Origin of the sequence: uncultured Sphingomonas sp., from assembly GCF_913777625.1 — a bacterium.
In the GTDB taxonomy this organism is placed as follows: domain Bacteria; phylum Pseudomonadota; class Alphaproteobacteria; order Sphingomonadales; family Sphingomonadaceae; genus Sphingomonas.
The window spans coordinates 1-55,274 of record NZ_CAJYTI010000013.1 but is presented as its reverse complement, the minus strand read 5'-3'; the positions used below and the strand labels follow the sequence as shown (position 1 = coordinate 55,274).

General features: G+C 67.2%; 54 protein-coding genes, 1 tRNA gene and 1 pseudogene (1 of these 56 running past the window's edge). 31 read left to right on the top strand and 25 right to left on the bottom strand.

What is annotated here, in order from left to right:
* Positions 1-686, top strand: the 3' portion of a protein-coding gene (locus tag QZ814_RS08410) for an RsmB/NOP family class I SAM-dependent RNA methyltransferase (RefSeq protein ID WP_294330898.1). It extends 502 nt beyond the left edge of the window; only the last 686 of its 1,188 coding nucleotides appear in the window; its start codon lies beyond the left edge, outside the window; the stop codon is at positions 684-686.
* A gap of 29 nt (positions 687-715) precedes the next feature.
* On the top strand, positions 716-1,219 hold the full coding sequence (locus tag QZ814_RS08405) for a tetratricopeptide repeat protein (RefSeq protein WP_294330896.1): 504 nt from the start codon (positions 716-718) through the stop codon (positions 1,217-1,219).
* On the opposite strand, the gene QZ814_RS08400 is transcribed toward QZ814_RS08405, so the two are convergent.
* Positions 1,220-1,720, bottom strand: a complete 501-nt coding sequence (locus QZ814_RS08400; protein WP_294330895.1) for a hypothetical protein — start codon at positions 1,718-1,720, stop codon at positions 1,220-1,222.
* An 83-nt stretch (positions 1,721-1,803) separates the two neighbouring features.
* On the opposite strand from QZ814_RS08400, the gene QZ814_RS08395 reads away from it, so the two are divergent.
* A tRNA-Arg gene (locus QZ814_RS08395) sits at positions 1,804-1,880 on the top strand.
* A gap of 49 nt (positions 1,881-1,929) precedes the next feature.
* Here QZ814_RS08395 and QZ814_RS08390 read toward each other — a convergent pair.
* From QZ814_RS08390 to QZ814_RS08370, 5 genes are read right to left on the bottom strand one after another with little or no spacing between them, the layout of a single operon-like run.
* A complete protein-coding gene (locus QZ814_RS08390; RefSeq protein ID WP_294330893.1) occupies positions 1,930-2,142 on the bottom strand; it encodes a hypothetical protein in 213 nt (70 codons plus the stop codon).
* Between the two features lie 59 nt (positions 2,143-2,201).
* Entirely contained in the window at positions 2,202-3,461 is a 1,260-nt protein-coding gene (locus QZ814_RS08385; RefSeq protein WP_294330938.1) for an N-succinylarginine dihydrolase, read from the bottom strand.
* Entirely contained in the window at positions 3,461-4,477 is a 1,017-nt protein-coding gene (locus QZ814_RS08380) for an arginine N-succinyltransferase (RefSeq protein ID WP_294330890.1), read from the bottom strand. Before QZ814_RS08380 ends, QZ814_RS08385 begins: the two co-directional genes overlap by 1 nt.
* Entirely contained in the window at positions 4,474-5,682 is a 1,209-nt protein-coding gene (locus QZ814_RS08375) for a hydrolase (protein WP_294330887.1), read from the bottom strand. Before QZ814_RS08375 ends, QZ814_RS08380 begins: the two co-directional genes overlap by 4 nt.
* A gap of 52 nt (positions 5,683-5,734) precedes the next feature.
* On the bottom strand, positions 5,735-6,622 hold the full coding sequence (locus QZ814_RS08370) for a DUF481 domain-containing protein (protein ID WP_294330884.1): 888 nt from the start codon (positions 6,620-6,622) through the stop codon (positions 5,735-5,737).
* Between the two features lie 148 nt (positions 6,623-6,770).
* Here QZ814_RS08370 and QZ814_RS08365 point away from each other — a divergent pair, with 148 nt between their 5' ends.
* Complete coding sequence (locus tag QZ814_RS08365) at positions 6,771-7,487, top strand: SDR family NAD(P)-dependent oxidoreductase (protein ID WP_294330934.1); 717 nt, start codon at positions 6,771-6,773, stop codon at positions 7,485-7,487.
* Here QZ814_RS08365 and QZ814_RS08360 read toward each other — a convergent pair.
* From QZ814_RS08360 to QZ814_RS08350, 3 genes are read right to left on the bottom strand one after another with little or no spacing between them, the layout of a single operon-like run.
* Complete coding sequence (locus QZ814_RS08360) at positions 7,481-8,812, bottom strand: AarF/ABC1/UbiB kinase family protein (protein ID WP_294330881.1); 1,332 nt, start codon at positions 8,810-8,812, stop codon at positions 7,481-7,483. The genes QZ814_RS08365 and QZ814_RS08360 overlap by 7 nt on opposite strands.
* Positions 8,802-9,173 (bottom strand): DCC1-like thiol-disulfide oxidoreductase family protein, encoded by a 372-nt coding sequence (locus tag QZ814_RS08355; protein WP_294330877.1) that lies wholly within the window; start codon positions 9,171-9,173, stop codon positions 8,802-8,804. The genes QZ814_RS08360 and QZ814_RS08355 overlap by 11 nt, the downstream gene beginning before the upstream one ends.
* The gene (locus QZ814_RS08350) at positions 9,166-10,707 is read right to left on the bottom strand and encodes a cryptochrome/photolyase family protein (RefSeq protein WP_294330874.1); all 1,542 of its coding nucleotides are present in this window, start codon (positions 10,705-10,707) and stop codon (positions 9,166-9,168) included. Before QZ814_RS08350 ends, QZ814_RS08355 begins: the two co-directional genes overlap by 8 nt.
* A 79-nt stretch (positions 10,708-10,786) precedes the next feature.
* Between QZ814_RS08350 and QZ814_RS08345 the strand changes: the two genes are divergently transcribed.
* The gene (locus QZ814_RS08345) at positions 10,787-11,233 is read left to right on the top strand and encodes a DUF3429 domain-containing protein (RefSeq protein WP_294330871.1); all 447 of its coding nucleotides are present in this window, start codon (positions 10,787-10,789) and stop codon (positions 11,231-11,233) included.
* Here QZ814_RS08345 and QZ814_RS08340 read toward each other — a convergent pair.
* Positions 11,230-12,177, bottom strand: coding sequence for an FAD-dependent oxidoreductase (locus tag QZ814_RS08340; protein ID WP_294330868.1), 948 nt, complete (start codon positions 12,175-12,177; stop codon positions 11,230-11,232). The two genes, QZ814_RS08345 and QZ814_RS08340, sit on opposite strands and share 4 nt — an antisense overlap.
* A gap of 14 nt (positions 12,178-12,191) precedes the next feature.
* On the bottom strand, positions 12,192-12,806 hold the full coding sequence (gene folE, locus QZ814_RS08335; protein WP_294330866.1) for a GTP cyclohydrolase I FolE: 615 nt from the start codon (positions 12,804-12,806) through the stop codon (positions 12,192-12,194).
* A gap of 145 nt (positions 12,807-12,951) precedes the next feature.
* Here folE and QZ814_RS08330 point away from each other — a divergent pair, with 145 nt between their 5' ends.
* Positions 12,952-13,539: a PAS domain-containing protein gene (locus QZ814_RS08330; RefSeq protein WP_294330864.1), complete on the top strand. Its 588-nt coding sequence runs from the start codon at positions 12,952-12,954 to the stop codon at positions 13,537-13,539.
* Here the strand turns inward: QZ814_RS08330 and QZ814_RS08325 are convergent.
* The 3 genes from QZ814_RS08325 to QZ814_RS08315 all read right to left on the bottom strand — a co-directional run bounded on the left by QZ814_RS08325 (position 13,533) and on the right by QZ814_RS08315 (position 16,737).
* On the bottom strand, positions 13,533-14,858 hold the full coding sequence (locus QZ814_RS08325) for a dicarboxylate/amino acid:cation symporter (RefSeq protein ID WP_294330862.1): 1,326 nt from the start codon (positions 14,856-14,858) through the stop codon (positions 13,533-13,535). The two genes, QZ814_RS08330 and QZ814_RS08325, sit on opposite strands and share 7 nt — an antisense overlap.
* A 112-nt stretch (positions 14,859-14,970) precedes the next feature.
* On the bottom strand, positions 14,971-15,195 hold the full coding sequence (locus QZ814_RS08320) for a hypothetical protein (RefSeq protein WP_294330859.1): 225 nt from the start codon (positions 15,193-15,195) through the stop codon (positions 14,971-14,973).
* A 162-nt stretch (positions 15,196-15,357) separates the two neighbouring features.
* Positions 15,358-16,737, bottom strand: coding sequence for a M28 family peptidase (locus QZ814_RS08315; protein WP_294330858.1), 1,380 nt, complete (start codon positions 16,735-16,737; stop codon positions 15,358-15,360).
* A 253-nt stretch (positions 16,738-16,990) separates the two neighbouring features.
* Here QZ814_RS08315 and ettA point away from each other — a divergent pair, with 253 nt between their 5' ends.
* Positions 16,991-18,670 carry an energy-dependent translational throttle protein EttA gene (gene ettA / locus QZ814_RS08310; RefSeq protein WP_294330856.1) on the top strand — a complete coding sequence of 560 codons (1,680 nt, stop codon included), beginning with the start codon at positions 16,991-16,993 and terminating at the stop codon, positions 18,668-18,670.
* 103 nt (positions 18,671-18,773) lie between these two features.
* Positions 18,774-19,436 (top strand): hypothetical protein, encoded by a 663-nt coding sequence (locus QZ814_RS08305; RefSeq protein WP_294330854.1) that lies wholly within the window; start codon positions 18,774-18,776, stop codon positions 19,434-19,436.
* A gap of 14 nt (positions 19,437-19,450) precedes the next feature.
* Here the strand turns inward: QZ814_RS08305 and QZ814_RS08300 are convergent, their stop codons facing one another.
* The 3 genes from QZ814_RS08300 to QZ814_RS08290 form a co-directional block, all read right to left on the bottom strand.
* Positions 19,451-19,729 carry an acylphosphatase gene (locus QZ814_RS08300; protein ID WP_294330852.1) on the bottom strand — a complete coding sequence of 93 codons (279 nt, stop codon included), beginning with the start codon at positions 19,727-19,729 and terminating at the stop codon, positions 19,451-19,453.
* Between the two features lie 115 nt (positions 19,730-19,844).
* Entirely contained in the window at positions 19,845-20,324 is a 480-nt protein-coding gene (gene greB, locus QZ814_RS08295) for a transcription elongation factor GreB (protein WP_294330850.1), read from the bottom strand.
* A 15-nt stretch (positions 20,325-20,339) separates the two neighbouring features.
* Entirely contained in the window at positions 20,340-22,331 is a 1,992-nt protein-coding gene (locus tag QZ814_RS08290) for a lytic transglycosylase domain-containing protein (RefSeq protein ID WP_294330931.1), read from the bottom strand.
* A gap of 71 nt (positions 22,332-22,402) precedes the next feature.
* Here QZ814_RS08290 and dapA point away from each other — a divergent pair, with 71 nt between their 5' ends.
* The 6 genes from dapA to QZ814_RS08260 all read left to right on the top strand — a co-directional run bounded on the left by dapA (position 22,403) and on the right by QZ814_RS08260 (position 30,119).
* Positions 22,403-23,284: a 4-hydroxy-tetrahydrodipicolinate synthase gene (gene dapA / locus QZ814_RS08285; protein ID WP_294330848.1), complete on the top strand. Its 882-nt coding sequence runs from the start codon at positions 22,403-22,405 to the stop codon at positions 23,282-23,284.
* A 67-nt stretch (positions 23,285-23,351) separates the two neighbouring features.
* The gene (gene smpB, locus QZ814_RS08280) at positions 23,352-23,834 is read left to right on the top strand and encodes an SsrA-binding protein SmpB (RefSeq protein ID WP_294330845.1); all 483 of its coding nucleotides are present in this window, start codon (positions 23,352-23,354) and stop codon (positions 23,832-23,834) included.
* Between the two features lies 1 nt (position 23,835).
* On the top strand, positions 23,836-24,372 hold the full coding sequence (locus tag QZ814_RS08275; RefSeq protein WP_294330843.1) for a DUF2062 domain-containing protein: 537 nt from the start codon (positions 23,836-23,838) through the stop codon (positions 24,370-24,372).
* 54 nt (positions 24,373-24,426) lie between these two features.
* Entirely contained in the window at positions 24,427-26,817 is a 2,391-nt protein-coding gene (locus tag QZ814_RS08270) for a response regulator (protein ID WP_294330840.1), read from the top strand.
* Between the two features lie 39 nt (positions 26,818-26,856).
* Positions 26,857-27,210, top strand: coding sequence for a response regulator (locus QZ814_RS08265; protein WP_294330838.1), 354 nt, complete (start codon positions 26,857-26,859; stop codon positions 27,208-27,210).
* 80 nt (positions 27,211-27,290) lie between these two features.
* Complete coding sequence (locus tag QZ814_RS08260) at positions 27,291-30,119, top strand: valine--tRNA ligase (RefSeq protein ID WP_294330835.1); 2,829 nt, start codon at positions 27,291-27,293, stop codon at positions 30,117-30,119.
* 154 nt (positions 30,120-30,273) lie between these two features.
* Here the strand turns inward: QZ814_RS08260 and QZ814_RS08255 are convergent, their stop codons facing one another.
* A complete protein-coding gene (locus tag QZ814_RS08255) occupies positions 30,274-31,158 on the bottom strand; it encodes a diacylglycerol kinase family protein (protein ID WP_294330832.1) in 885 nt (294 codons plus the stop codon).
* Positions 31,159-31,265: 107 nt separating this feature from the next.
* On the opposite strand from QZ814_RS08255, the gene QZ814_RS08250 reads away from it, so the two are divergent.
* Genes QZ814_RS08250 through QZ814_RS08240 form a run of 3 tightly spaced genes read left to right on the top strand, consistent with a single transcriptional unit; the run spans position 31,266 to position 35,090 of the window.
* Entirely contained in the window at positions 31,266-32,639 is a 1,374-nt protein-coding gene (locus QZ814_RS08250) for a deoxyribodipyrimidine photo-lyase (protein ID WP_294330830.1), read from the top strand.
* Positions 32,640-32,679: 40 nt separating this feature from the next.
* Positions 32,680-33,915: a cyclopropane-fatty-acyl-phospholipid synthase family protein gene (locus tag QZ814_RS08245; protein WP_294330824.1), complete on the top strand. Its 1,236-nt coding sequence runs from the start codon at positions 32,680-32,682 to the stop codon at positions 33,913-33,915.
* A 2-nt stretch (positions 33,916-33,917) separates the two neighbouring features.
* Positions 33,918-35,090, top strand: a complete 1,173-nt coding sequence (locus QZ814_RS08240; RefSeq protein ID WP_294330822.1) for a serine hydrolase — start codon at positions 33,918-33,920, stop codon at positions 35,088-35,090.
* Between the two features lie 4 nt (positions 35,091-35,094).
* On the opposite strand, the gene QZ814_RS08235 is transcribed toward QZ814_RS08240, so the two are convergent.
* The gene (locus QZ814_RS08235) at positions 35,095-35,385 is read right to left on the bottom strand and encodes an I78 family peptidase inhibitor (RefSeq protein WP_294330820.1); all 291 of its coding nucleotides are present in this window, start codon (positions 35,383-35,385) and stop codon (positions 35,095-35,097) included.
* Positions 35,382-36,557 carry a ribonuclease D gene (gene rnd, locus QZ814_RS08230; protein WP_294330817.1) on the bottom strand — a complete coding sequence of 392 codons (1,176 nt, stop codon included), beginning with the start codon at positions 36,555-36,557 and terminating at the stop codon, positions 35,382-35,384. The genes QZ814_RS08235 and rnd overlap by 4 nt, the downstream gene beginning before the upstream one ends.
* A 146-nt stretch (positions 36,558-36,703) precedes the next feature.
* On the opposite strand from rnd, the pseudogene aspS reads away from it, so the two are divergent.
* From aspS to QZ814_RS08215, 3 genes and pseudogenes are all read left to right on the top strand, one after another.
* Positions 36,704-38,538 (top strand): annotated as a pseudogene (aspS, locus tag QZ814_RS08225) (aspartate--tRNA ligase).
* 16 nt (positions 38,539-38,554) lie between these two features.
* Positions 38,555-39,571, top strand: coding sequence for a 2-hydroxyacid dehydrogenase (locus QZ814_RS08220; RefSeq protein WP_294330814.1), 1,017 nt, complete (start codon positions 38,555-38,557; stop codon positions 39,569-39,571).
* Between the two features lie 8 nt (positions 39,572-39,579).
* Entirely contained in the window at positions 39,580-40,356 is a 777-nt protein-coding gene (locus QZ814_RS08215; protein WP_294330812.1) for a polyphosphate kinase, read from the top strand.
* A 62-nt stretch (positions 40,357-40,418) separates the two neighbouring features.
* On the opposite strand, the gene QZ814_RS08210 is transcribed toward QZ814_RS08215, so the two are convergent.
* Complete coding sequence (locus QZ814_RS08210) at positions 40,419-41,048, bottom strand: carbonic anhydrase (RefSeq protein ID WP_294330809.1); 630 nt, start codon at positions 41,046-41,048, stop codon at positions 40,419-40,421.
* Positions 41,049-41,069: 21 nt separating this feature from the next.
* Here QZ814_RS08210 and QZ814_RS08205 point away from each other — a divergent pair, with 21 nt between their 5' ends.
* The 4 genes from QZ814_RS08205 (at position 41,070) to QZ814_RS08190 (ending at position 43,542) form a co-directional block, all read left to right on the top strand.
* Complete coding sequence (locus tag QZ814_RS08205) at positions 41,070-41,213, top strand: hypothetical protein (RefSeq protein ID WP_294330806.1); 144 nt, start codon at positions 41,070-41,072, stop codon at positions 41,211-41,213.
* 81 nt (positions 41,214-41,294) lie between these two features.
* Positions 41,295-41,984: a PEPxxWA-CTERM sorting domain-containing protein gene (locus QZ814_RS08200; protein WP_294330804.1), complete on the top strand. Its 690-nt coding sequence runs from the start codon at positions 41,295-41,297 to the stop codon at positions 41,982-41,984.
* Positions 41,985-42,121: 137 nt separating this feature from the next.
* A complete protein-coding gene (lipA, locus tag QZ814_RS08195; RefSeq protein WP_294330801.1) occupies positions 42,122-43,054 on the top strand; it encodes a lipoyl synthase in 933 nt (310 codons plus the stop codon).
* Positions 43,054-43,542: a type II toxin-antitoxin system RatA family toxin gene (locus QZ814_RS08190; protein WP_294330799.1), complete on the top strand. Its 489-nt coding sequence runs from the start codon at positions 43,054-43,056 to the stop codon at positions 43,540-43,542. The genes lipA and QZ814_RS08190 overlap by 1 nt, the downstream gene beginning before the upstream one ends.
* Here the strand turns inward: QZ814_RS08190 and QZ814_RS08185 are convergent.
* A complete protein-coding gene (locus QZ814_RS08185) occupies positions 43,476-44,003 on the bottom strand; it encodes a CinA family protein (RefSeq protein WP_294330795.1) in 528 nt (175 codons plus the stop codon). The genes QZ814_RS08190 and QZ814_RS08185 overlap by 67 nt on opposite strands.
* A gap of 39 nt (positions 44,004-44,042) precedes the next feature.
* The gene (locus tag QZ814_RS08180) at positions 44,043-45,200 is read right to left on the bottom strand and encodes a bifunctional 2-C-methyl-D-erythritol 4-phosphate cytidylyltransferase/2-C-methyl-D-erythritol 2,4-cyclodiphosphate synthase (RefSeq protein WP_294330792.1); all 1,158 of its coding nucleotides are present in this window, start codon (positions 45,198-45,200) and stop codon (positions 44,043-44,045) included.
* Positions 45,201-45,338: 138 nt separating this feature from the next.
* Between QZ814_RS08180 and dusB the strand changes: the two genes are divergently transcribed.
* The 5 genes from dusB to QZ814_RS08155 all read left to right on the top strand — a co-directional run bounded on the left by dusB (position 45,339) and on the right by QZ814_RS08155 (position 52,595).
* Positions 45,339-46,337, top strand: a complete 999-nt coding sequence (dusB, locus tag QZ814_RS08175) for a tRNA dihydrouridine synthase DusB (RefSeq protein ID WP_294330790.1) — start codon at positions 45,339-45,341, stop codon at positions 46,335-46,337.
* Positions 46,313-47,422 (top strand): ATP-binding protein, encoded by a 1,110-nt coding sequence (locus tag QZ814_RS08170; protein WP_294330787.1) that lies wholly within the window; start codon positions 46,313-46,315, stop codon positions 47,420-47,422. Before dusB ends, QZ814_RS08170 begins: the two co-directional genes overlap by 25 nt.
* Positions 47,419-48,858 (top strand): nitrogen regulation protein NR(I), encoded by a 1,440-nt coding sequence (gene ntrC / locus QZ814_RS08165; RefSeq protein ID WP_294330786.1) that lies wholly within the window; start codon positions 47,419-47,421, stop codon positions 48,856-48,858. The genes QZ814_RS08170 and ntrC overlap by 4 nt, the downstream gene beginning before the upstream one ends.
* A 108-nt stretch (positions 48,859-48,966) precedes the next feature.
* Entirely contained in the window at positions 48,967-51,219 is a 2,253-nt protein-coding gene (locus tag QZ814_RS08160; RefSeq protein WP_294330784.1) for an ATP-binding protein, read from the top strand.
* Entirely contained in the window at positions 51,216-52,595 is a 1,380-nt protein-coding gene (locus QZ814_RS08155) for a sigma-54 dependent transcriptional regulator (RefSeq protein WP_294330782.1), read from the top strand. The genes QZ814_RS08160 and QZ814_RS08155 overlap by 4 nt, the downstream gene beginning before the upstream one ends.
* A gap of 2 nt (positions 52,596-52,597) precedes the next feature.
* On the opposite strand, the gene QZ814_RS08150 is transcribed toward QZ814_RS08155, so the two are convergent.
* Together QZ814_RS08150 and QZ814_RS08145 are read right to left on the bottom strand one after the other, a co-directional pair.
* Positions 52,598-52,765, bottom strand: coding sequence for a hypothetical protein (locus tag QZ814_RS08150; protein ID WP_294330780.1), 168 nt, complete (start codon positions 52,763-52,765; stop codon positions 52,598-52,600).
* Positions 52,766-52,943: 178 nt separating this feature from the next.
* The gene (locus tag QZ814_RS08145) at positions 52,944-53,195 is read right to left on the bottom strand and encodes a hypothetical protein (protein ID WP_294330779.1); all 252 of its coding nucleotides are present in this window, start codon (positions 53,193-53,195) and stop codon (positions 52,944-52,946) included.
* 187 nt (positions 53,196-53,382) lie between these two features.
* On the opposite strand from QZ814_RS08145, the gene hfq reads away from it, so the two are divergent.
* A complete protein-coding gene (gene hfq / locus QZ814_RS08140) occupies positions 53,383-53,892 on the top strand; it encodes an RNA chaperone Hfq (RefSeq protein WP_294330929.1) in 510 nt (169 codons plus the stop codon).
* Positions 53,893-53,899: 7 nt separating this feature from the next.
* Entirely contained in the window at positions 53,900-55,240 is a 1,341-nt protein-coding gene (gene hflX / locus QZ814_RS08135) for a GTPase HflX (protein ID WP_294330777.1), read from the top strand.
* Positions 55,241-55,274 lie beyond the last annotated feature (34 nt).

The window sequence follows — 55,274 nt, the reverse complement described above, 5'->3', positions numbered from 1 at the left end:
TGCCCGAGGAGACGGCGGTCGACCGTACGGAAGCCTATGCAGCGGGGCTGTTCGAGGTCCAGGATGGCGGCAGCCAGCTGGTGAGCGCCCTCGCCGGGGCCGCGCCCGGCATGACCGTGATCGATCTCTGCGCGGGCGGCGGCGGCAAGACGCTCGCGCTGGCCGCAGCGATGGACAACCGCGGGACCATTCTCGCCTGCGACGTTGATCGGCCGCGCCTCTCGCGCCTGATGCCGCGCGCCGCGCGGGCCGGAGTCACCATCGCCGAGACATTGCTGCTCGATCCCGGACGCGAGGCCGAACTGCTCGCCGATTGGCGGGAGCGGGCGGATCTGGTGCTGGTCGACGCGCCCTGTTCGGGCACCGGCACCTGGCGCCGCAACCCCGAGGCGCGGTGGCGGCTGACCCAGGCGCAGCTCGATCGCTATGTCGACACCCAGGCGCATCTGCTCGACGTGGCGGCGCGGCTGGTGCGGCCGGGCGGCACGCTCATCCATATCGTCTGCTCGCTGCTCGACGCGGAAGGGGCAGGGCAGGTGGAGCGGTTCCTGGCGGCGCAGCCTGGCTGGTCGGCGGAGCCGCTGGCGGCGCCCGCGGGGCGGCCGCAGGGGCAGGGGCTGCGGCTCACGCCCCGCCACGATACAACCGACGGCTTTTTTGTCGCGAAGCTGGTGCGGCAATGCTAGCCCATCGCGATGAAGTTCTGGAGATGTTGATGCGGTTCACGACCCTGTCGGCAGCGGGTGCGCTGCTGGTGTTGACGGTTTCGAGCAGCCTGAGCGCCCAGCGGCCGGACAGCCAGCTCGATCCGCGCTCGGTGGAACTGGTGCGCCAGGCGCGCAGCGTACAGGCGGCCGGCAATCTCGGCGGCGCGAACGATCTGCTGGAGACTGCGCTGGCGGTCGATCCGCGCAATCGCGAGGCGTTCGTGCTGATCGCCGATATCGCCCGCGCGCAGAACCTGCCGGGCAAGGCGATCCGCTTTTATGGCGAGGCACTGAAGCTCGATCCCAACGATCTCGCTGCGCTGCGCGGGCAGGGTGAAGCGATGGTCGCCAAGGGCGCGGTGACGCGGGCAAAGGACAATCTCTCCAAGATCAAGACGATCTGCAAGGCGGCCTGTGCGGACGCGACGACGCTTGCCGCGACCATCGCCAAGGGCCCGCCGCCGACGCCGAACCCGGTTGCGGCACCCGCCGCGGCGCCCACCAAACCCTGATCAGGTGGCCGGGGCGATCGCCGCTTCGAGCGATCGTGCCCGGCTCTCCTCCGCCGTCACCATCGCCGTGGCGCGCTCCATCGCGGCTTGCAGGGCCGGATAGTCGGGCTGGCCGCTCTGGGCGCGCTCGATCCGCACCTGGTCGAGATCGCCGAGCGTCACTGCAGCACGCGAGCGCAGGCCGTCGAGCACGCTGAGTGCGGTCTGCGCATCGAGCCAAGGGCTGCTGCCCGCCGCCAGGCCGCGCGCACGGGCAACCTTGGCGTCAGCGTCCCTCGCCGCCTTCTGAAACTCCATGTCGGTCGACTCGATCGTCGACATCAGCGCTGCGATTCGCGCATCGAGCCCCGCATCGGGCGTGGCCTGCGCCGCGGGGCGCTCGGGCTCGGTGAAGTCGAGGCTTTCGTTCGCCCGCGGAAGCAGCGAGGGATAGCGCGTGCTGGTCTGGGCGCAGCCGGCAAGCAGCGCGGCGCCTGCGACGAGAAGGGGGAGCGATCGCATGGCCCCGCCATATGCGTGTGGAAAACTTGGCGCAACGGGCTTGCGCTCGTTCGAAACCGCCGGTAGAGGCTGCCCTCCACTAGGCGCCCGTAGCTCAGCTGGATAGAGCATCAGACTACGAATCTGAGGGTCGGACGTTCGAATCGTTCCGGGCGCGCCACTCCCCCGCCAGAGCCCAGCTCGGCGGGGGGTTGTGTTTCAGGGCCCCTTCAGATCCCCGCGTCGATACTGTCGAGGATGCGGCCCCCCGCCATGAACACCGCGACCGGGCAGACGGCGAACAGCAGCTTGCCGCCAAGCCCCGGATACAGGCTCATATAATGGAAGCCGCGCTCGACTGCGCCATTGGCAAGGCCGAAGATCACGAGATAGGCCTCGAACTTCGACTTGATCACGAAGAGGCGGCCGATCCTGTGCAGCATGGCCGGCACGTAGCAAGTCACGTGCCAGCCCCGGATTCCCGCCGTTTTTGCGCCGCCGCTTATGGTAAACTGTCAATTAACTCGACAATGCCGAGCGTCTCCAGCAGCGCGTGGCGCGCCGCTTCGATCTGGGCGACGAGCACGGGGTCGGCAATGGCAGCCGGGTCGATCGCCTCGGGCCAGTGGGCCTCGACGACCGCGGCGATACGATCGAGCCTGGCCGCATCGGCGAGGAAGCGCGGGTCGATCGTCCCGGGATCGGCCACGACGCGCAAGCGCAGGCAGGCCGGGCCGCCGCCATTGGCCATCGATTCGCGGACATCGACCACCTCCAGCCGGCGGATCGGGCCATTGCCGGCGACATGCGCCTGCAGCCAGTTCCACACCGCGGGGGTGTCGCGCGCTTCGCCGGGGAGGACGAGCCCGGTCTCGCCGCCCGGCAGCGTGACCAGCTGCGCATTGAACAGATAGGACGTGATCGCGTCGGCAAGGCTGACCTGCGCGGCCGGCACTTCGACGATCTCCACCTCGGGCATCACGGCGCGCAGGCGATCGTAAAAGCGGTCCTTGTCGGCAAAGGCGTGCTCATGGGCGAGCAGCACGCGGCCATTGGCCACCGCAACCACGTCATTGTGGAAGGCGCCGGCGGCGATGGCCTCCTCCGATTGCTGGACGAACAGCGTGCGTTCCGGGTCGAGCAGGTGTCGCCGGGCGATGGCCGCGCTGGCGTCCGGGTGCTGCCGCGCGGGGAAGGGGCCGCCCGCGATGCCATAGACGAACACTTCGACACCGGGCGCATCGTGCGACGCCGCCAGCCGCATATGGTTGGCGGCCCCCTCGTCCCCGAAGGGCGCGGGGACCGGGCCGTGCACCGCGAAGGCCGGATCGGCGAAGGCGAGGCGCAGCTGCGCCAGCGTCTCGGGCCACTCATGGCTGCGATGCGGCATAGTGACGAGATTGGCGACGCTCAGGTGACAGCGCGCGTCCGCCGTGTCGGGGGCGGGAGAAACCGTCGCCGCATTGGCAGCCCACATCGGCGAGGCGGAGAGTGCCTGGGCCTGGCTGTGCGGCGGAGCGTGCGGATAGGTCAGGCCGAGCTGGTCCAGCCAGCGATGGTCGGGCCGGGCATGCGGGAGCAGAATGCCCTGCGGCAGCCCGAGCGCGAGATTGGCGCGCATCTTGGCGATGCCCTGGAGTGCGGCCGCACGCGGATGCGAGACCTGGCCGCGGTTGCGCGTCGCAGCGAGGTTGCCATGGCTGAGCCCGGCGTAATTGTGACTGGGGCCGACGATACCGTCGAAGTTGATCTCCACCAGCATCAGCGTGCTACCCACAAGACTTCACTGCCGGTCTCAAGTCCGAGCGCAACCGCCGACACCGGATCGATGGCGACACCGCCTTCGCTCGGCGCGACCTGGGCGAGCGCTGCCTGGAAGTCTGCCAGCCGACCGGTTGCGACCAGCGCCGGCTCACCGCCTGCGACGACCGCCGCGACGCTCGCATGCTGGGCCTCGCGCACCGTTTTCACCTGGTCGGTGCGCGCGGTCATGGTGGGCCCGCCATCGAAGATATCGATGTAACTCTCGAACGCAAATCCTTCATTTTCCAGCATTCGCATTGCTGCGCGGCCGGACGGATGGGGGAGGCCGATCACCGCGCGGGCGTTTTCCGAAAGCATTGCGGTGTAGACCGGGTGCTTGGGCATCAGATCGGCGATGAACTGGTTGCCATGGGTGGCGTTGAACTCGTCCGCCTGCTGGAAGTTCATGCCGAAGAAGCGTCCGGCGACCCCGTCCCAGAAGGGGGAGCCGCCGGCCTCGTCGATGACGCCGCGCAGTTCGGCCAGGATGCGATCGGCAAAGCGGGCGCGGTGCTGGGCGATGAACAGATAGCGGGCCCGGGCCAGCAGCAGCCCCAGACCGCCGGCACGCTCGCCGGGGTGGAGGAACAGGCCCCCGACTTCGCTGCAGCCCTCAAGATCGTTGACCAGGCTGAGGATTTCGGCGCGGAAGGTGCGCTTCAGTTCCTGGCTGTGCTTGGTCACCGTGCCGATGCGGTAGCTGTAGAAAGGCCATTTCATGCCGACGCGCGTGAAGATCTGGCAGGTGCCGCGCACCTCGCCGGTTTCGACATTCTCGAGGATCAGGACGAACAGGTCGTCGACCTCGGCATCCTCGTCGGTACGGGCAAAGGCCTCGTGGCTGCGATCGAGCTTGGCGCGCAGCGCGGGTTTGTCCGGCGGCAAATTGGTGAAGCCGCCGCCAGTCAGCTTTGCCATCTCGTACAGATGCTGAAGATCCTCGTCGCGCGCGGCGCGGATGCGGAAGCTGCTCATGGGCGCCCTCGCTCGGCGAGGCGGAGAATGGTCAGGACCGAGAGCGCGGCGCGCTCGGGCAGGCTTTCCGGGATCAGAAATTCCTCCATGGAATGGATGGCGCCGCCGCGGGCACCCATGGTGTCGACCACGGGCACGCCGCAGGCGGCGATGTTGTTGCCGTCGCACACGCCGCCGGTCGCCTTCCAGGCAATCGGCAGGCCGAGATCGGCACCGGCGTCGCGGACCAGATCGAACAGACGGGCGGCTTGCGAATCAATGGGCTTGGGTGGTCGGTTGAAACTGCCATGGAGGTGCACCTGCACCGCATGCGTGGCGCTGACGGTCGCGATGGCGTCCTCCAGCGCGGCCTGGGCCAGCGCCGTCGCGGCGGCATCGCCGGGACGGAAGTTGACGCGCAGGATGGCGAGATCGGGCACGACGTTGTTGGGCCCGCCACCGTCGATCCGTGCCGGGTTCACCGACAGGCCGGGCGCCTTCGCTGCTGCCAGCTGCACGGCGAGCGCGGCGGCGGCGACGAGCGCATTGCGGCCCTCTTCCGGGTTGCGCCCGGCATGCGCGCTGCGGCCATGGACGACCAGCGAGAAATTGCCGGTGCCGCCCCGCGCGCCGGCCAGCGTGCCATCCGGCAGGGCGGGCTCATAGGTAAGCGCCGCCGCCTTGCCCTGCGCGGCCCGCGCGATCAGCGCGCGCGAGGACAGCGAGCCGGTCTCCTCGTCTGAATTGATCAATACGGTATAGCCCAGCCGGGCCGCCGATGGGCTCGCTTCGACCGCTTCCAGTGCAGCGAGCAGCAGCGCGAGGCCGCCTTTCATGTCCGCCGCGCCGGGCGCGTTGAGATGCCCGGTATCGAGCCAGCGCGCCCGCTGGAACGGGTGATCGGCGGCGAACACCGTATCCATGTGACCGGTGAACAGCAGTTGCACCGGCGCGCCGGGGCGCACGGTCAGCAGCAGGTGGCGGCCATGGGCCAGGGTCTCGACCATGCCTGCGGCGGTGACCGTCTCCACCGGCTCGGGCGCGACGAGTGCCAATGTACCCGGCAGCATGGAAAAGGCGTTCGCCAGCGTATCCGCCATCGTCGCCAGCCCGGCGAGATTGCGGGTGCCGCTGTTGATCGCCGTCCAGTCCAGGGTCCTCTCCAGCATCGGCGCGGCCTGGGCACGCTCGATCGCCGTCCGTTCGATCGCGGAAAGCTTGTCCATGCTCCGCGTGGTAGACCGGAACCGGGGCGGTTGAACACCCCTGGCAACGCGATCAGAAATCGAGGACGAGCGCTGCGCGGCTGGTAGTGTCGGTGGTCACGCGGCCGATCGGCGGCGCACTTTCATATTGCACCGTGTAGCTGAGCTGGGCCGACAGCGGCCCGATCAGCCGGGCGAGCAGCGCCGACTTGCTCGCGACGGTGCTGTTGTCCTTTTCGAGATAGGCCGAGGCGGTCTGGGTGACCGACATGCCGCGCGACAGCTTCCAGGCGAAATCGAGCGACCCGCGCGCAGCGATGTTGTTCTCCGCGGGCGCGCCGATGAACCGCGTGTAGCGATAGGCCGGGCCGAGTTCGACGTCGAGCTTCACCGCGGAATTCTTGATCGCGCTGTAGCCGGCACCCGTGGAAATCGAGATACGGTCGCCGAAGCCCGAGAAGCGGTCGCTTTCATATTGCGCAGCACCGTACATATAGGCGCGGCTGTCGAACTTCCAGTTGGGTTCATAGGCGGCGAGATAGCGCTCGCGGGTGGTGACGCCGAGGCTCTCCTGGTAATCCGCCTGCACCCGCACCTTGTGCCGCCACTCGATGCCTTCGCGCTTCACCTCCGCCGCGGCGGTAACGCCGATATTTTCCGAATTGCCGGTGGTGACATAGCCGCCCAGTTCGACATGGCCCTTCACCAGTTGCAGGAACCGGGCTTCGCGCAGGGCCTGCTGGGCGACCTCGCGGCGCTTCGAGCGCCAGTCCCCGGCGATCTTCGCGACCAGCGGTGCGCTCGCCGGGTCGGCCGTCTTCGCATATTTGACGATCACCGAGACGTCGGCCTCGTTGCCCGAGCTCATCGCCGCATCGAGCATCGCCTTGATCGTCGGCGGAATGGGCGGATCCTCGGTGTTCGCGAGCAGCAGCGGGAGGGCGAGGAGCAGGATACGCATGACGTTTTCCCTCTAGCCATAGTTTCGGGGCGCAAAAAGGGCAGCGTGTCGCACTTGCACAACGAACGGGCGCAGCAGGCGACCGCGGGGACAGCTTGCGGCGACCCGTGGCAGCGTCGATGGCACGCCGGGAAAGCGAGACGGAATGATGGCGGAACAAGCGGTGATCTTCGGGGCGTCGGGTGGCATCGGTGCGGCGGTGGCCGCCCGGCTGGCCGAAGACCCTGCAGTGACGCGGATCTATCTGGGCAGCCGCACCCCTGCGGCGCAGACCGATACGCGGCTGGTGCCCTTCGCCTTCGACCTCACGGAGGAAGCGAGCATCGCGGCGGCGGCGAGCATGATGGACGGGCCGATCGACCTGATCTTCGTCGCGACCGGCATGCTGCACCGGGCAGGCGGCCCGGCGCCGGAGAAAGCCTTTCGCGCGCTGGACCCGGGCGCGATGGCGGAGCTGTTTGCGGTCAACACCATTGGGCCGGCGCTGATCGCCAAGCATTTCCTGCCGCTGCTGCCGCGCGATCGCCGGGCGGTGTTCGCCGCGCTCTCGGCGCGCGTGGGTTCGATCGCGGACAATCGGCTCGGCGGGTGGCACAGCTACCGCGCCTCCAAGGCAGCGCTCAACATGCTGCTGGCCAATTTCGCGATCGAACTGCGACGGACCCATCCGCTGGCGGTCGTGGCCGGACTGCACCCGGGCACCGTGGACAGCGCGTTGTCGGCGCCGTTCCAGCGCGGTGTCGCGCCCGAAAAGCTATTCTCTCCCGATAGAAGTGCAGAATATCTGCTGAACGTTTTGAGCAATCTCCGCGCCGAGGATTCGGGCGGTATCTTCGCCTGGGACGGCGCCCGCATCCCCTATTGAGCGAGCCGCGTCCCCACCATGCCGCGCAATCCGACATGGGCCTTCAGCCGCGCGGCGAGGAGCGCCATGCCACTGATCTTGCGCTGGACGAACAGCGTGTCGGCGGGCGGCACGTGCCAGACGGCACGGTCCTCCACCATCTGCATGCCTTCGCCGCGCACGGCCTGGAGAAAGCCGCGGTCGCCGAAATCGAAATCATCGGCGCGGTCGGTCTGCTCGAGGATCAGCCCGATCATGCGATCGATCACGGCGGGATGGCGCTCCAGGGCCGCGTGGCTGAAGAAGCCGAGCGCCAGCGCCGCAGTGCGAACGCCGGCGGTGTCGCTGTTCAGGCCTGCTTGCAGCAGGTCCCGGTATCCATCACGGATTGCGTCGGAAATGGGCATCGCGGCGCCGAAATCGAGGAGTACCAGTCGGCCGCTTTCCGGCTGGTAGCGGTAGTTGGCGAAATTGGGATCGGTCTGGATGAAGGCGAAGTCGAACAGCTCGCGCAGCACCAGATCGATCAGCGCCGTCGTCACGCGGTTGCGCTCGTCCTGACCGGCTGCCTCCAGCGTTTCGATCGGCTTGGCGGCGATATAGTCCATCGCCAGCACATTGGCGGTCGACAGCTCGGGCACCGGGCGCGGCACCAGATAGCGGTCGTCGGCGGCGAGGTGATCGGCATAGCGCGTCATCATCGCGGCTTCGCGGACATAATCCGCCTCGTCGTGGAGCTGCCGCTTGGCCTCGCCCAGCAGCGGGGCGATGTCGAGGCCCTTGGGCAACAGGCCGGAGAGGCGGAGCAGCGTCGCGACATTGTCGACATCGGCGTCGATGCTTTCGCGGACGCCGGGATATTGCACCTTGATCGCGAGCTTCCGCCCGTCGGGCATCCTGGCGCGGTGGACCTGTCCGATCGACGCTGCCGCCATGGGGTGCGCCTCGAACAGCGCGAAGCGGCGGCGCCAATCGGGGCCCCATTCCTTCGCCAGCACCTGCTGAAGCTGGGCGGGGGGCATGTGGTGGGCGCGGTCGCGCAGCCGGGCGAGGATCTGGGTCAGCTCGTCGGGCAGTACGTCGCCGGCGTCGAGCGAGATCATCTGGCCGAGCTTCATCGCCGCTCCGCGCAGTTGCGCCAGCTGCTCGGTGGCGCGGGCGACGTTGCCGGGCGTGAGGACGAGATCACGCAACTGCGGCCGCTCGCCGGCGACGAGCCGCTTGGCACCCTCCGCCAGCACGTTGCCGGCGACGCCGCCGGCCAACCGCCCCATCACGCCGAAGCGCGCGAGCCGCCCCTTGGGAACCGCGCGCGAGCGGCCGTCATATCCTTGATCATCCGCCATGATGTTCCCTTTCGCGCATCCAGCGCTGGAGTGTGGGCCGAACGCGCAGGAACGCGCGATAGAGCCGTTCGAGGGCCCAGGTCATCCCCGGCAGCAATGCCAGCAGCCCCAACGGCCGCAACAGCGGGATCGCCCGCCACATTGCCGCGAACGCCGCCGCGCCGCTGTAAAAGCGGCCACGGGCATCGCTGACATGGAAGCGGGCGAGCAGATCGGTTCGGTCGAGCGGGCAGGCGGTGGTACCGGCGCTGACATCGACGAAGCGCAGGCGGCCCCGCCGATCCAGCCGCCGCATCAGCGCGATCTCCCGCGTGCATAACGGGCAGCCGCCATCGTACCAGACGGTGAGCGGCTCAACCATTCCAGCGGCTCCCGGCCGGGACCAGCGCGTCGAGGAAGCGGGCGGAATCGGTGCGGATCTCCGCCTTGCGCGCGTCGGTCATGCGGTCGAGGTTGCGGACGATCGGCCCCATGCGCGGGTTGCGGGCGAAGCGCTCGCGGTGGCGGGCGACGAAATCCCAGTAGAGATAGTTGAACGGGCAGGCGTCCGGCCCGGCCTTCAGCTTCACCTTGTAGCGGCAGCCCGCGCAATAATCGGACATGCGATCAATATAGGCGCCGCTGGCGGCATAGGGCTTTGAGCCCATGATCCCGCCATCGGCGAACAGCGCCATGCCGATCGTGTTGGGCATCTCCACCCATTCATAGGCATCGGCATAGACTGCCATGTACCAGACATGGACCAGATAGGGGTCGATGCCGGCGAGGAGCGCGAAATTGCCGGTGACCATCAGCCGCTGTATGTGGTGCGCATAGGCATGGGTGCGGGTCTGCTCGACCGCGTCGCGCATGCAGGCCATGTCGGTTTCGCCCGTCCAGTAGAAGTCGGGGAGCGGGCGCCGGGCTTCCAGCGCGTTGGCCTCGGCATAGCGCGGCATGTGCAGCCAGTAGATGCCGCGGACATATTCCCGCCAGCCGAGGATCTGGCGGATAAAGCCCTCGGCCGAGTTGATCGGCACCCGGCCCGCGCGCCACTCAGCCTCGGCGCGCCGGCACAGGTCGAGCGGATCCAGCAGGCCGATGTTCAGATACAGTGCGAGATGTGCATGGAATAATATCGGTTCGCCGCGGCGCATCGCATCCTGGTAGTCGCCGAAGCGGGGCAGGGCATGGGCGAGGAAATGGTCCCGCGCCTTCTCGGCATCGGCGCGGGTGACGGCGAGCGCGAAAGGATGGAGATCGCCGAAATTGTCCGGAAACCGCTCCTCGACCAGCGCCAGCACCTCGCGGGTGATCGCATCAACCTCGAAGGCGGGCAGCGTCGGCGCGTGCGTGCCGGGCGGCGGCGTGCCGCGATTGTCCTGATCATAGTTCCACTCGCCGCCGGCAGGGGCGTCCCCCTCCATGAGCAGGCCGATGCGGCGGCGCATGTCGCGGTAGAAATACTCCATGCGCAGCTGACGGCGCCCCTGCGCCCAGGCGCGGAAGCCGGCGGGATCGATCAGGAAGCGGGTGTCGGGAAGCAACGTCAGGCCGGGAACCGCCGCCAGTGCCTCGCGCAGCCGCCATTCGCCGGGTGCCGTGCAGAGGATCTGGTCCGCGTCCAGTGCCGCGCGGGCGCGCTCGATCTCGCCGACCAGGCTGCCGGCATTGTCGGGATCGTCCAGCCGGGTGTAGCGGAGTTGCCAGCCGTCGGCGCGCAACTCCTCGGCGAAGTGGCGCATCGCGGAGAAGACGAAGGCGAGCTTCTTCTTGTGGTGCGGGACATAGCCTGCCTCTTCGGCGACCTCCGCCATCAGCACCACGTCTTCGGCCGGATCGGCTTCTTCGAGCGAGGAGATGCCAGCGCTGAGCTGGTCGCCGAGAAGGAGGATTAGGCGGGCCATGGGGGCCATGTGGGGCAGGGGGCGTGCAGGGGCGCGATGTCTTTTCGGACAGGTTGAGAGCGGAAGGCGCGCAGGCGATCGATCGAGCATGGAAAATCGTGCCACGATCGCGCCCGCGGCGCGCCTGCTCGGCTATGCCGGACTGCTGCCGCTGGTAGGCTGCGCGGCCGGGCTGGTGCTGTTGCCGATGCACCGCGCGCTGCTGCTCGATGCCGGCTTTGGCTATGCCGCACTGATCTACAGTTTCCTCGGCGGACTCTGGTGGGGGCAGGGGGTCGCTCAGGGGCGGGCGCCGGCCGCGCTGTTCGGTGTCGCGGTGGTGCCGTCGCTGCTGGCCTGGGGGCTGATTCTGCTCCAACGGGCGGGCTGGTCCAGCGAGCAGGCGCTGAGTCTGCTCGGGATTGCCATTCTCGTTTCCCCCGCAGTGGATCTTGTCCTGGCGCGGAACGGATCGCCGACGCGTGGCTGGATCCCGCTCCGCTTCCAGCTCTCGACCGGGCTCGGCCTGCTGACGCTCGCCTTGGCGTTGCTCTAGGCGGCTGCGGCCGCGCTGCCGATCATCGCGCCGAGCCGGTGCCCCGAGAGCCAAGCGAGCTCGACCCGCGGACCCTGCAACCAGTCTCCGCAGGCACCGAGGCGCAGGCTGCCGTTCCACAATGCGCCCTTGTCGACCCCCGGCGTCATCGCGAAGCGCCAGCGATGTGCGGCGAGATAGCGGAGCGGCGGCACCGCACCCTCGGCATGCACCAGCAGCGCGTCGAGCAGCGCCTGTGCCACGCTCTCGGCGGGATCCTCGATATGCTCGGTCGACCAGGACCCATGGCCTTGCACCACCCAGGTCTCGCCATCATGGCGGCCGGGCTTTGCACCGTCGCGCGCCGCCCAGCCGATGATGCCGTGCTGGCGGATGCTGTCGGCCGCGATCGGCAGCCGATCCTCGAACGCGATCATCGCCGTCCAGCAGGGCTGCGAGCGCGCCGCCATCGCATCGGCCGCCATCATCAGATCGTGCGTGCCGAGGATCGCGGCGGCCTGTTCGGCGGGCAGTGCGATGATCGCCGCATCGAACGGGCCATGCTGCTGCTCCTGCAGCCGCACATGCCAGCCCTGCGCATTGCGGGTAAGCCCTACGACATGGTGCCCGAAATGGACACGGTGCGCCGCCGCCATGTGCCGCACCGGCGCATTCATCGCCGGGGTGCCGACCCACGCATCGGGTCCCGCTTCCTGCCACGGACTGGCGACGCCGTGCGCCTGCCAGTCCTGGACCTGCCGACGGAACCGATCGTCGCGCACGGTGAAGTATTGCGCACCGTGATCGAACTGAAGCTGTTCGCCATCGAGGTCCACCCGCCGGGTGGACATGCGGCCGCCCGGACCACGCCCTTTGTCGAACAACGTTACTTGATGGCCGGCGGCGTGCAGCTGGTCTGCACAGGCGAGGCCCGCAATTCCGGCGCCGAGGATCACCACGTCCATCGCAGCGATCCCGCTCAATAGCCCATCAGCGACATCAGCTCGGCGCGGCTGCTGCGGTCCTCGAGGAAGCAGCCGAGCATCCGGCTGGTGACCATGCCCACGCCGTGCGTCTTCACGCCGCGGCCGGTCATGCAGCCATGCTGCGCCTCGATGACGACGGCGACGCCGGCCGGCTTCAGATGGGTCCAGATCGCCTGGGCGATCTCGGCGGTCAGCCGCTCCTGGATCTGCAGGCGGCGGGCATAGCCGTGAAGCACGCGGGCAAGCTTCGAGATGCCGACCACCCGGTCCTTGGGCAGATAGGCGATCGAGGCCCGGCCGGTGATCGGCGCCAGATGATGCTCGCAGTGCGACTGGAAAGGAATGTCCTTCAGCAGTACGATCTCGTCATAGCCCGCCACTTCCTCGAAGGTGCGCGCTAGGTGCATGCCGGGATCTTCCTCATAGCCGGCGCAATATTCACGCCAGGCCTTGGCATGGCGCATCGGCGTATCGCGCAGGCCTTCGCGCTCGGGATCTTCGCCGACCCAGCGCAGCAGGGTACGGACCGCTTCCTGAACCTCGTCCGGGACATAATCCGCCCCGGTTTCGTTGTCGGCCCGCTCTATATCGTTGCAGAAGAAGTTCATCGGGCCTACCTTTCGTTTCACCGGCAGCGTTTGCTTGGCACGCCGGCATCGAGTGTCCTCCACATGAGGAACCCGGCCGAAACCGGGAACATGGACAAAAGGGTATCCGCTTGCGCGACCCCATAAGGATGCAGAAAGCCGACCAATGCCATTGACCGACATGATTGCCGGAAGTGCCGTCGCTGCGGTGCTGAGTAACCCCCGACTTCCGGATAACCCGATCGTCGACTGCAACGACGCCTTCATCGCACTGACCGGGTACCAACGGGACGAGATCCTCGGCCGAAACTGCCGATTCCTGGCGGGCGACAAGACCGAACCCTGGCTGAGCGAGGCGCTCAGCGCCGGCGTGCGCGAAAAGCGCCCGGTCATGGTGGAGATCCTCAATTACAAGAAGGACGGCACGCCGTTCCGCAACGCGTTGCTGGTCGCCCCGATCTTCGGCGAGGATGGCGAGCTGGAATATTTCCTCGGCTCGCAGATGGAAGTGGAGGGGCCGAAGGAGGGCACCACCCACCGCGCTACCATCGCCCGCGACAAGATCGGCGCGCTCTCGCCGCGCCAGCGCGCGGTGCTGATCGCGATGGCGGCGGGCAAGCTCAACAAACAGATCGCCTATGACCTCGGCCTCACCGAGCGGACGATCAAGATGCACCGCGCCGCGATGTTTCGCGCGCTGGGCGTGCGGACTGCGGCCGATGCCGTGCGGATGGCGATCGAAGCGGGCTATTGAGCCCGCTCAGTCAACCGTGGGTCGCCTTCGGCCGCCGACGGGGCGGCCGATGTCCCGTCGAGCGCCCGGGCCAGCGCCGCGCGGTCAAGCTTGCCTTCCCAGCGCGCGACCACCAGCGTCGCCACCGCATTGCCGATGAAGTTGGTGAGGCTGCGGCACTCGCTCATGAACCGGTCGACGCCCAGTACCAGCGCCATGCCGGCGACCGGCACCTTGGGGACGATCGCCAGCGTGGCGGCGAGGGTGATGAACCCTGCGCCGGTCACGCCGGCCGCGCCCTTCGAGCTCAGCATCGCGACGCCCAGCAGCGCCAGCTGTTCGCCGAGCGACAGGTGCACGCCGGTCGCCTGGGCGATGAACAGCGCCGCCAGCGTCATGTAGATATTGGTGCCGTCGAGGTTGAACGAATAGCCGGCGGGGACCACGACGCCCACCACTTCCCGGGCGGCGCCGGCCGCCTGCATCTTCTCGATCAGCGCGGGCAGCGCGGCTTCGGACGAGGAGGTGCCGAGCACCAGGAGCAGTTCGGCGCGCAGATACCGCAGCAGCTTGAGGATCGAGAAGCCGGTGAGTGCCGCGACCGTGCCGAGCACGACCAGCACGAAAATCGCGGAGGTCAGGTAGAAGGTGCCGACCAGCGCGCCGAGACTGAGCAGCGTGCCGACGCCGTATTTGCCGACGGTGAACGCCATTGCACCGAATGCGCCGAAGGGGGCTGCCCACATCACCAGGCTGACCAGCTTGAACACCACCGTCGCGAGGCGCTCCAGCAGATCGGTCACCGGCGCTGCGGTCTCGCCGACCAGCGACAGCGCGATGCCGAACAGGATCGCGACGAACAGCACCTGCAGGATCGAGCCGCTGGTAAAGGCCGAGACCAGCGTCTCCGGGATGATCGCGAGCAGGAAGCCGGTGAGCGTGCTCTCATGCGCCTTGGCGGCATAGCCCTTCACCGCGGCGGCGTCGAGCGTCGCGGGATCGACATGCATCCCCGCGCCGGGCTGGAGGAGGTGCGAGACGATCAGCCCGACGACCAGCGCCAGCGTCGAGAAGAACAGGAAATAGGCGAAGGCTTTCAGCGCCACCCGACCCAGGGAACCGACCCCATGCGAGCCCGCGATGCCGGTGACGACGGTAAGGAAGATCACCGGCGGGATGATCATCTTGACCAGCGCGATGAACGCCTGGCCCAGCGGCTGCAGTCCGGCGCCGAAGCCGGGTGCCAGCCAGCCGGTCGTCACGCCCGCGACGATGCCGATCAGCACCCAGGTGTAGAGCAGGCTCCACCAGGGGCGGCGGGCTTCGGGGGAAGTCGTCAAGCAGCGTCCTTTTTCATCGGTTTCGAGCGGAAGAGCCTAGCCGGGCGAACGGCCAAGGAAAAGGGCGCCTCCGAAGCCGGAGACGCCCTTCGAATTGCGACAAGGGGCGTGATCAGTTGGCGTTGCCGGCCGCAACGTCCGTGCCGTTTTCCGGCGAGGCGTTGCCGATCATGGCGTCGGCCTCGGCATTGGCGCGATCCTCGGCATCGTTCTGGTAGATCATCGCATTGGCTTCCGGCGCATAGTTCGATCCGTCCGCCACATTGCCTTCGCCGCCGCCACAGGCGGCCAGCGGCGTCAGCAGGGCCGCGGCCGCGATCAGGCGAAGCTTGGTCATCCGGGTGCTCCCAATTCACATTCGTTCCGCAGGCGAAGCGATCCGCCTGTCCAAGCCCGCTGCATGGGGCAGGACAGGCGTGTCGTCAAACGCAAATATGTCGCAAACTCGGGCTTGGGCCGCAACTTGGCCACGTTTCCGCCCGAATTCGGGACGGCGAGTTCACTCGCCCTTGGGCGCCGTCACCGGACCGATCTCCTCGGGTGCATTGGCGGTAATGGCCAGCATCGCCGCCCAGGCGGCGACGTTCTGGCGAAGCTGCGCGGGGTCGATCTTGTCGAGCGTGTCGTCGGGCGTGTGGTGCAGGTCGAAATAGCGCAGCCCGTCCTGGTTCAGGCCGATCGTGCCGACGCCGAGCGCCAGAACCGGCTCGACATCGGTGCCGCCATGCGCGGTGCCGCGGCCGCGCTCGATGCCGATCGGGTAGAGCGCCGCCTCCAGTCGGTCGCCGATCGCCTTCGCGCCCTCGGGCAGGTTGGTCTCGAACTTCCAGACGCGGTCGGCGCCGAAATCGGACTCCATCGCCAGCACATGGTGATCACTGCCGTGCGCCTTGGCATAGGCCTCGCCGCCGAAGCCGCCGACTTCCTCCGCGCCGAACCACACGACGCGGATGGTGCGGCGGGGCTGGCCGAGCTTGGCCGCCTGGAGCGCCGCTGCGGTGGTGATCGCCACGCCCGCGCCGTCGTCGATCGCGCCGGTGCCGAGGTCCCAGCTGTCGAGATGGCCGCCGACGACGATGATGCCCGCCTTGGGGTCGCTGCCGGGGATATCGGCGATCACGTTGCCGGACTCCGCCTCCCCCTTGAATTGCGGCGTGACGGTCAGGCGCAGCTTCACCGGGCCGCGCTTGACGAGCCGCACTAGCTGCTCGGCATCGGGCACCGAAAGCGCGGCGGCGGCGATGGGCGAGACGCCCTTTGCCCAGGTGGTGACGCCGGTATGCGGATTGCGGTGATGGTCGGTGCCGATCGAGCGGATCAGCACGGCCGCCGCCCCCTTGGTCGCCGCGATGCTCGGCCCCGCGCGGCGGACGGCGCCGTAATAGCCATATTGCGAGCCGTCCTGCGTCGGCACCATCGCATGGTCGATAAAGGCGATCTTGCCCTTCAGACTGCCGGCGGGCGCGGCCTGGAGATCGGCGAGCGAAGGGAAGTACACGACCTCCGCTTCCAGCGGCTGCGCGCCGGTCGAGCCCGAATAGCCGAGCGCGGCGATGGTCAGCTTCTGCGCAGCGCCGCCAAGCACTTCGGCGGTTTCTGCACCACGGACCCATACCGGCATGCGGTAGGTCTCGACATGAACGTTCTGGAAGCCCAGCGCAGTCAGCTTCTTCACCCCCCAGGCGCGGGCGCGGGCTTCGGCTTCGGTGGCGGCGAGGCGCTGGCCGACCTCGGTCGTCAGGCCCTCCACCACGTCCCAGGCGACATCGTCCTTCAGCGCGGCATCGCGCACGCTCGCCACCTGGGCGGCGGTCTGGGCGAAGGCGGGGAGGGGCAGGGCGAGCACGGCAGCAGCCGCGAGCAGGAGGCGCTTGGTCATGCTGCGGATGCTAACCAGGGACGGACCGATTGCAATGGGGAAGAGGCGTTCCCGTTACTTAGCCCCTCCTCCATGGAGGAGGGGTTGGGGTGGAGGGATTCCAGACAGGAAGTTGGTCTCGGTGAGACACAGCTCCGCCCCAACCCCTCCCCTAAAGGGGAGGGGCTATAGCCGCGTTGCCAAGCCGGGCCCGCATCGCTACATGCCACGCGTCTTTCCAGCATCCAGAATTTCGCAACGGAGATCCGCCACCGTGGCTGCGCAGTACGCCTTCGTCATGAAGGACATGACCAAGACCTTCCCCGGCGCCCCCAAGCCGGTGCTCAACAACATCAACCTGCAATTCTACCAGGGCGCCAAGATCGGCATCGTCGGTCCGAACGGCGCCGGCAAGTCGACGCTCATGAAGATCATGGCGGGCATCGACAAGGATTTCGCCGGCGAGGCCTGGCCGGGCGAGAACATCACCGTCGGCTATCTGCCGCAGGAGCCGCAGCTCGATCCGACCAAGACCGTGCTCGAAAACGTCAAGGACGGCGCGCGCGAAGTGGCGGACATGGTCGATCGCTTCAACGCCATTTCGGCCGAGATGGGCGATCCCAAAGACGACACCGATTTCGACGCGCTGATGGAAGAGATGGGCGATCTCCAGGCCAAGATCGACGCGGTCGACGGCTGGAGCCTCGACAACCAGCTTGAGATCGCGATGGAAGCGCTGCGCTGCCCGCCGTCGGACTGGCCGGTCGAGAACCTCTCGGGCGGTGAAAAGCGCCGCATCGCGCTCACCCGCCTGCTGATCCAGAAGCCGTCGATCCTGCTGCTCGACGAGCCGACCAACCATCTCGACGCCGAAAGCGTCAACTGGCTGGAAAACCACCTCAAGGAATATGCCGGCGCGGTGCTGATGATCACCCACGACCGCTACTTCCTCGACAATGTGGTGGGCTGGATCCTCGAAATCGACCGCGGCAAGTACTTCCCGTACGAGGGCAACTACTCGACCTACCTGGAAAAGAAGGCCAAGCGCCTCGAACAGGAAGACCGCGAGGCCACCGGCCGCCAGAAGGCGATCAAGGACGAGCTCGAGTGGATCCGGCAGGGCGCCAAGGCCCGCCAGACCAAGTCGAAGGCGCGTATCGCCAAGTTCGAGCAGCTCGTCGCCAGCCAGGAAAACCGCACGCCGGGCAAGGCCCAGATCGTCATCCAGGTGCCCGAGCGCCTGGGCGGCAAGGTGATCGAGGCCAAGAACATCTCCAAGGCCTATGGCGACAAGCTTCTGTTCGAGAATCTCTCGTTCATGCTGCCGCCGGGCGGCATCGTAGGCGTCATCGGGCCGAACGGCGCGGGCAAGTCGACGCTGTTCAAGCTGCTCACCGGCCAGGAAACCCCGGATTCGGGCGAGATCGACATCGGCTCGACCGTGCGCCTCGGCTATGTCGACCAGAGCCGCGATCACCTCGACGACAGCAAGAACGTCTGGCAGGAAATCTCCGACGGTCTCGACTACATGAAGATCAACGGCCACGATCAGTCGACGCGCGCCTATGTTGGTGCGTTCAACTTCAAGGGCGCGGATCAGCAGAAGATCGTCGGCAAGCTCTCGGGCGGTGAGCGCAACCGCGTCAACATCGCCAAGATGCTCAAGCGCGGCGGCAACGTGCTGCTGCTCGACGAACCGACCAACGATCTCGACGTGGAAACGCTGGGCGCGCTGGAAGAGGCGATCGAGAATTTCGCGGGCTGCGCCGTGGTGATCAGCCACGATCGTTTCTTCCTCGATCGTCTCGCCACGCACATCCTCGCCTTCGAAGGCAACAGCCATGTCGAATGGTTCGAAGGCAACTTCGAAGCCTATGAGGAAGACAAGCGCCGCCGCCTGGGCGACGCCGCCGATCGTCCTACCGCGCTGGCCTACAAGAAGCTGACGCGCTGAACGAGGAAGGCCGGGTGGCGCCGCAGGCGCCCCCGGCCTTTCGTTTGTCATAGGTGTATTGTTGATGTAATACGGACTCTTCTTCAAGAGGGAGAGAGGCGCGATGCTCGAACTGATGCTGGTGGCGCTGGCCTTGCCGGAGCGCGCCATGCCCGATGGCACGAGGCTGCGGGCGGGCGATGCCTGCTACACGCTGACGCGCGAGGGCAAGCCGATCGGCCAGACTTGGCAGCGGGTGCGCGCCGCCAGCGAGGGCGGCGTATCGGTGTGGGACGTCATCGTCCACCAGCGGGTCGGCGACGGTCGCTTCGACATGCGCGACCATTTCGTGCTGCGCCGGAGCGACCTGCGCCCGCTCGCGATGGATAGTCGCCGCAACGGCGCGGAGCATGTCCGCGTCCGCTACGACAGCGCCTTCATCGAAACGACCAAGGCCGGGCAGGTGCCGTCGCGCATTCCCGCGCCCGATGCGGTGTGGGACGGCAATCTCTGGGGGCTGACATTCGCTGCGCTGCCACTTGCCGATGGCGGCGCCTACGAACTTCCTTATTACCAGTATGACAAGGGGCTTGGCCGCTTCCACCTCAAGGTCGTGGGGACCGCCGAGGTGGGGGGACGCGCGGCCTGGATCGTCGAGGCGGACGCCGGCGACGGCCACACCGTGCGGTACCAGATCGGCAAGGCGCCTGCCGACGAACTGGGTACGGTCAGCCCGATGTTCGGCCAGCAACTGGGTGGCGACTGCACGGCGCTGGTGGAGCCCTGACCGACAGGCGTGGCTCAGGCGGTGAAGCGCTTGGTGAAGCCCTTGTGCGCCTTGTCCTCGGGCACCGCCTGGCTTTCGACATGCTCGACCCGGGCGAGCGGCGGGCCTTCGCGGCACGCCTCCACGAAGAGGCCCAGCGCCGTATCGTCGCCCGCTGCGAGGATCTCGACACGGCCGTCGCGCAGGTTGCGCACCCAGCCGGTGAGGCCGCCGCGCTGCGCGGTCCGCACCACCCAGTCGCGATAGCCGACCCCCTGTACCCGTCCCGAAACCAGGATTCGTTGCTGCGCCATACGCTCCCTTTGTACACGCCCGATCAGCCGGGCCGCCTGCATCTGTAGCAGTATGGCACAGAACGGCATCGGGGAAGCGGAACGGTTCGCCGCAGCCCGGGCAGTCCCCGCCGCGTCAGGGGTAGGTGATGGCCATCACTTCATATTCGCGCTCGCCGGCGGGCAGGCTCACCCGGCGCAGGTCGCCGACCCGGGCGCCGCGCAAGGCGCGGGCGAGCGGCGCGTTCCAGCCGACCAGCCCCTTGCCGGCATCCGCCTCGTCGTCGCCGACCAGGGTGAGCGTGCGGTGATGGTCGTCCTCGTCGGCGATGGTCACGGTCGCGCCGAAGAACACGCCGCTGCGATCCTCCTGACGCGTCGGATCGACGACCTTGGCCGCCTTCATCCGCTTGGCCAGGAAGCCCAGCCGCCGGTCGATCTCGCGCAACCGCTTGCGGCCATAGATATAGTCGCCATTCTCGGAGCGATCGCCATTGCCGGCAGCCCAGGAGATGGTGTCGACCAGCTTCGGCCGTTCGGTGCCGAACAGCTGGTCATATTCGGCCTTGAGCGCGGCATAGCCGGCGGGAGTGATGTAGTTGGGGCGATCGGACATGGGATGCCCGCGCTATCAGCCCGGCTGGCGCTTGCCCAGATACCAGCTGAGATTGGCCGGGCCGGCGCTGCGGGCATGGGCGGGGTTCAGCAGGTCGTAGACCACCGCATTCTCCAGCACGCGCTGCACATAGTTCTTGGTCTCGAAGATCGGGATCTGCTCGATCCAGCGGACCATGTCGCCGCCCGGCATCCGCGGATCGCCATAGGCCGCGAGCCACTTGTTCACATTGCCCGGGCCCGCATTGTACGCCGCAACCGCCAGCGGATAGCTGTTGCCATAGCGTTCCAGCAGCTTCTGGAAATAGCTGGAGCCGAGCTGGATGTTATAGTCGGTATCGGCGTTGAGCGCGCCGGGGTCGTAGCTCATGCCGAGCTTCGAGGCGATTTCGCGGGCTGTGCCCGGCATCAGTTGCATCAGCCCGCGCGCGCCGGCATGGCTCACCGCGTCGCGGTTGAACTGGCTTTCCTGCCGCGCAATGGCGTGGATGATCGTCCAGTAATCGCGCTGGCCCTCGGGGATCTTCACCGATGGATAGCCGGCGGCGGTGTAGGAGGAGAGGCCGTTCTGGAGTGCGCTGCGGCCGACCATCACCCCCAGGTCCGGCCGCCCGAGCGTGCGGCTCAGCTCGGCGGCGAGGAGATGGTCGTCGTCGGTGGTCGCGTCCTGGGCGATCTGGCGGAGGAACTGGCTCTGGTCCAGCCGGTTGCCCATCTGCCCGAGCAGCTGTGCGGCGCGCACCGTCTCGCGGGCGTAGAAGGCGCTGCGCACGGCCGGCGCGGCGGTCTTGCCGCTCAGATCGGGCGGACCCTTGAGCGGCACACCGCTCCGCTCGGCCGCGAGCTGGCCGTAGAACAGGTCCGGATAGCCGCCGGCCCGGGCATAATAATTTTGCGCCAGGGCGCGATTTCCGGCGGCCTCGGCGGCGCGGCCCGCCCAGTACAGGCCCTTGGACTGGGTCTGCGGCGTCTTGGAACCGCGACCATAGCGATCGAACATGCCGACCGCATCGGCGGGACGATTGAGCGTGTTGAGGGCGACGGTCCCTGCCAGCCAGGTGAGGCTGGTATAGTCGTCGCGGATGCCGAGCGACATGTCGCTGAGATCGGTGCCCGGCGGCACCCCGTCGTCCACCTGCGAGGCGATGCGATAGGCGAGGTCGTACTGGCCGTCCGCCGCCGCACCGCGCGCGGCGGTGAGCAGCACTTCATACCATTTCTCGAGATCGCCGGGATAGCCGGTCAGCCGCCGGGGCTGGGCCAGATAGGCGCGCATCGCCGGGGTCTGGCCGTTCTCGCGCAGCCAGCGCGCGCGATCGGCGATATAGCCCGGGTCCGCCTGTCCGCGCGGCTCGGCAAAGCTCGCACGCGTCGCGGCATCCACAGCGTTGGTCCGATAGGCGATCCGCGCGTCGAACACCGGGCGGCGCTCGGGCGAGGTATAGGCGAGCTGGCGCGTCGCGATGCTGGTCGCGCCCTGCCACAGCAGCATGTCCTCGCGCGCATCGTGATCCATCGGGCGGAGCGCGCTGCCGAAGCTGGCGAGCAGCCGGCTTTCGTCGGCGCCGCGGAGCATGCCGGCACGCCAGGCGCGGCGCGCCTGGTCCTCGGCCTCGGCGCGGCGTCCCGTGGCGGCAAGCGCCTCCGCGTAGCGAAGACGTCCGGCCGGGGTGATCGGCGGGAAACGGGTGAAGAAGCGGATCGCAAGGTCGGGCATGCTCGCGCCACTGTCGAGAACCGTCTCGGCAGCCGCGCGTCGACTCTTTTCCCCGGGCCAGCCGGGATGGGCGAGCAGGAAATTGGCGTAGTCGGCAAAGGGGTAGTTGTCGGATTGCTGGAGGCGCTTCCAGTCGACCAGCGCGGTGCTGACCGGATCATATTGCGCCTGCGCCTGCGGCACGAAGCCGTTTGCCAGGGCAGCCAGCATCGCAGGGGTCACCTGCGAGGAGGCCGCCAGTCCCGAAACACTGGCGAACAACAACGCGCCTTTGAGTACCGTACCGACCATGCTGGACATGATAGGAGATCGCGCCGTATCTGCCAGCCCGTTTCTACCGAAAAAGAGGATGATTCCGCGCGATGTTTTCTGGATCGATCCCTGCGCTCGTGACGCCGTTCCACAGCGGCGCGTTCGCGGAGGAGGATTTCCGCGCGCTCGTCGAATGGCAGATCGGCGAAGGCTCGTCGGCGCTGGTGCCCTGCGGCACCACCGGCGAGGCGGCGACCATGCCCAAGGACGAGCATTTCCACATCGTGCGGGTGTGCGCCGATCAGGCGAAAGGCCGGGTGAAGATTCTGGCCGGTGCGGGGTCGAACGACACCAAGGTGGCGATCGACAATGTGCACGCCGCGAAGGACGCCGGTGCCGATGCCGCGCTGATGGTGCCGCCCTATTACAATCGTCCGAGCCAGGAAGGCATTTTCCGCCACTTCGCCGCCGTCGCCGAGGCGACCGACCTGCCGATCGTGCTCTACAATGTCCCCGGCCGTACCGTGACCGATATCCAGCCCGCAACCATGGCGCGGATCGTCCAGGCGTTCCCGGAAACGTTCGTCGGGGTGAAGGATGCGACCGGCAGCCTCAGCCGCGTCTCCGAGCAGCGGGCGGGCTGCGGCACCGGCTTCGTCCAGCTTTCGGGCAATGACGAAACCGCGCTCGCCTTCAACGCGATGGGCGGCGTCGGCTGCGTCTCGGTGACGGCGAACGTCGCGCCCAAGCTCTGCGCCGAGTTCCAGGCCGCCTGGGCGGCGGGCGACACGATCAAGGCGCTGGAACTGCACGACACGCTCTATCCCCTCCACATCGCGATGTTCACCGATGCGTCGCCGGGACCGGTGAAGTATGCGATGGGCCGCGTCCGCCCCGGCTTCCCGCAGGCACTCCGCCTGCCGATGACGGAAGCGGGCGAGGCGAGCTGCAAGGCGGTCGACGCTGCGCTGGAATTCGCCGGCCTGCGCTGACGAACGGACCGGGGCGCCAACAAACGGCTGGCGCTCCGGCCTCACAATCCCTACATCGCGCGGTCTTATGGCCCGTCCACGTCCCCAGGAATTCGACAAGGTAAAGACCGTCGCCGAAAACCGGCGCGCGCGGTTCGACTATTTCATCGAGCAGACCTACGAAGCCGGCCTCGTGCTGAGCGGTACCGAGGTGAAGTCGCTGCGCTTCGGCGAAGGCTCGATCGCCGAGGCCTATGCCGAGATCAAGAACGACGCGGTCTGGCTGGTCAACGCCAACATCCCCGAGTTCAGCCACGGCAACCGCTTCAACCACGAGCCCAAGCGACCGCGTAAATTGCTCCTTCACGAGCGCCAGATAAACAAGCTTCACGGCGCCGTGGCCCGCGAGGGCATGACGCTGGTCCCGCTGTCGGTTTATTTTAACAGCAAGGGGCGGGCGAAGGTCGAACTGGCGCTGGCGAAGGGCAAGAAGACGCATGACAAGCGCGAAACCATCAAGGAACGCGACTGGAAGCGCGAACAGTCGCGCATCCTTCGGGACCGCGGCTGAGATGGCGCGGCCCGGTCGCCTGCGTCGCCTGGCCGACAAGGCGATCCCGAGCCGTGAATCGATCGAGACCCATCGCTTGCTGAAGCCGGTCGCCGGACGCGTGATGCACGCGTCCTTGTGGCGGTTCACCCGTCGGTCGGTGCCGCGCGGCGTGGCCTTGGGGATGCTCACCGGCATCCTGGTGCCGATGGGGCAGATCCCCGCCTCGGCGTTGCTGGCACTGCCGCTGCGCGCCAACATCCCCGCAGCTGCTGCAACCACCTTCCTCACCAATCCCTTCACGACGCCGCCGCTCTGGGTCGCCGCCTACTGGGTCGGCAGCTGGATCCTCGGGCCGCGCGTCGCCAGCGAAGTGCTGGCCGGGGAGGCGCCCGGATGGCTCGACTGGCTGCTCCACGAGGCAGGTCCGGCAACGCTGACCGGGTTGCTGGTCCTTGCACTGGGGCTGGCAGTTCTTGGCTATTTCGGCAGCGCGGTTGCGTGGCGCTGGTGGATTCTGGCGAAACGCAGGCGTCGATTGCGCGCCCGTTTGGGCTGAACTTCGGCGACATCGCCGCTTGACGCTGGCGCTGTGACCGAACAACGGTGAACCATGGCCAGTCTGCCCGATGCCGAACTGCCAAAGCCTTCGCTGCTATTGCCGTTCGCGGCAGTGGTCGTCACCGGCGTTGCCGCCGCCGGCGTCATCCTGCTGAGCATCAACGACCGTACCGTCGCTGCCGGCTTCCTCGGCGCGGCCGTGATGGCCGCCGGGCTGATGCTCGCCAGCGCCCGGCTGTTCCGCGCGCCGATGACGGTGGAGCGCTACACCGACTGGGCGATCGCCCATGCACTTGCATCGGCCAGCGACGATGCGCTGGCGGTCACCGATCGGAGTGGCCGGCTGGTCTGCGCCAATCCGCGCTACGAAGCATTGTTCGGCGGATGGCCCACGCCGCCCAACCTGCCGATCGGCGAAGAGGGGGAGCGGGTGCTCGGCGCCTGTGCCCGCTCGGCCTGGCGCGATGGCGAAAGCCGCTGCGGCGACGTCCAGGTGTTCGGTGCCCAGGTGGCGGTGCGGGTTGCACGGGTCGGCGACGAGTCGCTGGTATGGCGCTTCATCGGCATCCACGCGCTGGATCTCGCGGTGCAGGTGCAGGGGCTGCTCGCCGGCCAGACCGGCGACCGGCTGGGCGGCGCCGGGGTGATGGTGGTGCTCGTTGCCCCGGACGGCCGTATTCGCTCGGCCAATCGCGTGTTCCGCCACCGCGCGCTCGGCAATGCCGATGCGATCGCCGATGGGCGCGATTTCGCCCGGCTGCTGATCACCGATTCGATCGGCCAGGTCCGCTTCGAGCGCGAGGGCATCGAGGGCACGCCGCTGCGCGTCCTGCAGATCCCGTTCCTCGAAGGCGACGAGGCGCCGCTGCTGGTCGCGCTGCTCGACGAGGAGCCGGCGGTGATCGCCAGCCCGGCGCTGGGCGGCAGCGCCTCCAACCATGTCCGCTCGCTGATCTCGATCCTGCCGACCGGCCTCGCGCTGATCGACCGCGACGGCCGCTTCCTGATGATGAACGATGCGTTCGTCCGCACCGCGCGGGTAAACGCGGCGGCACCGCCGCTCTATCCGGGCGATCTGGTGGTGCGCGAGGACAAGGCCACGCTGGCAGACGCGGTCCGCCGTTTTGCCGGCGGTGCGCCGCAGTCGCTCGAGATCACCGTCCGCCTGAAGGATGTCTCCGAAGAGCCGGTGGCGATCACCATCGCCGGCGCGCGCGGGCTCGGCGATGCGGCGGTGCTGCTTAGCCTTCGGGATTCGGGCGAGGAGGGCAAGCTCAAGCGCCAGATCGCGCAGGCGACCAAGATGCAGGCGGTGGGCCAGCTCGCCGGCGGCGTCGCGCACGATTTCAACAATATCCTCACCGCGATCATCGGGCATTGCGACCTGATGCTGATGCGCCATTCGCCCGGCGACAGCGACTATGACGATATCCAGCAGATCCGCGCCAATTCCAACCGCGCCGCCAGCCTGACCCGCCAGCTGCTCGCCTTTTCGCGCCAGCAGACGCTGCGTCCGCAGGTGCTGCAGCTGCCGGACATCATCTCGGAAGTCTCCAACCTGCTGAAGCGGCTGCTCGGCGAGACGGTGTCGCTCGACGTCAAGCATGGCCGCAACCTCGGGCCGGTGCGCGCCGATCCTGGGCAGCTCGAGCAGGTCGTCGTCAATCTCGCGGTCAACGCGCGCGATGCGATGCTGAGCAAGAACCCGAGCGGCGGCGGCTCGCTGACCATCGAGACGTTGGCGGTCTCCGCCGCCGAGGTCCGGCGGATGGACGACGATGTGCTGCCGGTGGGCGACTATACCGCGCTGCGCATCTCCGACACGGGCACCGGCATCCCGCCCGAGATCCTCCCCAAGATCTGGGAACCCTTCTTCACCACCAAGGAAGTGGGCAAGGGCACGGGCCTGGGTCTGTCGACCGTCTATGGCATCATCAAGCAGTCGGGCGGCTATATCTTCGCGGAGAATGTGCCGGGCGCCGGCGCTGCCTTCACCATCTACCTGCCGGTGCACGCCGCGCCCGAGGCGACGGTCGCCAAGCTGCCGGTCACCAAGGACAAGCCGGCGGATCTGTGGGGCACCGGCACGATCCTCGTCGTGGAGGACGAGGACATGGTCCGCGCCATCGCCGAGCGCGCGCTCAGCCGTCAGGGCTATTCGGTGGTCACCGCCGAAAATGGCGAAGTCGCGCTTGAAACGATCGAGACAATGGACAAGCCGGACCTGCTCGTCTCAGACGTGGTAATGCCCGTGATGGACGGGCCGAGCATGGCACGCAAGGTCCGGGAGCGCTGGCCCGATCTGCCGATCCTGTTCATGTCCGGCTATGCCGAGGAACAATTGCGGCGTTCGATCGATCTCGACAATGTTGCCTTTTTGCCGAAACCTTTTTCTGTGCAGCAACTTGCAGAAGCGGTTCAGGAAATCTTGGCGGCAAAATAAAGCTTTGGGAAATCGTACTTTTCCTGCAAAGGGGGCAATATGCAGGGTCCGCGTAACATTCTGATCGTCGAAGACGAGCCGCTCATCGCCATGATGCTCGAGGATTTTCTGGATGCGCTCGATCGCGTGCCAGCCGGTACCGCCGACACCGTTGCCGAGGCGCTGGAGCGGATCGGCGCGGGCGGGATCGACGCCGCCATTCTCGACGTGAACCTGCGCGGCGGCGAGCAGAGCTGGCCGGTGGCGGACAAGCTGGCCGAACTCGGCATTCCCTTCGTGCTCGCGACCGGCGGCGCGGACGACAGCATCGCGCCGAGCCACCGCGATCGTCCGGTGCTCTCCAAGCCGTTCACGCTCGACCGTGTCGACAAGGTGCTCAGCACCCTCAGCTGAGCTCAGCTGAGGGTCTTCGCTACGCCGGCTTTGGCAAGGGTTGTGCGCGGGGCAGGGGCGACGCTAAAGCCCCTCTCATCATGACCGAACTCCCCAAGACCTTCGACCCCGCCGACATCGAATCCCGCTGGTACGCCCATTGGGAAGACGAAGGCCTGTTCCGCCCCGAGCGCCAGGGCGCCGAGCCCTGGACGATCGTCAACCCGCCGCCCAACGTGACGGGCAGCCTGCACATCGGCCACGCGCTCGACAACACGCTGCAGGACATCCTCGTCCGCCATGCGCGGCTGAAGGGCAAGGACGCGCGCTGGGTGGTCGGCACCGATCACGCCGGCATCGCGACGCAGATGGTGGTCGAGCGCCAGCTCAACGCCGCCGGGCAGAAGCGCACCGACTTCACCCGCGAGGCGTTCGTCGACAAGGTCTGGGAATGGAAGGCGGAGAGTGGCGGGCAGATCACCCGCCAGTTGCGCCGGCTCGGCTGCTCGATGGACTGGGCCAATGAGCGCTTCACCATGGACGAGGGCTTTTCCAAGGCCGTCCTCAAGGTGTTCGTCGAGCTCTACCGCCAGGGGCTGCTGTATCGCGACAAAAGGCTGGTGAACTGGGATCCGGGCCTCGGCACCGCGATCTCGGACCTCGAGGTCGAGACCAAGGAAGTCCGCGGCAATTTCTGGCACCTGCGCTATCCGTTGGCGGACGGCTCGGGCTTCATCCAGGTCGCGACGACGCGGCCCGAGACGATGCTGGCCGACATGGCGGTCGCGGTGCATCCGGAAGACGAGCGCTACAAGGCGCTGATCGGCAAGCAGGTGCGCCTGCCCATCACCGGCCGCCTGATCCCGATCGTCGGCGACGAGCATGCCGATCCGGAACTCGGTTCGGGCGCGGTGAAGATCACGCCGGGGCATGATTTCAACGACTTCGAGGTGGGTGTTCGCGCCGGGATCAAGGCCGGCGAGATGCTCAACATGCTCGATGCCAAGGCGGCGATCTGCCAAACGCAGGACGGGCTGGTGCCGGCCGAGCTGATCGGGCTCGACCGCTTCGAGGCGCGCAAGGCGATCGTCGCACGGCTGAAGGACGAGGGCTTCCTCGTGCCGTTCGTCGACAAGGAAGGCGCCGAGCACGACGCCGAGCCGCGCACGATCCAGACGCCCTATGGCGACCGTTCGGGCCAGGTGATCGAGCCCTGGCTGACCGACCAATGGTATGTCGACGCCGCCACCCTCGCCAAGCCGGCGATCGAGGCGGTGCGTTCGGGCGCGACCAGGATCGTGCCGAAGAGCTGGGAAAAGACCTATTTCAACTGGATGGAGAACATCCAGCCCTGGTGCGTCAGCCGCCAGCTCTGGTGGGGCCACCGGATCCCGGCGTGGTTCGGTCCGATCGCTAAGAGTGACACTGAGATCAGCTTACAGCTCGGGAAAAAGGCTGAGTACAAGGTTTTCGTCGCTGAGACGCGTGAAGAAGCGCTTGCTCAGATGGAAGAATATTACGGCGTCGACCAATCGAATCTATACGAGGTAGAGCCAACGTTCAGCGGGATCGCGGCCGCGAAATTGGAAAAGGACGGCTATCTCCAGATCCCGTATTGGCGGGAAACTGATGTGCTCGACACCTGGTTCTCCTCGGCACTGTGGCCGTTTGCGACGCTGGGCTGGCCGGAGAACAGCGACCCGACGCTCGGCGGGCGCTATTCGAACGATGTGCTCATTTCCGGCTTCGACATCCTGTTCTTCTGGGATGCGCGGATGATGATGCAGGGCTTGCACTTCATGAAAGAGGTGCCGTTTAAGACCTTGTATCTACACGGTCTCGTTCGTGCAGCGGACGGCCAGAAGATGTCCAAGTCCAAGGGCAACACGGTCGATCCGCTGGGGATGATCGACAAGTACGGCGCCGACGCGCTGCGCTTCTTCATGGCGGCGATGGAGAGCCAGGGCCGCGACATCAAAATGGATGAGAAGCGGCTCGAGGGCTATCGCAACTTCGCGACCAAGCTGTGGAACGCCGCGCGCTTCTGCCAGGCGAACGGCATTGCCGCCAGCAAGCATCTTGAGGCGCCGACTGCGGAACTCGCGGTAAACCGCTGGATCATTGCGGAAACCATCGCGACGGTGCAGGCGCTGGACCTGGCGCTGGCCGACCTGCGCTTCGACGAGGCGGCGAACGCGATCTACCAGTTCGTCTGGAGCCGCTTCTGCGACTGGTATCTCGAGCTGATCAAGCCGGTGCTCAACGAGGATGCCCAGGTTTACCCGTGGATGGGAGAAGAAACGCGGGCTGTTGCAGCATGGGCGCTCGATCAGATCCTCGTTATGCTACATCCCTTCATGCCTTTCATCACGGAAGAGCTTTGGGGTGCGATGGGGCCCCGTAGCCGCAATCTGATCGTCGCGGATTGGCCGCGTACAGATGCATCAAATATCTATCCAGAAGCAGCTGCGGATATCGATTGGCTGATCGATGTCACGAGTAAGGTGCGTGCCGCTAAGAACGAGCTGGGTATTGGGCCTGGCGTAATGCTCACCGCATATGTTCGGGGTGGTGATGCTGAAACTCAACGGCGGATCAACAGCTTCTACACGGCGCTTCGTAAGCTGGCTCGCCTGCAAGATGTGTTTGATCAAACACCGCCTGCAGGCGGCGCTATTCAGATCGTGGTCGATGAAGCGACCTTCGTGGTACCGCTCGAAGGCATCATCGACCTCGAGGCCGAGCGCGCCCGCCTGACCAAGGCGATCGCGGCGGCCGAGAAGGAGCGCGACGGCCTTGCCGGCCGGCTCGGCAATCCGAGCTTCGTCGAGCGGGCCAAGCCCGAGGCGGTCGAGAAGGCCCGCGCGGACCATGCCGAGAAGGCGGCCGAAGCTGAGCGGCTGTCGGCGGCGCTGGCGCGGTTGGGGTAGAGGACACGCACCCTCACCCTTCCGCCGCTTCGCGGCTCCCTCCCTCTCCCTTGGAAGGGAGAGGGATCACCGCGCTACGCCCTCTCCCTTCCAAGGGAGAGGGAAGGGGCCCGCCGCCGTAGGCGGTGGGAAGGGTGAGGGTGGCTGTACCAAGCTACACCGTTTCCCGCGGCACCATGACGTCGATCACCGCCGGTGCCACCCTCGCCGTGACCGGCGTCGTTGCCAGCACCTCGCCGTCGATCGAGATCGGCAGCGGGGGCTCGGTCGCTACCCGCAGCGCCTTGCCGCGGAATGCGACGGTGTCTTCCTTGCGCGCGTCCAGCCGCAGGACCGAGGCGGCCCAGTTGCGCACCAGCCGCGACTTCACATGGCCCTTCACCACCTGGACGATGATCTCGCCCGAGGTCACCCCGGCTTCATCGACCAGCTCGGTTCCGCCATGGAAGGGGCCGTTCGAGATCCGCACCTCCACCGCGCGCAGACGCCGGGCATCTGCGCCTTCGCCGACGATCACCGTGAACGGCTTGAACTTCAGGAACTGCAGCGCCGCCCAGCCGAGATAGCCCATCCGTCCGAACCAGCGCTTGGCGTTGTGCGGCACGGTCTCGGCGATCTGGGGCGAGAGGCCGATCGCCGCGGTGCTGGCATAATAATCGTCGTCGATCATGCCGAGGTCGATCCGCTTCGGCGCGCCTTGCAGGATCGCATCCACCGCGCCGTCGACGTCGAGCGGGATACCGAGCGAGCGGGCGAAGCTGTTGGCGGTGCCGAGCGGTAGCACGCCCAGCGTCACGCCCCTGCCGACCAGCTTGTCGACCAGCCCGCTGATCGTGCCGTCGCCGCCGCCCAGGATCACCAGTTCCGGCTTTTTCGCCAGCGCCTTGGCCAATGTTGCTTCCAGCTGGTCTGGATCCTCGACGGCATGGGCGTCCACGGCCATGTCCTGGTCGTGGAAGCGGGCGCAGGCGCGATCGAACCAGTCCTGGCCATGACGGGACTTGGTGTTGACGATCATCGCCGCCGATTGGAAATGCATGCAGGATCCTCGATTGATGACGGGTCCGTAACGCCTGGGGCACCCGATCGGGTCCCCTGTTCCTCTGGACAGGTCGCCTTCTCGGATGGTTGCGCGTTGGTGCGCCCATGACCGCTCCCGTCCTGCTCTGGTTCCGCCGCGATCTCCGCCTTGCCGATCAGCCTGCCCTCGCGGCGGCCGTGCAGGCAGGGACGGTGATCCCCGTCTATGTGCTCGACGACGAGACGGCGAAGCATCGCGCGATGGGCGGCGCGTCGCGCTGGTGGTTGCACCACAGCCTCGCGGCGCTCGACGTCGCCCTGCGCGAGAAGGGATCGCGACTGATCCTGCGCCGGGGCAGAAGCGACGAGGAACTCGCGCGGCTGGCCGAGGAGACGGGTGCCGATACCGTTCATTGCATCCGGCACTACGAGCCCTGGTGGCGCAACGCGGAGCGGGCGGTCGCGAAGCGGCTGACGCTCTGCTGCCATGACGGCAACTATCTGCTGCCGCCCGGCGCGGTGACGAGCGGGGCGGGCACGCCCTACAAGATCTTCACCCCCTTCTGGCGGGCACTTCGCGAGCGTCTCCCACCGGCGGCGCCGGTACGCGCGCCCGCCAAGATCGCCGGACCTTCGAAATGGCCCGAGAGCGATCGGCTGGAGGATTGGGCATTGCTGCCCACCGCGCCCGATTGGGCAGGCGGTTTCCGCGAGGAATGGGCGCCGGGCGAGGCGGGTGCACACCGGCGACTGCGGCGGTTCAGGGACCATGCCGCGCGCTATGACGACACCCGCAACCTGCCCTCGATCGAAGGCAGTTCGCGCCTCTCGCCCCATCTCCATTTCGGCGAGGTCTCGCCCGCGCAGGTCTGGCATGCGCTGGAGGATGCGGGCGGCCAGGTGGAAGAATGTCTCCGCGAACTCGGCTGGCGCGACTTTGCGCAGAACCTGATCTGCCAGTTTCCCGACTATGCCGCGAAGAACGGCCGTCCTGCCTTCGATGCGATGGAGTGGCGCAGCGGCAAGGAGGCCAAGGCGGACCTCCGCGCCTGGCAGCGGGGGCAGACCGGCTATCCGATCGTCGATGCGGGCATGCGCCAGCTCTGGGCGACCGGCTGGATGCACAACCGCGTGCGGATGATCGCCGCCAGCTTCCTGATCAAGCATCTGCTGATCGACTGGCGCGAGGGCGAGCGCTGGTTCTGGGACACGCTGGTCGATGCCGATTACGGCAACAACGCGGTGAACTGGCAATGGGTCTCGGGCTCGGGCGTCGACTCCAGCCAGTGGAGCCGGGTGATGGCGCCGCTCTCCCAGTCCGAGAAGTTCGATGCGGCCGGCTATATCCGGCAATGGGTGCCCGAACTCGCCAAGCTCCCCGACGCCGCGATCCACGACCCGCAGGAAGCCGGGTGCCGCCCGCGCGACTATCCGGCCAAGCGGATTAACCACCGCGATGCACGCGAACGCGCGCTTGCCGCGGGTCGCGCCGTGCGCTGAGGGGCTTGCCCGGCGCGGTCAGGCGTGCATGAAGCGGGGCATGAATGCGCCGGTAAAGGATACCGCACGAGTCGCTCCGCGCGGCTCTTGGCGATGGGCTCTTTTCGGCCCCTTCTTCCATCGCCAGCTCGATCGGCTCGACCGCGGGATCACCGAGGGCAGCCTGGAGGTGTTCACGCCGGACGGGCAGGTGCGGTTGCTCGGCGGTAGCCAGGCAGGGCCGGCCGCTGCCGTCACGCTGCACAGCTGGCGCGCCCTGGCCCGGCTGGCGACCGGCGGCTCGACGGGATGGTACGAGGCCTGGGAGAAGGGCGAATGGTCGAGCCCTGATCCGGTGCAGCTGTTCGCGCTGTTCAGCCGCAATCGGGCGGGGCTGGCGGCGCAGGCGCGCTCACGCGGACTGTCGCTGCTGCCGCGGCGGCTGATGCACTGGATGCGGCGCAACCATCGCGGTGGATCGCGCAAGAACATCGCCTTCCACTATGACCTAGGCAACGACTTCTACGCGCGTTGGCTCGACCCGGGCATGAGCTATTCCAGCGCGATCTTCCGCGATGTGGACGAGACGCTCGCAGCGGCGCAGGACACGAAGCTGCAGGCCATCCTCGACCGCACGGCCACCCGACCGGGCGACACGATCCTCGAAATCGGCTGCGGCTGGGGCTCGTTCGCCGAGCTGGCGCTGCGCGGAGGCCGCAAGCTCCACGGCATCACCCTTTCGACCGAGCAGAAGGCCTGGGCCGAGGCGCGGACCAGGGGCATGGAGGGCGCGCGCTTCAGCCTCACCGATTATCGCGATGTGACCGGCCAGTATGACGCGGTTGCCAGCATCGAGATGGCCGAGGCGGTGGGGCGCGAATATTGGCCGGCCTATGTGTCGGCGATCGCGCGGGCGCTCAAGCCGGGCGGGCGGGCGGCGCTGCAGGTGATCACCTTCGACGACGCGATGTTCGAGGGCTATGCCCGCAACGTCGATTTCATCCAGACCTATGTCTTCCCCGGCGGCATGCTTCTCAAGGAGAGCGAGTTCCGCGCGCTGGCCGAGGCCGAGGGGCTGGAATGGCGGGACCGCCATGCCTTCGGCCTCGATTATGCCGAGACGCTGCGCCTCTGGCGGGAAAGCTTCGATGCGGCGGCCGCGGCCGGCCTGCTTCCGGCGTCGTTCGACGATCGCTTCGTCCGGCTGTGGCGCTATTATCTGATGTATTGCGAAGGGGGCTTCCGGGGCGGCGGGATCGACGTGATCCAGGTGAGCCTGGTCAAGAAGGGGGGATGAGGATGCCCAAGGGATGGTTCGCGGCGCTGGCGCTGCTGGCCGCGACACCGGCGTTCGGGCAGGCGGTGGTCTCGCCCGACGTGCCGATCGATCCCAAGAGCGTCGACGGGCTGCGCAAGATCGGCGCGCAGGTGCTGTTCTGGAGCCAGGCCCAGCGCGACGCCAATTTCCCGCACATGGAGAAGCTGTTCCCCGGCCATATCGTCAAGGCCGGCGCGAAGGTGCGTCCGCTGCCGGAGGGCAAGCCGTTGCCGGTCCCGGCTGCCGAGATCGACGCCTATATCGCGGCGAACAACGTCGCCGGGCTGCTCGTCGTGCAGGACGGCAAGATCCGGCTGGAGCGCTATGCGCGCGGCTATTCGCGCGAGGGGCGCTGGACCAGCTTCTCGGTCGCCAAGTCCTTCACCTCGACGCTGGTCGGCGCCGCGATCCGCGACGGCTATATCCAGTCGGTCGACGAGCCGGTGACCCAATATATCCCGGATCTTGCCGGCAGCGGCTATGACGGGGTGACGATCACCCAGCTGCTGACCATGACCTCGGGCGTGCGCTGGAACGAGGACTATACCGACGTGAAGTCCGACGTCGCCCGGATGTTCCTGGAGGCGGTGCCGGCGGGGCAGGACCCCACCGTCTATTACATGAAGAACCTGCCGCGCGAGACCGCCCCGGGCAGCAAATGGGTGTACAAGACCGGCGAGACCAACCTGATCGGCGTGCTCGTCCAGCGCGCCACCGGCAAGCCGCTCGCCACCTATCTCAGCGACAAGGTCTGGAAGCCCTGGGGCATGGAGAGCGACGCCTTCTGGATGGTCGGTCCGTCCGGCCATGAGGTGAGCGGCTGCTGCCTGTCCGTCTCGCTTCGCGATTATGCGCGGATGGGGATGTTCGCGCTGTCCGGCGGCAAGGGCGTGGTGCCGGCGGGCTGGTTCGCCGATGCGACCCGGCCGCATGCCGATATCGGCGAGCCCGGGTACGGCTATGGCTATCAGTGGTGGACCTATCCGCAGGGGCGGTTCGGCGCGGTGGGTATTTTCGGCCAGATGATCCGCATCGATCCGAAGACCCGCACCGTGGTGGTGATGTCGAGCGCCTGGCCCAAGGCGACCGACCGGGCGTTGCAGCACGCCCGGGAAATATTCGTCGACCGGCTGATCGACGCCGCCGCGCAGTAACGGTTCAGCCGCAGCGCGCGTCGGTGATGATGCCGGTCTTGTCGACGTGCAGGTTCAGGCGGTCGACGCGGAAGTCCATCGTCACCGCCGAGCCCGGCTCGATCCAGCGCAGGCGCTTGGCGCCGGCATGGCGCAGCGCCTCGCTTTCGTCGACCGCGGTGCGCTGCTTGCCCTTGAGGTACAGCACGCGAGTCGCATCGCACTCCACCACCGCCGGGATCGGCGCGGGCTTCTTCTGCGGGGCACAGCCTGCGGTACCGGCTACCAGGGCGAAGAGCGCGATGCGGGCGATCATGCGGGTTCTTCCGTGCGGGTCATCTTGAGCTTGCCGTTGCGTACCGCAAAGCCGAGTTGCCCCTCGACCAGCGCCAGCGCGTCGCGGCCGAACTGTTCGTAGCGCCAGCCTTCGAGGATCGGCAGGTCCTTGCGGACCCCGGCGGCGAGCGCCTCGAGATCTTCGGAGCGGGCGAGCAGGCGCGGGGCGACGTTCACCTCCTTGGCGCGGATCTTGAGCAGCAGCTTGAGCAGGTCGGCGACGAGCGCGCCGTCCTTGCCGAGCGAAGGCTTGCGCTCCTCTCGGCCGGGCATCTCGTCGGCCGGCATCGGCTTCGAGTCGGCGATCGCGGCCATCATCCGCCCGCCGATGTCGTTGCCCGCCCAGGCGGCGGAGAGCCCGCGTACCTTGGCGAGATCGGCCTGCTTGCGCGGTGGGTTGGCGGCAATGTCGGCCAGCGTCTCGTCCTTGACGATACGGCCGCGCGGCAGATCCTTGCCCTGCGCTTCCAGCTCGCGCCAGCGGGCCAGCGCCTTGAGGCGGCCGAGCACCTCGGGCTTGCGGCTGTTGATGCGGACGCGCTGCCACACCTGGTCGGGATCGTTGCGATAATTCTCGGGGTCCGAGATCCGCTCCATCTCCTGGTCGAGCCACACGCCGCGGCCGGACTTGCGCAGCTTTTCCAGCATCTTGGGGAAGATCTTGGAGAGGTGGGTCACGTCCGCGATGGCATAGTCGATCTGGCGCTTGTCGAGCGGGCGGCGTGCCCAGTCGGTGAAGCGGGCGCCCTTGTCGACGACGATGCCGAGATAGGTGTCGACGAGGTTGGAATAGCCGATCTGCTCGCCCTGGCCGAGCGCCATCGCGGCGACCTGGGTATCGAACATCGGGTGCGGCGTCTTGCCCGTGAGGTTGTAGACGATCTCGATGTCCTGGCCGCCGGCGTGGAAGACCTTGAGCACGTCCTCATTGTCGACCAGCAGATCGAGCAGGGGGCCCATGTCGAGGTCCGGGGCCTTGGGGTCGATCGCCGCGGCCTCCTTGTCGTTGGCCACCTGGATGAGGCAGAGCTCGGGCCAGTAGCTGTTTTCGCGCATGAACTCGGTGTCGACCGTGATGAAGTCGGACTGCGCGAGGCGTTTGCAGAGATCGGCGAGGGTGACGCTGTCTTCGATCAGACCATGAATGTGCATCTGATGCCCATATACCGGTCTTCGGGTTGACAAAAGTGGGGTGTGACCGGAATGCGCGCGGTCATAGTGTTTCAATATCGTCGCGCCGGCCCGTTCCGGCACCGCCACGCGTGGCGGGAAGACGCCAAGGTGAGAAGAACCGCATCATGCACGCCTATCGCACGCACACCTGCGCCCAGCTCCGCTCCGCGGACGTCGGGCAAACCGTCCGCCTGTCGGGCTGGGTGCACCGCAAGCGCGACCATGGCGACCTGGTGTTCGTCGACCTGCGCGACCATTACGGCATCACCCAGATCGTCACCGACGCGAGCGGCCCGGCGTTCGAGGCGATCGAGTCGCTGCGCTCCGAATCGGTGATCACCGTCACCGGCACGGTCGTCGCCCGCGACGCCAGCGTGGTGAACCCGAACCTGCCGACCGGCGAGATCGAGGTCCGCGCGGCGGAAGTGACCGTCCAGTCCGCCGCTGCCGACCTGCCGATGCCGGTGTTCGGCGAGCAGGAGTATCCGGAAGAGATCCGCCTGCGGAACCGCTATCTCGATCTCCGCCGCGAGAAGGTCCACAAGAACATCCTGCTGCGCTCGAACGTGATTGCGTCGCTGCGCCGCCGGATGATCGACCAGGGCTTCACCGAGTTCCAGACGCCGATCCTCACCGCGTCGAGCCCCGAGGGCGCGCGCGACTATCTCGTCCCCAGCCGCGTCCACCCGGGCAAGTTCTACGCGCTCCCGCAGGCACCGCAGATGTTCAAGCAGCTGCTGATGGTCGCCGGCTTCGACCGCTATTTCCAGATCGCCCCCTGCTTCCGCGACGAGGACGCGCGCGCCGATCGTTCGCCGGGCGAATTCTACCAGCTCGACTTCGAGATGAGCTTCGTCACCCAGGACGACGTGTTCGCCGCGATCGAGCCGGTGCTCCACGGCGTGTTCGAGGAGTTCGCCGACTGGGAGGGCATGGGCCGCACCGTCAGCGCGTTGCCGTTCAAGCGCATCCCGTACCGCGAATCGATGCTCAAATACGGCAACGACAAGCCGGACCTGCGCAACCCGCTCGTCATCACCGACGTGTCGGACTTCTTCAAGGGCTCGGGCTTCGGCCGCTTCGCCTCGATCGTCGACGGCGGCGACGTCGTCCGCGCGATCCCGGCGCCGGGCACGCATGAGAAGAGCCGCAAGTTCTTCGATGACATGAACAGCTGGGCGCAGAGCGAAGGTTTCCCGGGCCTCGGCTATGCGACGCAGAAGGACGGCGTGTTCGGCGGCCCGATCGCCAACAACCATGGCCAGGACGGCATGAAGGCGATTGCGGAAGCGATGGGCCTGGGTCCGAACGACGGCATCTTCTTCGCCGCCGGCAAGGAAGCGCAGGCGGCCAAGCTCGCCGGCCTGGCGCGCACCCGTGTAGCTGAGCAGCTGGAGCTGATCGACAAGAAGCGCTTCGAGTTCTGCTGGATCGTCGACTTCCCGATGTTCGAATATGACGAGGACGCGAAGAAGGTCGATTTCAGCCACAACCCCTTCTCGATGCCGCAGGGCGAGCTGGCGGCGCTGGAGACCAAGGACCCGCTCGACATCCTCGCCTATCAGTACGACATTGTCTGCAACGGCATTGAGCTGTCCTCGGGTGCGATCCGGAACCACAAGCCGGAGATCATGTACAAGGCGTTCGAGATCGCCGGCTATACGCAGGCGGATGTCGACACGAATTTCTCGGGCATGATCAACGCGTTCAAGTTCGGCGCGCCGCCGCACGGCGGTTCGGCCCCGGGCGTCGACCGCCGCACGGCGGTTCGGCCCCGGGCGTCGACCGCATCGTGATGCTGCTCGCCGACGAGCCGAACATCCGCGAGGTGATCGCCTTCCCGATGACGCAGAAGGCCGAGGACCTGATGATGCACGCGCCATCCGCGGTGAGCGACAAGCAGCTCAAGGAACTGCACATCCGCCTGGCGCCGGGCGTCGACGGCCCCAAGGCCGGCTGAGCGGAGATCGGCGGTCATGCGCGTCGCGGTGTTCAACACCAAGGCCTATGACCGCCGCTTCCTTGCCGAGGGCAATGCCCGCTTCGGCCACGACTTGACCTTTCTCGAACCCCGCCTCGACGTGCTGACCGCCCCGCTGGCGGCGGGGCATGAGGCGGTCTGCGTCTTCGTCAACGACGGGGTCGGCGCAGCCGTGCTTGAGGCGCTGGCCAAGGCGGGCGTCCGGCTGGTGGCGCTGCGCTGCGCCGGCTTCAACAATGTCGACCTCGCGGCGGCGGAGCGGCTGGGCATCGCCGTGGTGCGCGTGCCGGCCTATTCCCCGCATGCCGTGGCGGAGTTCACCGTCGGGCTGCTGCTCGCGGTCGACCGGCAGATCCCGCGTGCCTGGTCGCGGGTGCGGGAGAACAACTTCGCGCTCGACGGGCTGATCGGCCGCAACCTCCATGGCCGCACCGTCGGCGTGGTGGGCACCGGCAAGATCGGCGCGCTGGTCGCCCGGGTGCTGCGGGCCGGCTTCGGCTGCACCGTGCTGGCAAGCGACCTCCATGCCGATCCCGCGCTGGAGGCGATCGGCGTCCGCTACGTGCCGCGTGAGGAGCTGCTGCGCACCGCCGAAATCGTCACGCTGCACTGTCCGCTCACGCCGGACACGCATCGGCTGATCGACGCGCGGGTGATTGCCGAGGCGCGGGACGGGCTGGTGATCGTCAACACCAGTCGCGGCGCGCTGATCGATACCGCCGCGCTGATCGACGGGCTGAAGTCCCGCAAGATCCGCGCAGTCGCGCTCGACGTGTACGAGCAGGAAGCCGACCTGTTTTTCGAGGACCTGTCGAACGAGATCATCGCCGACGATCAGTTCCAGCGGCTGCTGACCTTCCCGAACGTGCTGGTCACCGGCCACCAGGCGTTTCTTACGGAGGAGGCGCTGTCGGCGATCGCCGACACGACGCTGGGCAGCATCGCCGACTTTGAGGCGGGCCGGCCGCTCGCCAATCGCGTCGATGCAGCCTTGATCGCGCCGGCACGTTAGGGGCTCCCATGACGATCGATCTTTCCGACTATGAAGCCGGCGACCATTTCGACGGCGATTACGAAGCCGAGCTCACCAAGCTCCAGAAGCGGCTGAGCCATATCCAGACGGCGCATATCGTCCACAAACGCCGCGCGATCGTGGCGTTCGAGGGCTGGGACGCGGCGGGGAAGGGCGGGGTGATCAAGCGCCTCACCGCCGAATGGGATCCGCGCTATTACGAGGTCTGGCCGATCTCGGCGCCGACCCAGGAGGAGCTGTCCCATCATTTCCTCTGGCGCTTCTGGCAGCGGCTGCCCGCCCAGCACCAGATCGGCGTGTTCGATCGCACCTGGTATGGCCGCGTGCTGGTCGAGCGCGTCGAGGGCTATGCCAGCGAAAGCGACTGGCGGCGCGGCTATGCCGAGATCAACGATTTCGAGGCGCAGCAGGTCGACAACGGCGCGACGCTGGTGAAGATCTTCCTGCACGTGACGCAGAAGACCCAGGACAAGAGGCTGCGCGACCGGCTGACCCATCCATGGAAGCGCTGGAAGATCAGTCCGGAGGATTTCCGCAATCGTGCACGCCGCGCGGACTATCTCGACGCGATGCACGAGATGTTCCACCAAACCGATACGCCGCACGCGCGCTGGACGGTGATCGACGGCAACAACAAGAAGGCTGCGCGGATCGCGGCGCTGACCGCGATTGCCGAACAGCTGGAAAGGCACGTGCCGATGGTGCCGCCGGAACTAGACCCGGAGGTGGCAAACGTCGCGACCGAGGCACTGGGGAAGTTCTGAGGCTTCTCCCCCTGCATTCCCCTTCCGTCTGCGGGAGGGGAGCGCAGACTTAGGGCTGGGCCTTACGCCGCCGCAAAGGTGCCGTTGTCGTCCATCACGTGCAGCACGCCGTCCGCGATCGCGAAATACGCGCCGTGGATCGTCAGCTTGCCCGACGCCTCGCGCTCGGCGACGAACGGGAAGGTGCGCAGGTTGCGCATCGAGACGCGGACCGTCTCCTGCTCCATCGCCCGCACCGCTTCCGGGCCTTCGCCATGTTCCGCGATGATCTTTTCCCGGGCGCCGTCCAGCATGTCGACCCAGTGGGCGATGAACCCGCCTTCGCCGTTTTCGGCATCGGCGAAGCGCTGCGTGAGCGCGGCATGCGCGCCGCCGCAGGCGCCGTGCCCCATCACGACGATCTCGGGCACTTCGAGCTGCGTCACCGCGAACTCCAGTGCTGCCGAAACACCGTGGCGGCCGCCGCCGGTCTCATAGGGCGGTACGAGGTTCGCGACGTTGCGCACCACGAAGATCTCGCCGGGCGAGGTATCGAAGATCTGCGCGGGATCGACTCGGCTGTCGGAGCAGGCGATCACCATCACCTTCGGGCTCTGGCCTTCCGAAAGTTCGGCCCAGCGGGCGCGCTGGCTGCTCCAGCCGTCGGTACGGAAGCGGTGATAGCCACCGATAAGCTCTTCGAATCCAGCCATTGCCCGGCAGTAGCGGCCGGCGTGCCGCTTGTCGACGGGGCGCTGCGGCTGCGTTGGCAGGACGAGTTCGCCGTGCGCTCGGCGGCGCTGCCCGGGTTCGGCATTCGAGCCTCAAACGAAAGCCGAAATATTCGTTTCTCCCAAGAATCCGTATCGAATCATTAATAATTAGTTTACGTTACGGCGAGCTTGTCCGGATAGATAAGGGTGGCAACGGAGGCTCTTACTCTTACTTTTGGGGGTTTTATGAGCAAGATAGTGGCAGTACTTAGCTTGTTTGCCGGCGTTGTCGGTTCAGGCGCCGCCTCTGCGCAGTCGCTGAACTTTTCGGGTCTGAACGGGGATGCCGAAGAGCAGGTTCTTTCCTATTATGCAGGTGGTGCGGGTGGTCTCGGTTCGACCGGCGGCCCCAACTACGGCATCACCTTCTCGCCGAATGCTATCGTTTGCTCGGTCCAGCCGACCGGTAACTGCAATTCGGCGGCGCTTCCGACGGGTGGCAACTTGCTGTTCTTCCTCGGCGGCGGCGCTGCCACGATGAATGTGGCTGGCGGGTTCGATACTGGGTTTTCGTTCTACTACAGCGCGGTGAACAACCCCGCGTTCGTGAAGGTGTATAGCGGTCTGGACGGGCAAGGTTCTCTGCTGGCCACGATCGATCTCGCTACGACCCCGAACGGGGCGGGTACCGCTGGTTGCTACGGTGCCTCTTTCTGCCCGTATGTGCCGATTGGCGTAAGCTTCTCGGGAATCGCGCACTCGGTCGATTTCGGCGGTTCGGCCAACCAGGTGGCCTTCGCTGCCATCACGATCAATGCGTCGACCCCGCCGGGCGTGCCGGAACCGGCTGCGTGGGCGACGCTGATCGGCGGCTTCGGCTTGGCGGGTGGCGCGATGCGCATCCGGCGCACGCGTGTAGCCTTCGCGGCTGCCTGACCAGCGACGTCCAGCGTTGGGAGGGGGCGTGCGCGCTGTCGCCGCCCCCTTTTTTCGTGCCGACCGTGCGATCGGATATTGCAGGTACGGCGTTTCCGGGGCTGGCGAAACGCGGCTCGGCGCTCTATCTGCCCCCCATGAACGAGCAGACTCCGCTGCCGCGCCCCGAGCGCGTCCGCAAGCCCGACTGGATCCGCGTCAAGGCCCCCACCTCGGAAGGGTTCGCCAAGACCCGTGCCCTGATGCGCTCCAAGAACCTCGTCACCGTGTGCGAGGAAGCCGCCTGTCCGAATATCGGCGAGTGCTGGACCAAGAAACATGCGACGGTGATGATCCTGGGCGACGTTTGCACGCGCGCCTGCCGCTTCTGCAACGTCAAGACCGGCATGCCGCGCAAGGTCGATCCGCTGGAGCCGCAGCACGTCGCCGAGGCGGCGGTGCAGATGGGCCTCGAGCACATCGTCATCACCTCGGTTGACCGCGACGACCTGCCGGACGGCGGCTCCAGCCAGTTCGTCAAGGTGATCGAGGCGATCCGCAAGGCGAGCCCGACCACCACGATCGAGATCCTCACCCCCGATTTCCGCAACAAGCACGAGGCCGCCGTCGAGGCGATCGTCGCGGCGCGGCCGGACGTGTACAACCACAATCTCGAGACCGTTCCCAGGCTCTATCCGATGATCCGCCCGGGCGCGCGCTATTACGCCTCGCTGCGGCTGCTGGAGATGGTCAAGAAGCTCGATCCGTCGATCTTCACCAAGTCCGGCATCATGCTGGGGCTCGGCGAGCAGCGTCTCGAGGTTCATCAGGTGATGGACGACATGCGCTCGGCCGACATCGATTTCCTGACCATGGGCCAGTATCTCCAGCCGACGCCGAAGCATGCCAAGGTCGAGGAGTTCGTGACCCCGCAGGCGTTTCAGGCGTACGGCGCGATCGCCCGCGCGAAGGGCTTCCTGCAGGTCGCCTCGTCGCCGCTGACGCGTTCCAGCTATCACGCCGGCGAAGATTTCGCCGAAATGCGCGCGGCCCGCGAGGCCAAGCTGGCAAAGGCGAGCGCCAAGGCCTGATGCCCAAGCACAGCGAAACCCGGCAGCTTCCCTACACGCCGGAACAGATGTTCGATCTGGTGGCAGATATCGCGCGCTACCCCGAGTTCCTGCCCTGGGTAAGCGCGATGCGCGTCCGCTCGTCGAGCGACACTCAGGTCGTCGCGGACATGATCGTCGGCTTCAAGGGGCTGCGCGAGACCTTCACCTCGCGCGTCACCAAGGCGCGGCCGGACAGCGTCCATGTCGAATATGTCGATGGGCCGCTCAAGCATCTGTCGAACGACTGGAAGTTCCGCCCGGACGGGCAGGGCGGCTGTTATGTCGATTTCTGCGTCGACTTCGCATTCAAGAACCGAGTGTTCGAGATGCTGGCCGGCCAGGTGTTCGACCGCGCGCTCCGCAAGATGATCGGTGCGTTCGAGGAGCGCGCGGCGAAGCTTTATGCCTCTTCGACGGGCGCCTCGGGTTCCGGCATCAGCAGGTCGAGCGCGCACAACGCCGCCTGAAGGCGGATGCCGCCGCGACCGTTGTTTTCGAAGTGGCGCGCGTCGGCGACGACGTGCTTGGGATCGGCGCCGCGAATCGCCTGCGCGAAGACGACGGTGCCGACCGGCTTGTTCTCGGTGGCGCCGCCCGGGCCGGCAACGCCGGTGATGGCGACCGCGACATCGGCCTTGGTGCGCTCCAGCACGCCCTGCGCCATGCTCCAGGCGACCGCGATCGAGACCGCGCCGAAGGTCTCGAGCACGTCGAGGCTCACCTTCAGCACGTCCATCTTGGCGTCGTTGGAATAGGTGACGAAGCCGGCGTCGAAGACGTCGGACGAACCCGGCAATTCGGTGAGCGCAGCGGAGACCAGGCCGCCGGTGCAGCTCTCGGCAACGGCAACGCGGCGGCCGGCAAGACGGTTCGCGTCAATGACCTTGCGCGCGGCTTCTACGAGTTCGGTTGGAAGAATCGTGTCCATAGCGGCGCCCCCTTGCCACCGGTTGATCCGCAGTACGAGTCAGTTCCTTGCAGGCACGCGTACCGTGGTGACAGCCTGCGCCGCCATGCCTTCGCCGCGCCCGGTGAAGCCGAGGCGCTCGGTCGTGGTCGCCTTGACGCTGACCTGTCCCGGATCGAGACCGAGGATCGCGGCGATCGAGGCGCGGATCGCCTCGCGGTGCGGGCCGATCTTGGGCGCCTCGCAGATCAGGGTGAGGTCGACGAAGTCGAGCACGCCGCCCTCGGCTGCGACCAGCGCGGCAGCATGTTCGAGGAAGCGCGCCGAGGCAGCACCCCGCCACTGCGGCTCGCTCGGCGGGAAGTGCATGCCGATATCGCCCGCGCCGATCGTGCCGAGCAGCGCATCGGTGATCGCATGGAGGGCGACGTCCGCATCGCTGTGACCCGACAGTCCCTTGCTGTGGGGCACGCGCACGCCGCCAAGCCAGAGTTCCTCGCCCTCGGCGAAGCGGTGGACGTCATAGCCGGTGGCGGTGCGTACGCGCATCGCCGAGGCCAGCCGCGCTTCGGCGGCGGCGAAATCGGTGGGGTGGGTGATCTTTTCGAGCATCGGGTCTCCGGGGACGAGCGCGACCTGGCCGCCGATCGCGCGCAGCATCTGGGCGTCGTCGGTTGCCTCCTGCTCCGCGGGCCAACGGCGATGGGCATCGAGAATGGCGTCGAAGGCGAAGGCCTGCGGGGTCTGCACGCGGTACAGGCCGTCCCGCGGAACGATATCGCCGATTGTCGCGCCTTCGCCGCGCACCAGCGTATCGGCGACTGGTAGGGCGGGGATCGCGCCCGATGCACCCTCCAGGCTGGCGAGCAGATCGTCGATCACCCGCGCAGGGAGGAACGGGCGGGCGGCGTCGTGGATCAGCACATGGCGGAAACCATCGGCATGCAGCGCCTCCAGCCCGTTCCGCACGGACTCGCGCCGCGTGGCGCCGCCGGTGACAAAAGGCGTGGGACCCAGCGCCGCTTCGAGCATCGCCTCCTGGCCTGCGCCGATCACGGTCAGCACCGCGTCGATCTTCGGGTGGCTGCGCAGCGCCTGGTGCGCATAGTCGAGCAGCGGCTTGCCGCCGACCGTTGCATATTGCTTGGGCACTTGGCCCCCGGCGCGGGTGCCGCTGCCGGCGGCGACGAGGATGGCGGCGGTACGGGTCGCGGTCATGGGCGTGCGCCTAGCCGAGATTGCAAGGCATGGGTAGGGCACGCTCCATTCCTCCCCGGAATGGGGAGGCGTTTCACGGTGCCTTGCCCTTGCGGCCGCGGATCGCTACATGCGCTGCCTGATTTTCAGGCAGAATTGATGCGCGAACTCGCCCCCATCCAGATCGGCCCCGTGACGGTCGAAGCCCCGGTGCTGCTCGCGCCGATGACCGGCGTGACCGACCTGCCGTTCCGGCGGGCGGTGCGGCGCTTCGGCTCGGGCCTCAACGTCACCGAGATGATCGCCAGCGCCGCCGCGATCCGCGAGACGCGGCAATCGGTGCAGAAGGCGGCCTGGGACCCGATCGAGGAGCCGGTCTCCATGCAGTTGGTCGGCTGCACCCCGCACGAGATGGCCGAGGCGGCCAAGCTCAACGAGGATCGCGGTGCGTCGATCATCGATATCAACATGGGCTGTCCGGTCCGCAAGGTCACCAATGGCGACGCCGGCTCGGCGCTGATGCGCGACCTTGACCATGCGGGTGCGATCATCCGAGCCTGTGTCGATGCGGTGCAGGCGCCGGTCACGGTCAAGATGCGGATGGGCTGGGATCTCGACAGCCTCAACGCGCCCGAACTGGCGAAGATTGCGCAGGATCTCGGTGCGAAGCTGGTGACCGTCCATGGCCGCACCCGCAACCAGATGTATCGCGGCTCGGCCGACTGGAGCTTCGTGCGCCGGGTGAAGGACGCGGTCTCGATCCCGGTGATCGTCAACGGCGACATCTGCTCGGTCGCCGATGCCCGCGAGGCCCTCGCGCAGTCCGGCGCGGACGGGGTGATGATCGGCCGCGGCGCCTATGGCAAGCCGTGGATCCTCCGCCAGGTGATGGACGCGCTGACCGGCAAGGGCGACAAGCCCGAACCGTCGATCGAAGAACAATATCGCGTTATTACCGAGCATTACATCGAGACGCTCGCCCATTATGGTAACGAGGTGGGCGTCAACATGATGCGCAAGCATCTCGGCTGGTACACCAAGGGACTGCACGGCTCGGCCGAGTTCCGCAACAAGGTCAACCAGGTCGTCGACCCGGTGAAGGTGCTCGATATGCTGGCGGAGTTCTACGAGCCGTGGCTTTCCCGCGCGGCGGCCTGAGGCGGTTTCGCCCCCAGACCGTCGAGGGACCGAGCTTCGCCGAGCTGTTCGGCGCACTGCCGGTGGCGGTGCTCGTGCTCGATCCGGACGGGCGCATCGCCCATGCCAACCCGGCGTGCGAGGTGCTGCTCAACCACAGCGAGACCAGCATGGTCGGCCAGCCCTATGACGCGGTGCTGCTGCCGCCGGAGGATTATGCCGACAGGCGCGACGGGCGCGGCTTCGCGGCGTTCGATGCCGAGATCGAGGCGGTGCGCGGTACTCGGTTGCGGGTCGATTTCCTGGAAAGCCAAGTGCCCGATCATTCTGGCTGGCGGATCGTGACGCTGCATCACGCCCCCCAGGCACGCAAGGTGGGGCAGGGGCTCGATCGCAGCGCCGGCGCGCGCGCAGCGATCGGCGCGGCGGCGATGCTGGGCCATGAGATCAAGAACCCGCTTTCCGGCATCCGGGGTGCGGCCCAGCTGCTGCAGAGTGGTGGCGATCCCGAGACCAACCGCGAGCTCACCCATCTGATCACCACCGAGGTGGATCGCATCGCCGCGCTGATCGACCGGATGCAGGACTTCACCGACACCCGGCCGCTCGATCTCCAGCCGACCAACATCTACCCGCTGCTCGACCATGGCCGCCGGGTGGCGCTGGCGGGCTTCGCGCGCGGGATCGTGATCGAGGAATGGTTCGATCCGTCGCTGCCGCCGGTACTGGTCGACCGCGACGCGTTCCTGCAGGTGCTGATCAACCTGCTCAAGAATGCGGCCGAGGCGCTGAAGGGCCTCGCTCAGCCGCGGATCATCCTGTCCACTGCCTATCGCCACGGCATGTCGGTCAGCGCCGGTCCCGGCCAGCCGCGCCGGCCGCTGCCGATCGAGATCTGCGTGATGGACAACGGACCCGGCGCCCCCGCCGACATTGCCGAGCATCTGTTCGAGCCGTTCGTCTCGGGCAAGCCGGAGGGCAAGGGGCTGGGGCTGCCGCTTGTCGAGAAACTGGTGCGGGACATGGGCGGGATCGTCCAATATGCCCGCGAACGCGAACCGGAGGTTACGGTGTTCCGTATTTTGTTGCCGCGAGCCACGGCATGACGCCGGGCTCGGTTCTGGTCGTCGACGACGATTCCGCGATCCGCACCGTGGTCGCTGCCGCGCTCAAGCGCGAGGGGCATCGGGTGGCGACCGCCGCCAGCGTCGCCGAGCTGCGGCGGGCGCTGACCACCGGCGTGCCGGACGTTCTCGTCACGGACGTGGTGCTGCCGGATGGAAACGGCCTGGACGTCGTCTCCGGTCTGATGGCGCAGCATCCGACGCTACCGGTGATCGTCTTCTCGGCGCAGAACACGCTGGCGACCGCCGTCCGCGCCACCGAGGTGGGGGCGTTCGACTATCTGCCCAAGCCGTTCGATCTGGACGTGCTCACCCAGGCGGTGCGGAGCGCGATGGCGCGCGGGCGCCGTCGCCCGGCTGACCAGCCCGATGCCGATCAGGACGGCGGCCCCTCGCTGATCGGCCGCTCGCCGGCGATGCAGGAAGTGTACCGGGTGATCGCCCGGGTGGTCTCGAACGACCTCACCGTGCTGATCAGCGGCGAGTCCGGCACCGGCAAGGAACTCGTCGCCAAGGCGATCCACGATCTCGGGCCCCGCCGCCGGGCGCCGTTCGTCGCGCTGAACATGGCGGCGATCCCGCGCGAGCTGATCGAGGCCGAGCTGTTCGGCCATGAACGCGGCGCCTTCACCGGCGCCCAGGCGCGCGTCGCCGGCAAGTTCGAGCAGGCCGCGGGCGGCACGCTGTTCCTCGACGAGATCGGCGACATGCCGATGGACGCGCAGACCCGGCTGCTCCGCGTCCTGCAATCGGGCGAGTTCACCACCGTAGGCGGCGCGCGGACGATCCGGGCGGACGTCCGCATCGTCGCGGCGACCAACAAGGATCTGTCGCAGCTCGTCCAGGCGGGCCAGTTCCGCGAGGACCTGTTCTACCGGCTCAACGTGGTGCCGATCAGCCTGCCGGCGCTGCGCGAGCGCCGCCAGGACATCCCGCTGCTCGCCCGCCACTTTCTCGATCGCGCCGCCGACGACGGCCTGCCACGCAAGCAGCTCGACAAGGATGCCGTCGCGCTGCTCGAGACGCTCGACTGGCCGGGCAATGTTCGCGAGCTGGAAAATCTGATGCGCCGCATCGCCGCGCTGTCCCGCGACGAATGGATCGATGCCGCGGCGCTGCGCCGGGCGCTGGGCGATGGTGGCGGGTCGGCCCCGGTCGCGCGGGATGCCGGGATCGAGGCGGCCATCCGCGCGCGGCTCGAACGGATCGCGCTGGAGGAGCCCCGCGCGCTCGACGACGGCACGCTCTACGACCGGATTATCGGCGAGGTCGAGCGACCGCTGATCGAGATGATGCTCGCGCGGCACCAGAACAACCAGCTGCGCGCGGCGCGTGCGCTGGGCATCAATCGAAACACGCTTCGCAAGCGTCTCGACACGCTGGGAATTGCATCGCGGAGCGACGATAGCGGCGGCTGAAGCGTGCACGTTTGAGACATGTCCCTTGGACCAGGGTGACGCGGTTGCGTGACAATCGCGCAATATTATGTGTTCTTTCGGCCACAATCCGCGTGTATCAAGGATGCAATGGTCGCCGTAGCTCCAACGAGTCTCGATAGCCCGCAGGATTGGTCGCGCTCCGGCAGGGCGTTCCGGCTGGTCGAATTCGCGGTGCTGGCGATCGCGCTGGCGACACCGATCGTGACCTATTGGTTCGTTCAGCAGAACGCGAAGCAGCAGCTGTTCAGTCCCGGCGTCGCCGCGACGCTGCTGCTCGCCAATCTCCTGCCTTATGTTGCGCTGATCGTGCTGATCGGAAGACGGATCGCGATCAACCGAGCGGCGAAGTCGGCACTGGAAGGTGGCGGGCGGCTGCACGTGCGGCTGGTGGCCGTGTTCACGCTGATGGCCAGTGTACCGATCGTGCTGACCGTGATCGCGGCATCGGTCATGTTCCAATCGGGCATAAATCTGTGGGGATCGGAACGCGGGCGCGCCGCGATCGATACCGCGGCGGCGATCTCGAACGAAGGCAAGAAGCTCGTCATCAATCGCTGGACGCTCGAGGCGCGGACGATGGTCGAAGACATGCTGAGCGTCGCACCGTCGCTGCCCGAGGACTCGCCGGACTTCCAGAAATGGTTTCTGAACCAGCTCTATTATCGCACGTTCAACCAGGGCGTGATCTTCAAGGTGCTGGACGATGACCGCGTCGAGGCGCGATATGCGTGGGAGGCGCCTTCGGCGTCGGTGTTCGCGCGGCGGGTTTCGCGCAATGTCCTGAAAGTGATGAAGGACGGCGAGTTCGCCACCAATTTCGACTCCGAGGTGATCTGGGTCATCACGCCGATCGATCGCTCGCGGAACCTCTTCCTCTACGTCGCGACGCCGAACAACGTCGAGTTTCTCAATCGCCAGAACGTCGCGGCGGATCGCATCGGGCGCGAATATAACGCGCTGATCGCACGGTCGCGCGCACTGCAGCTGCAGTTCAACGCCATCCTCTTCGGCGTTGCGCTGCTGATCGTGGGCATCGCCACCTGGATCGCGCTCGCCGTTGCCGATCGCCTGGTGCGGCCGGTCGACCAGCTGGTGCAGGCAGCGCGGCAGGTGGCGGACGGCGACCTTGGTGCACGCGTGCCGACACCCGAGACGATCGACGAGATCGCCACCCTCGGCATCGCGTTCAACAGCATGACCGAACGGCTGCAGGACCAGACCAGCGCGCTGGTGACGGCGAATGCCCAGCTCGACAGCCGGCGCGCGCTGATCGAGGCGGTGCTGTCCGGGGTGTCGGCCGGCGTCGTGGCGATCGGCGGCGATCACCGCGTGCGGCTGATCAACGCCTCGGCCAATGCCCTGCTGCGACACCAGGCCGAGGACCCGGTCGGGCTGCCGCTGGAAGCGCTCGCGCCCGAACTGGAGGCGATGCTCGCCAGCGGGGAGCGCGAAGGCATCGTGCAGGTCGCGACCGGCGGCGAGGCGCGCACCTTGGCCGTCAAGGTCACGTCCGACGAGGGCGGCCAGGTGCTGACCTTCGACGACATCACCCAGCAGCTCAACGATCAGCGCCGCGCCGCCTGGGCCGACGTCGCCCGCCGCATCGCGCACGAGATCAAGAACCCGCTGACTCCGATCCAGCTCGCCGCCGAGCGGCTCCAGCGCCGCTACGGCAAGCAGGTCGACCAGAGCGACGGCGTCTTCGCCCGGCTGACCGACACGATCGTCCGCCAGGTCGGCGACCTGCGGCGGATGGTCGACGAATTCTCCTCCTTCGCGCGGATGCCCAAGCCGATGTTCCGGCGCGAGTCGCTGCTCGACATCGCGCGCCAGTCGATGTTCCTGCACGAAGTCGCGCACCCCGCGCTGCGCTTCACGCTCGACGCGCCCGATCCGGCGCCATCGCTGGTGTGCGACCGCCGCCAGATCGGTCAGGCGCTGACCAACATAGTCAAGAACGCGGTGGAGGCGATCGAGGCGCGCGAAGGCGCCGACGTGCCGCCGGGCGAAGTGCATCTCACGATCCAGTCCGAAGCCGACGACAAGCTGATCCTCACCCTGGCCGACAATGGGGTCGGCCTGCCGGTGGAGCGCGACCGGATCGTCGAACCGTACATGACCACCCGCAGCCGCGGCACCGGCCTGGGCCTCGCGATCGTCAAGAAGATCGTCGAGGAACATTGCGGCACCATCGCCTTTGCCGATCGCCCCGGCGGCGGCACCTGCGTGACCTTGTGCTTTGATACCGCGGCGCTGGCAGGCGTTGCGCTGACCGACACGCCGGACGACGCGACGGACGCGCGCCCGGCGATGCTCACCCGAACCGGAAGCAGAGTATGAGCCTGGACATTCTCGTCGTCGACGACGAACGCGACATCCGCGAACTGGTAGCCGGTGTGCTGGAGGACGAAGGCTACGCCACGCGCAACGCCGCCGACAGCGACTCCGCGCTGGAGGCCATTGCGGAACGGCGACCCAGCCTCGTGCTGCTCGATGTTTGGCTGCAGGGCTCGCGGCTCGACGGGCTGGAACTGCTCGACGAGATCAAGCGGCGCGATCCCTCGATCCCGGTGCTGGTCATCTCGGGCCATGGCAATCTCGACACCGCCGTAGCGGCCATCCGCCGCGGCGCGTCGGACTTCATCGAGAAACCGTTCGAAGCCGAGCGGCTGCTGCTGATGGTCGCCCGGGCGACCGAGACCGAGCGGCTGCGCCGCGAAGTCGCCTCGCTGCGTGCGGTGGCGGGGCGGGGGACCGACCTGCATGGCAGCTCGACCGCGATCAACACGGTGCGTGCGACGCTCAAGCGGGTCGCCTCCACCGGCAGCCGCGTGCTGATCACCGGCGGCGCGGGCGTCGGCAAGGAAGTGGCCGCCCGCCTGCTTCACGGCTGGAGCCAGCGTGCCGATGCGCCCTTCGTGATCGTCAGCGCCGCCCGGATGACGCCGGAGCGCGTCGACGAGGAACTGTTCGGCGTCGAGGAGGGCGGGGACCTGGTCCGGCCGGGACTGCTCGAACAGGCGCATGGCGGCACCTTGTTCCTCGACGAGATCGCCGACATGCCGGTCGCCACCCAGGCGCGCATCCTGCGCGTGCTGACCGACCAGAGCTTCAGTCGCGTCGGTGGAACCCGGATCGTCAAGGTCGATGTCCGCGTGGTCTCGGCGACGGCGCGCGACCTGATGGCGGAGATCGCCGCGGGCCGCTTCCGCGAGGACCTCTATTACCGGCTGAACGTGGTGCCGGTGCCGATCCCGTCGCTTACCGATCGCCGGGAGGACATCCCGCCCTTGGTGGAGCATTATGTCGCCCATTACGCCTCCGAGCGCCGGGTGCCGACGCCGGAAATCGCCGCCGACGCCATGGTGGCGCTGCAGAGCTATGACTGGCCGGGCAATGTCCGCCAGCTGCGCAACGTCGTCGAGCGGACCGTGATCCTCGCCCCGGGCGACCGGATCGGCCGGATTGACGTCGACCTGCTGCCGCCGGAAGTGCTCGGGCGGCCGAGTGACACCGGCGGCGGCATGGCCTCGAACGCAATCATGGGCGCGCCGCTCAAGGAAGCGCGCGAAAGCTTCGAGCGGGAATATCTGCGCGTGCAGATCCGCCGCTTCTCGGGCAACATCTCGCGGACGGCGAGCTTTATCGGGATGGAGCGATCGGCGCTGCACCGGAAGCTCAAGCTGCTCGGGATCACCGACGCGCGGGACGACTGAGCCTAGCGATAGGTGATGAGGACCCGTGCCTCGGGGGTATAGCCCTTGAGATAGGTCGGCACCGGCGTCTGCTTGGCGCCTTCGACCAGGATCGCAGACGCGACGGGCCGGGCGAGTTGCTGGTACAATGCGACCTTCGAACTCGCGCAGCCGCCGACCATGTCGAACATGCCGGCGGTCACCAACGAAGCCGATTGGCTGGCGATCGCCCAGCCGACGCGGCATTGTACCTGCAGGTCCCCCAGGCGCAGGCTGGCAGGGCCCGTCCCGGGCGAGACGACCCAGCGCCGGATGCGGATCGGCGCCCATTGCGAGCGGCACGCGCGTCTGCCCGTCAGTCAGGGCAAGCTATATGCCTTCAAGCGAGGGATCCCCGCCACGCGCGGCGACCTCGAACCAGAGGGCGCCTGCCGGTGCGAATGAAGGCCGGTATTTGCGGAACGCCTTGAGCGCTGCGGCAAATCCTTTGCTGGTCAGCCTATAGTCCCGGCTACCGCCGGTCACCATGATCTCGTCATCGTTACTGGCGCTGTGCTGGGCTCCCGCCGGAGAGATACACGGAAATGATGATAGGACGAAAGCACCAATCTTGCGCATCATTTCCTCCCCGCAACCTACGTTGTTGCACCAGCGGCATTTGGCCAACGTGCGACGCGAGCATGTCGCAAGGCGGCCGCACCGCGCCTATGGACGCGGACCGGCGAACGTCCTAGATTGGATCCCGGCGCCGAGGTGGCGCCGACCCTGACGCCGGGAACGGCGCAGCGCGGGACAAATCCCGCCAAGAATAAACGGAGCCAACCATATGGCAGAGAAGCAGACGTCGCTTCAGGACCTGTTCCTCAACTCCCTGCGCCGGTCGAAGACGCCGGTGACGATGTTCCTGGTGAAGGGCGTGAAGCTCCAGGGTATCGTGACCTGGTTCGATAATTTTTCGGTGCTGCTCCGCCGCGACGGCCAGTCGCAGCTGATCTACAAGCATGCCATTTCCACCATCATGCCCTCGGGCCCGATGGACCTTGCCGCGCTGCTCGATGCCGCCGGCGAATATCAGCACAAGAACCCGGTGCTGCAGGAAATATTCCTCAACGCCGTGCGCAAGGCGCAGGAAAACGTCACGATGTTCCTGGTGAACGGCGTGATGCTCCAGGGCCAGATCGCCGCATTCGACCTGTTCTGCATGCTGCTCCAGCGCGAGGGCATGGCCCAGCTGGTCTACAAGCACGCCGTCTCCACCATCCAGCCGATGCACCCGCTGAACCTCGCCGAGGAAACCAATAGCGGCGACGACGATTGACCTTCGCATGAGCACTGGTTTCGAGCGCGACCCCGACGAATTCGCACGGGGCGCGAAGGCGCTCGTCGTCTATCCGGACATGGGCGGCAGTTCGCGCGATGCCGAGGCGAGGCTGGAGGAAACCGCCGGCCTCGCCGCGGCGATCGGCGTCGACGTGGTCGAGCGGGTCGCCGTTCGGCTGCGCCAGCCCAAGCCCGGTACGCTGATCGGCTCGGGCCAGGTGGAAGCCCTTGCCGAAACGGTGCGCGACGGCGAATTGCAGCTTGCGGTGTTCGACGCGGCGCTGACGCCTGTGCAGCAGCGCAACCTCGAGACCGCGCTGGGATGCAAGGTGATCGACCGCACCGGCCTGATTCTGGAAATCTTCGGCGAACGCGCACGCACCGCCGAAGGCCGGTTGCAGGTCGAGCTCGCGCACCTGGATTACCAGGCGGGCCGGCTGGTGCGCAGCTGGACCCACCTCGAGCGCCAGCGGGGCGGCTTCGGCTTTCTCGGCGGTCCGGGCGAGACCCAGATCGAGGCCGACCGTCGCCTGATCCGCGACCGCATGGCCCGGCTGCGGCGCGAGCTCGAGCAGGTCAGCCGCACCCGTACGCTCCACCGCGACCGGCGCCAGCGTGCGCCCTGGCCGGTGGTCGCGCTGGTCGGCTATACCAATGCCGGCAAGTCGACCTTGTTCAACCGCCTCACCGGGGCGCACGTCATGGCCGAGGATCTGTTGTTCGCCACGCTCGATCCCACAATGCGGGCGATCCGGCTGCCGGGCGTGGAAAAGGCCATTTTGTCCGACACGGTCGGCTTCATCTCTGACTTGCCGACACAATTGGTCGCCGCATTCCGCGCCACCTTGGAAGAGGTGACTGCCGCCGATATCATCCTGCATGTTCGCGATATCGCTAATTCTGAAACCGAGGCGCAGAAGCGGCAGGTGCTGGAAATCCTCACTGACCTTGGCGTGATTCCCGAGGACGGTGGCGAGCCGGAAAAGGGTGGCGAGAGCGGCATCCCGATCTTGGAAATCTGGAATAAGTGGGACCTGCTCGATCCCGATCATGCCGAAGAACTGTCGGGCTTGATCTCTGACAAGAGTGATCGCGACGTCGTGCCGATCTCGGCCCTGACCGGTGAAGGCTGCGAAACGCTGCTGGCGACAGTGGGCGAAAAGCTGATGGCTGGAGCCAAGCTCTACAGTTTCGCCGTTCCGGCCGAGGACGGCGAACGCCTGGCCTTCCTGCACGCACGCGGACATGTGGTGTCCGAGACGATAGACGAGGGCGATCAAACCCCCATCGTTCGCCTGCAAGTTCGGCTGAGTGACCGCGAGCTAGGGCGTTTCTCCGCGCTCTAGCGTCTTGGCGTGCAGCCACAGCGCCTCCTGATCA

Coding starts and splice junctions, on each gene's coding strand:
- QZ814_RS08405 (WP_294330896.1), top strand. CDS start 716: ATGCGGTTCACGACCCTGTCGGCAGCGGGTGCGCTGCTGGTGTTGACG.
- QZ814_RS08400 (WP_294330895.1), bottom strand. CDS start 1,720: ATGCGATCGCTCCCCCTTCTCGTCGCAGGCGCCGCGCTGCTTGCCGGC.
- QZ814_RS08390 (WP_294330893.1), bottom strand. CDS start 2,142: ATGCTGCACAGGATCGGCCGCCTCTTCGTGATCAAGTCGAAGTTCGAG.
- QZ814_RS08385 (WP_294330938.1), bottom strand. CDS start 3,461: ATGCTGGTGGAGATCAACTTCGACGGTATCGTCGGCCCCAGTCACAAT.
- QZ814_RS08380 (WP_294330890.1), bottom strand. CDS start 4,477: ATGAGCAGCTTCCGCATCCGCGCCGCGCGCGACGAGGATCTTCAGCAT.
- QZ814_RS08375 (WP_294330887.1), bottom strand. CDS start 5,682: ATGGACAAGCTTTCCGCGATCGAACGGACGGCGATCGAGCGTGCCCAG.
- QZ814_RS08370 (WP_294330884.1), bottom strand. CDS start 6,622: ATGCGTATCCTGCTCCTCGCCCTCCCGCTGCTGCTCGCGAACACCGAG.
- QZ814_RS08365 (WP_294330934.1), top strand. CDS start 6,771: ATGGCGGAACAAGCGGTGATCTTCGGGGCGTCGGGTGGCATCGGTGCG.
- QZ814_RS08360 (WP_294330881.1), bottom strand. CDS start 8,812: ATGGCGGATGATCAAGGATATGACGGCCGCTCGCGCGCGGTTCCCAAG.
- QZ814_RS08355 (WP_294330877.1), bottom strand. CDS start 9,173: ATGGTTGAGCCGCTCACCGTCTGGTACGATGGCGGCTGCCCGTTATGC.
- QZ814_RS08350 (WP_294330874.1), bottom strand. CDS start 10,707: ATGGCCCCCATGGCCCGCCTAATCCTCCTTCTCGGCGACCAGCTCAGC.
- QZ814_RS08345 (WP_294330871.1), top strand. CDS start 10,787: ATGGAAAATCGTGCCACGATCGCGCCCGCGGCGCGCCTGCTCGGCTAT.
- QZ814_RS08340 (WP_294330868.1), bottom strand. CDS start 12,177: ATGGACGTGGTGATCCTCGGCGCCGGAATTGCGGGCCTCGCCTGTGCA.
- folE (WP_294330866.1), bottom strand. CDS start 12,806: ATGAACTTCTTCTGCAACGATATAGAGCGGGCCGACAACGAAACCGGG.
- QZ814_RS08330 (WP_294330864.1), top strand. CDS start 12,952: ATGCCATTGACCGACATGATTGCCGGAAGTGCCGTCGCTGCGGTGCTG.
- QZ814_RS08320 (WP_294330859.1), bottom strand. CDS start 15,195: ATGACCAAGCTTCGCCTGATCGCGGCCGCGGCCCTGCTGACGCCGCTG.
- QZ814_RS08315 (WP_294330858.1), bottom strand. CDS start 16,737: ATGACCAAGCGCCTCCTGCTCGCGGCTGCTGCCGTGCTCGCCCTGCCC.
- QZ814_RS08305 (WP_294330854.1), top strand. CDS start 18,774: ATGCTCGAACTGATGCTGGTGGCGCTGGCCTTGCCGGAGCGCGCCATG.
- QZ814_RS08300 (WP_294330852.1), bottom strand. CDS start 19,729: ATGGCGCAGCAACGAATCCTGGTTTCGGGACGGGTACAGGGGGTCGGC.
- greB (WP_294330850.1), bottom strand. CDS start 20,324: ATGTCCGATCGCCCCAACTACATCACTCCCGCCGGCTATGCCGCGCTC.
- QZ814_RS08290 (WP_294330931.1), bottom strand. CDS start 22,331: ATGGTCGGTACGGTACTCAAAGGCGCGTTGTTGTTCGCCAGTGTTTCG.
- dapA (WP_294330848.1), top strand. CDS start 22,403: ATGTTTTCTGGATCGATCCCTGCGCTCGTGACGCCGTTCCACAGCGGC.
- smpB (WP_294330845.1), top strand. CDS start 23,352: ATGGCCCGTCCACGTCCCCAGGAATTCGACAAGGTAAAGACCGTCGCC.
- QZ814_RS08275 (WP_294330843.1), top strand. CDS start 23,836: ATGGCGCGGCCCGGTCGCCTGCGTCGCCTGGCCGACAAGGCGATCCCG.
- QZ814_RS08270 (WP_294330840.1), top strand. CDS start 24,427: ATGGCCAGTCTGCCCGATGCCGAACTGCCAAAGCCTTCGCTGCTATTG.
- QZ814_RS08265 (WP_294330838.1), top strand. CDS start 26,857: ATGCAGGGTCCGCGTAACATTCTGATCGTCGAAGACGAGCCGCTCATC.
- QZ814_RS08260 (WP_294330835.1), top strand. CDS start 27,291: ATGACCGAACTCCCCAAGACCTTCGACCCCGCCGACATCGAATCCCGC.
- QZ814_RS08255 (WP_294330832.1), bottom strand. CDS start 31,158: ATGCATTTCCAATCGGCGGCGATGATCGTCAACACCAAGTCCCGTCAT.
- QZ814_RS08250 (WP_294330830.1), top strand. CDS start 31,266: ATGACCGCTCCCGTCCTGCTCTGGTTCCGCCGCGATCTCCGCCTTGCC.
- QZ814_RS08245 (WP_294330824.1), top strand. CDS start 32,680: ATGAATGCGCCGGTAAAGGATACCGCACGAGTCGCTCCGCGCGGCTCT.
- QZ814_RS08240 (WP_294330822.1), top strand. CDS start 33,918: ATGCCCAAGGGATGGTTCGCGGCGCTGGCGCTGCTGGCCGCGACACCG.
- QZ814_RS08235 (WP_294330820.1), bottom strand. CDS start 35,385: ATGATCGCCCGCATCGCGCTCTTCGCCCTGGTAGCCGGTACCGCAGGC.
- rnd (WP_294330817.1), bottom strand. CDS start 36,557: ATGCACATTCATGGTCTGATCGAAGACAGCGTCACCCTCGCCGATCTC.
- QZ814_RS08220 (WP_294330814.1), top strand. CDS start 38,555: ATGCGCGTCGCGGTGTTCAACACCAAGGCCTATGACCGCCGCTTCCTT.
- QZ814_RS08215 (WP_294330812.1), top strand. CDS start 39,580: ATGACGATCGATCTTTCCGACTATGAAGCCGGCGACCATTTCGACGGC.
- QZ814_RS08210 (WP_294330809.1), bottom strand. CDS start 41,048: ATGGCTGGATTCGAAGAGCTTATCGGTGGCTATCACCGCTTCCGTACC.
- QZ814_RS08200 (WP_294330804.1), top strand. CDS start 41,295: ATGAGCAAGATAGTGGCAGTACTTAGCTTGTTTGCCGGCGTTGTCGGT.
- lipA (WP_294330801.1), top strand. CDS start 42,122: ATGAACGAGCAGACTCCGCTGCCGCGCCCCGAGCGCGTCCGCAAGCCC.
- QZ814_RS08190 (WP_294330799.1), top strand. CDS start 43,054: ATGCCCAAGCACAGCGAAACCCGGCAGCTTCCCTACACGCCGGAACAG.
- QZ814_RS08185 (WP_294330795.1), bottom strand. CDS start 44,003: ATGGACACGATTCTTCCAACCGAACTCGTAGAAGCCGCGCGCAAGGTC.
- QZ814_RS08180 (WP_294330792.1), bottom strand. CDS start 45,200: ATGACCGCGACCCGTACCGCCGCCATCCTCGTCGCCGCCGGCAGCGGC.
- dusB (WP_294330790.1), top strand. CDS start 45,339: ATGCGCGAACTCGCCCCCATCCAGATCGGCCCCGTGACGGTCGAAGCC.
- ntrC (WP_294330786.1), top strand. CDS start 47,419: ATGACGCCGGGCTCGGTTCTGGTCGTCGACGACGATTCCGCGATCCGC.
- QZ814_RS08160 (WP_294330784.1), top strand. CDS start 48,967: ATGGTCGCCGTAGCTCCAACGAGTCTCGATAGCCCGCAGGATTGGTCG.
- QZ814_RS08155 (WP_294330782.1), top strand. CDS start 51,216: ATGAGCCTGGACATTCTCGTCGTCGACGACGAACGCGACATCCGCGAA.
- QZ814_RS08150 (WP_294330780.1), bottom strand. CDS start 52,765: ATGTTCGACATGGTCGGCGGCTGCGCGAGTTCGAAGGTCGCATTGTAC.
- QZ814_RS08145 (WP_294330779.1), bottom strand. CDS start 53,195: ATGATGCGCAAGATTGGTGCTTTCGTCCTATCATCATTTCCGTGTATC.
- hflX (WP_294330777.1), top strand. CDS start 53,900: ATGAGCACTGGTTTCGAGCGCGACCCCGACGAATTCGCACGGGGCGCG.